We start from the raw sequence: 57,671 nt of genomic DNA on the forward strand, positions 1-57,671 counted from the left end.
CTATTGAACACTCTGATTTTAAAACTGCTAACAACGAGCGATGAATTATAAATCAAATAATTAACTCAGTTTTAGAAGAATTTATTCTAAACGAATAGGTTTTGGGAAAATTGACCATGTGGACGAAATCGCCAAAGATAACTTGGCAAGAATGCTGCCATTGCTCTGGGGGTAATTCCCACACCTTCTAGAGTATATCCATTCTCTATAGCTTCTTTAGAAACAATGTTATCCATTTGCAAAAAACGTATCTGATTGGCTGTTACGAGTGTTGGTACAAAAGGCAATTTACCGACTGTTCCCAAAATTCCTCCAATCAATAGACCAGCAGAAAGGGGCATGGATAGGATTGTTTTTTTACGGTGAATAATTTTGAGTATATTTTCAAGAGTATTTTGGAAGGTGATAATCTGGGGACCACCAAGATCATAATTTTTTCCCCAAGCAACTTGTCCATCTAAAGCGCGCGCGATAAACTCAGCAACATCACCAACATACACGGGTTGCAATTTGCTTTGCCCACCTCCAAAAAGAGGCATAATTGGTAAAAAACGTGACAAATCTGCCAAGGTGTTAAAGAAACAGTCCTCTGGTCCAAAGATAACGGATGGACGGATAATAATTGCTTGAGGATGCTTATTATGAATGATTTGTTCACCCATAAACTTAACACGTGCATAAAGACATGAAGCATTCTCGTTAGCCACAAGTGTTGACATATAGATTAGCGGAATACCAGTTTCTGCTGTTAATTCAGCAACATTGTAAACACCATCAATTTGTGTTTTTTTAAAATTCGATTGATTTGCTTGTTTTAAGCTACCAGGCAAAAACACTGCTGCATCAGCTCCAAGCAATGCGCGTGCAACAGAAGCACGATGCTTGATATCTGTTTTAAGCATTTGGGTTTGTCCTACTTCTCCTATTTGAAGCATGTAATAAGCTTTTTGTGGACAACGAACAGCGATACGAACGCGATACCCCCGCTTAGTCAAAGTTTCAACGACATGTCGTCCTACAAAACCAGATCCGCCAAAAACAGTAATAAGTTTAGGATGTTGATAAAGTGCACAATCAAGTTGCATGATGAAAAAGTCTATCTTTCAAAGTTTTAAAAATGGCTAATTTTTAGCACGGAGGTGTTTTATTGTCACGCAAAATATCGCCCGCAAGATAAAGGGAACCACCAATAAGGACAATTGCCTCTTTATATTCCACCTTAATCTTATGCAAAGCATCTTGTAGATGAGCTTGTGGAGTAGCAAGGATTCCTGCTTTTTGCGCTGATTCAGCTAAGTTTATTGGAGAGATACTTGCATTATTGTTAATCAGCGGTATCGTATATACTTTATCGACAAGGTTTGCTAAGGAACGAAAATAACCGACAGCATCTTTGGTATTGAGCATGCCAGCAATCATAATAATAGGACGATCTGTTTTTTTTCTCCATTGTGCAAGTTCTGCTCCAATAACTTTTCCAGCAGCAGGATTATGACCACCATCTAACCATAAATCGATATTAGGAGACAGTTGATCAACCAAATGTCCCTGGGTAAGATGTTGCATTCGTGCGGGCCAATAAATATTTTTCAAAGCATCATTTATGGCTTGTTCTGAAAGTTGAAAACCTGCTTGAAAGACTGCTTCAAGAGACGCGCCAGCATTAGCAACTTGGTGGTCTCCAATAAGGTTAGGAAGGGGAAGATCCATGAGACCTTGATTGTTTTGAAAAACCATACGTCCATGTTCTTTATAACTTTGATAATCTTGATCAAATAGAGAATAAGATGCTTTATTTTTATTAGCAAGGGGTATTAGAGTAGCAAGAGTTTCTTCATAATTTTGCTTTCCAATGACTACAGGAACGTTTGGTTTGATAATCCCTCCTTTTTGAAAAGCGATTTGAGCAATTGTCTTTCCAAGAAAGATCTCATGATCATAATCAATGGGCATAATAAGTGATACAGCTGGTTTGTTAACGACATTGGTAGCATCAAAATGTCCTCCCAATCCAACTTCTAAAATGACAACATCAGCTGGATGTATACTAAACAGCATAAAGGCAGCGGCTGTAAAAATTTCAAAAATAGTAATCGGCTCTTGACGATTGACTTTTATAATTTCATGGATTGTCTCAGCTAATTGGTTTTCTGTAACAAGTTGACCACCTCCTTTTTGACCTAACCGGCAGCGTTCATTCCAGTTGACGAGATGAGGTGAGCTATAGACATGAACGCGGTAGCCTGCACTTTCCAAAAGAGCACGGCAAATTGCTGAGGCAGATCCTTTGCCATTTGTTCCAGCGATGTGAATAACAGGTGCAAGTTTTAAATGTGGATTACCAAGACGCTCTAAAAGGTGAACAATACGCTCTAAAGAAAGATCAAATTTTTTCGGATAATTTTTTAGTAAATCATCCACCACCCTTTGTATTTGGCTTTGTTGCATAAATTTAAGCTGCTTTTGTTGTAGAAAGCGATGTTTGAGAGTCTGTTGGGGATGGATCGGAAGGGTTAAAAACAGCAGGGCGTTTCATCATCAAGCGTAAAAGACGTGCAATGGTTGTTTTCATGTCTAAACGCGATACAACCATATCAATCATACCATGTTCAAGCAGATACTCACTACTTTGAAAACCTTCTGGTAGGGTTTCGCGTATAGTTTGTTGAATTACACGTGGACCAGCAAAACCAATCATAGCGCCAGGTTCGGCAATGTGAATATCACCAAGCATGGCGTAAGAAGCAGTAACACCACCGGTGGTTGGATTGGTCAGCACAACAATATAGGGAAGTTTTTCTTCTTTCAACATTTCAATCGCTACTGTTGTACGAGGCATTTGCATCAACGAGAGTGTTCCTTCTTGCATGCGTGCACCACCAGAAGCAGCAAAAAGAACCAGCGGGCGCCTTTCAGCAATAGCAGTATCAAAAGCTTTGATAATAGCTTCTCCTGAAGCCATACCGAGTGATCCACCCATAAAGGCAAAATCTTGAACGATTGCAATAATTGGTAAGCCTTCAATCGTACCACGTGCACTTAAAATATTGTCATCAACACCAAGTTTAGAACGATAATCTTTTAACCGGTCAATATAGCGTTTTTCGTCACGAAATTTTAAAGGATCTGTTACAACTTTTGGATTTTCAAGAGTTGTATAAACACCATCATCAAAAAAATGCATGAGACGATTTTTAGCACTGATACGCATATGATGGCCAGAATTGGGAGCTACAAATTGATTAGCTTCCAGATCTTTATGGAAGATCATTTCACCACTGGTAGGATCTTTAATCCATAGATTTTCTGGAATTTCACGGCGCCCCAATATAGAGTTAATTTTAGGACGAACATAATTTGTAATCCAGTTCATCTTTATAACCTTCCTTTAAATATTGTGCATCTTTTGCATGATTTGAAAGAATATAGAACTTAAGCAGTCACATTTGCTTTACCGGTTGAACAAAGGAGTCTATTTAATACTTTTATCAGTGTACGTATAGCTTGTTTTTTAATTTTTAATTTTTCCCATATCATAACAATCATATGCATCATGAAGAGTATTTCCTATAATAAATTTCTCATAAGTTTTAAGAACTTACATTTTTTTATTTTTTACTTTGGTATTAAAATTCACTCCTTGTGTGGTTAACAAACGCCTTATTTTTTAATAAAAATGAATATCCAATTAATCATTCGTATCAACAGTTTTGAAGAAAAGAAACCTTATAGTATAAGGCGCTAACAAGGCTAAAATAATCCATTAAAGATAATGAATACGACAACGCTATATTAGCGAAACGCTAACATCAGAGCAAGGTTTTTTTCAAAAGGTTTCTTTAAAGCGTATGCTTTTTACAATTAAAATTGAATACGCTCAAAATACTCCTATTCCATTGAACTCAATATTGTTTTGAATAAAAACAAGAGGAAAAAGCATGCCGCCAAATAGTAGAAAAGTACAGAGTATTAGGAATTGTGCAAAAAAATTAAGCACGTAGCTAAACGAAGTTAAACAACTCTACTGAATAAATAAAAGTAAACAACTTTCCTCCCAAATAGTTATTATTCCTTAATTTTTTACATATATCATACAAATGCAATAATCTACACTCTGTACAAAAATATTAAAAATTTCTTCTACAACAGCTGCTTTTTAAATTCTTCTTGGTTTTTAAAATTCAAAATTTCTATTCATTAAAACTTTATTTTAAACAAAGAAGCCCTAGCCGTTTTTTATAATGCTCTTGAAAAAAATCTTGTAGTTCAAAGAAAGAAAAAATTATACAGTACATTCTTTAAATATATTTCTTGTTTTTTTTGCGTCTTTCCTTAGTTTATTAATCTATGATTTTTACTGCTGCTTATCGTGCTTTACAACGTCTTTTGACCTCGCAATATCGTATTATGATACTGAAAGCATTGGGGGTTACTTTTTTCACTCTCACCATTTTATGGTTATGTGTGCACCAACTTTTTGTGTCTTACTTTTGGCCCTGGATTGCACAATTTCTTCCTGGACTCCCTAGTTGGGCAGGATGGATTGGTTTTAGCATGCTTATCATTTTTAATCTTGGTTTGGCTCTTTTGTTGGCTTTTTTGATTGCACCAATCGCAGCTATGATTGGTGGTTTTTTCATTGACTCTGCTGCTGAAATTATTGAAAAAGAGGATTACCCAAACGAGCCTATTGGACAAGCTTTGCCGTTTCGGCGTTCTCTTATCATTTCCTTTAAATTTGTTATTTTAAGCCTTCTTGGTAATGGAATTGCTTTTATTTTATTCTTCATACCAGGTATTAATTTAATTGCTTTTTATCTTATTAATGGTTATTTGCTCGGTCATGAATATTTCTTGTTTGCTGCTTATCGTTTTCGAACAGAGCAAGATGCACGTGCTTTTTTACATACTCATTACACAACGGTTTTTGGTGCAGGATTATTGATAGCGCTTTTTGTTTCAATTCCAATTCTTAATTTAGCAACACCGCTTTTTGCAGCCGCCTTTATGACATATTTACACAAAATGCTTTCCCAAAAGACCATGGCACGCATTACACAAAAATAGTGTTCCTTGGCTTTAAGGTTAATAAAAATTGCTAGCCAAAGAAAGCATAATATAAAATTTTATACTTTATCTTTTATTAAAGCAATATATTGATTTATAATGATAATTTATTGTTTCACAACATGAGTGAAAAACCTAAATATCATGAGGATTTCTCATTTTAGTCCTATTCATATTAGATCAATTGAAATCGTTTGTTAATATGTCATAAACGGAGGTGGTGTGCAGATAAGAGTACTTTCAAAAAGGCGTGAAATATCTTTTATGAATCCTCTTAATGCAAACATTATCGTCGCATTGAAAACTGAAAAAGAGTATGATGGTGCCGCTTTGTACCTTCTATTTCAGTAAAAATGGATAGCATAATGTATTTTATACCATTCATGGAGAGTGTATACTCTTCATAAGAGTGTTTTGGCAATTATTGAAAGATATCTGTGTAAAACAAGCACGTAGTTATATAGGAGTAACGTAGTAGCGCCGTAGATATTCTGATTTTGGACAACAGAATGATTAATATGATAAAAGTGGAAAAAATAAGCTTAGGCGATTGACCGTCCGATCCCATGGAAGAGCTCTTTCTTAAGAAGAAGCCAAGAATGAGAGACACCACTGATGATTAAAAATGATGAGATTTTAAAAGCTATAAGTGCAATGAAATAAGAATTCATTGAAGCACTTTTCGTACAAGTGGTGCACTGTATCAAATAATTTTTAGATAATAACACCATTAATTTATGAAGAGAATTGATCATTTTCAACTTGAATAAGAATCCAAAATATAGAAATATTCTTTAATTTCAAAGTCTCTATTCAACATCAAAAAATTATTTACTTGCACATTATAGACGAGACCAATGTATGGATACAAGGCTTTCGATAGAGGAATAAAAATGCTTTTCATGAATCATTACAATGTGAGGATATCATGGATAAAATTCTAATCTTTGTGGTCTTGGTGTGCTGGAGAGAGGACACACACATTTAATCTTAAAGACCGATCACTGAGGAAAATAATAAAGGCGTCAGTTTAGACAGTGGTGCAATGAATTTTGTCTATACTCTTTATAAGCGTTAATGTGAGATATGCTTTAAATTGCATTGAGATATTATAATATATTGATTTATATATTATTTTTCATAGTGAATAAGAGCTCCAAATAAAGTTGTCATATTTTCTCATTAACTGCTCTCATCATGAAACAATCAAAATCATTTATTTGCATATCATAAATATGACCAATATGGGGATAAAAACATTGAAGAAAGAAAATGCTTTTTATAAATTTTATCCAGTGCAAGAGCTTTGTCAAAATTGATGGTAGCCAAAGTAAATGATAGCTTGTTTTTTATAAGCTGGGGAGACAGTGGTGCAAGAGATCCTACTTTTATGAAGGCTAAGGTGATACGGGATTTTAAAAAAAATATTTCCCAACGCTCGTCACACCCATTTCGCGACAGCGCTTGTGAATGGTATAAGGGCAAAGTTCTCGTGAATAATATAAAACTTATAGGGCATCACTATCTTTACGCTTAATAAAAAGAGCACGCTGGCGCCATCATCCTCAGTGTTGCCCGAGACGGCCCATTATAAGCGTTTTTAGTTCTTTCTTAAACGTTTTGTATTCATACAGCTATCCTTGTTTGCAATGTACAAGAAAATGATTTTTATTGCTTTAACATGAGAGAGATTGGAAATGAGAGAATCTTACGATATTTGGGTTCTAATTTAATATGAACAATGCGAGATTATCATTATAAATCAAAAATATTGTATAACAATCGAGATGGATAGACACCTATTGTCAGTTCTATTTTATAGGTTTTTTTAATATCAACGCGTTTGAAGAGTTATTATTTGCAAAGGGGTATATTTTCCTCATGAGGAGTAGGTGTTTTGGGGGCAAAAAATGATACAATCACGTTTGCTAATTTTTGCGCTACGTGTTGTTTACTCATATGGGGCCATTGTTCAACTTTTTTTCTACTTACGAGATAAACTTGATTTGTATCAGCACCCATGACACCTGTACCATCTAGTTGAAGAGAAATATCATTAGCAAGAATGAAATCAGCTCCTTTTTCAACACATTTTTTTTGCGCATTGGCAATGATATCACATGTTTCTGCAGCAAAACCAATGACCAGTGAGGGGCGGTTTGGAGCGTGTCCAATCGTTGCTAAAATGTCAGGATTTTCGACCATATGAAGGGATGGTGGTATTTTATGAGCATTCTTTTTAATTTTGTGTAAAGACTGCGTTTGACTGCGCCAGTCACAAACAGCGGCAACAAAGATGGCGCCATCAGCAGGCAATGCGGTTTGAACGGCTTGTAACATCTGTTGTGCTGTTTCAACATGAATGGTTTTTACTTCTTGTGGGTCTGCAAGATTAACAGGTCCACAAATAAGTGTTACTTTTGCACCCAAATGCGCAAGAGCGGTTGCGATGGCATGACCTTGTTTACCTGAAGACCGATTAGCAAGATAACGTACTGGATCAATTGGTTCATGGGTAGGGCCAGAGGTAACGATGAAATGGCGGTCAGAGAGAGGTTTTTCATGCCCATTCAAAAGAGCCTCTATGGTAGCAACAATAGTTAAAGGTTCGCTCATGCGCCCATATCCTATCTCGTCACGTTCAGCCATATTTCCGATTTCTGGTCCGATGATATGAACGCCATCTGCGCGCAGTTGTGCAACATTGCGAATAGTGGCAGGATGCGCCCACATGGACGGATTCATGGCGGGTGCAATTAAGAGTGGACAGCGTGCCGCTAAAAGAATGCAATCAGTCAGATCATCTCCTATGCCATTGGCTATTTTTGCAATGCGATTGGCTGTAGCAGGGGCTAAAATAATAAGGTCAGCATTACGTGCTAATCGGATATGTCCAATATCATGTTCTTCTTCGCGTGAAAATAAATCAGTATATACAGTACCACCGCTTAAAGCTTCAGCGGCTAAAGGCGTAATAAATTTTTGCGCTGCTTTTGTCATTACAACTTTTAAGTGTGCTCCACGTTCTTGTAAACGGCGAATCAAATCAAGTGCTTTATAGGATGCAATACTTCCACCAATAATAAGAAGAAGAGATTTTGATTTCAATGATTTCACTTCAACAGCACTAGCATGAAGGGGTTGTGTGGTGAGAGGAGTGGGATTGCTTAAAAGGCGTCGGACTTCTTCTTCCATAGAAATACCATTTTGCGCGGCGCGTATGCGCAAAGCTTCTTTGGTTTCAGGAGACAGGTTACGAATGGTAATACTGGCCATAAAATACCTCCAAGAAATAAAATGATTGCAATGATTTCATTGTTGATATTTTTAGCATATTAAGGAGATTAGAAAAGATGAAAAAAGTAAAAAGTAAGAAAAGTGCAACAAAGTGCAATGATGAAAAGGCTATAACGACCATAACGGTTTCGATGACTTTGTTCCACAGCAAGTTGTTTGAGGGTAGTAGGAGAAAGATTAAAACCTGTTTTTCTCATTTGATTAAAATCTTCTTCTATCCGTTGGAAATTTTGAACCAATTGTGGTGTTTTGCGTGCCAGCGAAAGGAGAGCTTGTGCTCCTTCACTAAAGTCTTTTGCAACGCCTACGGGTCCTAAATTTTTACTAATCCATTCTTTGACAACGGGTTCAGAAGCTTTCCACATATTAAAAGTGGGGTCTAATGTGCGGGCAACGCCTTCCACAACAACCATCGTTTTTTGCAACAATAAAAGTTCAGGTCGCGTTTGCATGTCAAATAATTCAGTGACTTCAAACAATAAAGTGAGCAATTTAGCCATGGAAATGCTTTGTGCTGATTGTCCGTGAATTGGTTCGCCAATAGCGCGGTTGGCTTGCGCAAAGCTTTCAATATTATGGTGTGAAGGAACATAACCTGCCTCAAAATGGGCGCGTGCAACCCGATGGTAATCGCGGGTAATAAAGCCATAAAGGATTTCAGCAAGGAAATGCTTTTCTTTTTTACCAAGCCTTCCTGTAATGCCTAGGTCAACAGCAACAATACATCCTTTTTCATCTACAAATAAATTACCAGGATGCATATCGGCGTGAAAAAAACCATCACGCAATGTATGGCGAAGAAAAGATTGAATAAGCGTAATAGCGAGCGCCTTCAAATCAAAACCTGCTTCTTTAAGTTTGGAAGTTTCGGATATTCTTATACCATCAATCCATTCCATTGTAAGGACATTACGTCCTGTCCGTTCCCAGTCAATACGTGGAACCCGAAAGCCTGTATCATGTTGAATATTTTCAGCCATTTCAGATATAGCTGCTGCTTCTAGGCGTAAATCCATTTCAAGCCGTGTTGTTTGTGCTAAAGTATCCACTACACAAACAGGACGAAGCCTTCGAGAGGCAGGGATATAGCGCTCTTGTAAATGAGCAATGAGATAGAATCCTCTAAGATCTTTAGAAAAACGTGCTCTGATATTGGGACGAATAACTTTTACAGCACATTTTGTCGTATGGCCAGTTTCATCACTGTATTCAGCTGGATGAACTTGAGCAATAGAAGCGGCGGCAATGGGGGGATAAAAATTTACGAATAAATCATCAATAGAGCGACCAAGAGAACTTTCAATTTGAGCAATAGCGGCGGTACAAGAAAATGTTTGGACGCGATCTTGTAGTTGTGACAAATCTTTCGCAATATCATGGCCGACAATATCAGGCCTTGTTGCAAGAAATTGACCAAGTTTTATGTAAGAGGGTCCAAGCTTATTAATGGCATACGAAATATTTTCAGATCGCTGTTTCTTTTTTGTTTTGCGTCTTGCTAATGCGCCCGCTATACGATGACATAGCGCTGGAAATCCTTGAAGATCATCATGAGGAAGAGCACTTAAAACACCTTCACGTGTTAAAACCCATCCTGCACGCATCAATTGAAAGTAAGGGGAAATTTGCACCATTTTTAAATTTTCCAACCTGAATGCAGCGCTGCAATCGCACCGGTGAGATTGCGGTACGATACCCGCGAAAACCCCGCATGCTTGATCATATGGGCAAAATCATCTTGCTTAGGAAATTTGCGGATAGATTCAACCAAATAACGATAAGCATCGCCATCATTTGCGATAAATTGACCTAGCGTAGGGATAGCATGGAAAGACCAAAGATCATAAATTTTATCGAGCCAAGGCATCTCGACATTTGAAAATTCTAAACATAAGAAACGTCCACCGGGCTTTAAAACACGAAAAGCTTCTCTAAGAGCTTGATCAATATGAGGAACATTGCGAATTCCAAAAGCAATCGTGTAAGCGTCAAAGCTTTGATCTTCAAAAGGTAGATTTTCTGCATTGGCTTCAACAAAATCAATCAGAGGGGCAAGACCATTTTTTTGTGCGCGTTTTTTGCCAACGCTGAGCATTGAGCCATTAATATCAAGTACTGTAGCATGGGCTTTTTGGCGTGAAGCATTAAGAATACGAAAAGCAATATCACCTGTACCGCCAGCGACATCAAGAACTTTCCAATGAGAAAGTGCTGGTGGGGAAAGCCAAGCAACCATGGAATTTTTCCACACACGGTGTAGCCCTAAGGATAAGATATCATTCATCTTGTCATAATTTTCAGCGACAGAATGAAACACACCATCCACCATGGATTGTTTTTGCGTTTCATCTACTCTTGTAAAACCAAAAGAGTGCTCCATGCCACCCTTGGTTCCTACACGTTCTGTTTCAATTGCCATGTATATGATCTTCCTTATTTTTCTTTTATCGTAAATGAAATAGAGAGGGAATGTTCAACTACGAAAAAACAACGTATAAAACTACGACATTTACACAGCCAAAAACAGAAGAGTACCTTTAGATATCAAGATTGGCAACGTTTAAGGCATTGTCTTGAATAAAAATACGTCTAGGTTCAACTTCATCACCCATGAGACGAGAAAAAAGTGAATCTGCATCGGTTGCATCATTAATTTTTACTTGTAAAAGAGAACGTGCATTGGGATCAAGCGTTGTTTCCCAAAGTTGTTCAGCATTCATTTCCCCAAGACCTTTATAACGTTGAAGAGTAACACCTTTTTTACCGTTTGTAAAAATGCTTTCTAAGAGGCTCATAGGACCAAAAATACGCTCTGTTTTATCTTTGCGACGTAAAAGAACAGGAGGATGATATATGTCGATAAAATTTTGGGAAATGCGATCAATTTGACGTGCATCAGTTGAATTTATAAGTCCCACATCAAGCGTAACAACATCTTTAACACCACGCAAAATACGCTCAAAACATAAACTTCCATCTGCTGTATATTGTCCACTCCAACCTTGTTCCATATCATCAGCAATCAGATTAAGGCGGTGTGCTATAGTATCTGCTATTTTTTGCGCTTTTTCTTGTGATGCAAAGACTTCAAGATTAAAAGCGCCAACAATTGCTGCTTGTTCAACAATATTACGATCATAACGGGTATGAAGACCATTTAAAAGTTGACGTAATATACGAGCATCTTTAGCGAGTTGATACAAATCAGCCCCTGCACGAACTTCTCCCGTTGAAAGCTCAAGCGTTGTTTCTTCTAATCCAGTATCGATCAAGAATTCTTCAAACGCTGCTTCATTTTTAATATATTGGGAAGATTTTCCACGCGATACTTTATAAAGAGGAGGCTGAGCAATATAAAGATGACCACGTTCAATCAATTCAGGCATTTGTCTAAAAAAGAAAGTAAGCAGCAAAGTTCGAATATGGGCTCCATCAACGTCCGCATCCGTCATGATAATAATCTTATGATAACGTAATTTATCCGGTGAAAATTCATCTTTACCGATAGACGTTCCAAGAGCTGTAATAAGTGTTCCAATCATATCAGATGAGAGCATGCGGTCGAAACGTGCTCGTTCAACATTGAGGATTTTACCACGAAGGGGTAAAATTGCTTGATTTTGACGTGAGCGCCCACTTTTTGCTGAACCGCCAGCCGAATCCCCCTCGACAATAAAGATTTCTGATTTTGCAGGATCACGTTCTTGGCAATCGGCAAGCTTTCCTGGCAGAGAAGTGATATCAAGTGCCCCTTTTCGTCTTGTGAGTTCACGTGCTTTGCGCGCTGCTTCACGTGCTGTTGCAGCTTCTACCACTTTACTAATGAGAAGTTTTGCTTCATGAGGATGTTCTTCCAGCCATACTGAAAGACCTTCATTGACCAAATTTTCAACAATAGGGCGCACTTCAGAAGAGACTAACTTATCCTTTGTTTGTGAAGAAAACTTTGGATCAGGAACTTTGACAGAAAGAATAGCTGTTAATCCTTCACGGCAGTCATCACCGGTTAAGTTCACTTTTTCTTTTTTAGCAATACCTGAAGATTCAGCATAGCCATTAATTTGGCGCGTAAGGGCACTTCTAAAACCTATCAAATGAGTTCCACCGTCACGCTGAGGAATATTATTGGTAAAACACAAGACCTTCTCATGATAGGAATCATTCCACCATAGGGCAACATCAACGCTCATACCATCCTTTTCACTTGCAATATAAATAGGATTATCAAGCAGGGCTTTTTTTGATTGGTCAATATATTTGACAAACTCCGTTAATCCACCTTCATAATGCAATTCAACTGATTTAATATCAGCATGACGCTCGTCAACAAGAAGAATATAAACCCCAGAATTTAGAAAGGCTAATTCCCGTAAGCGGCGCTCCAAAGTTTCAAAATCAAACTCAACCATAGTAAAAGTTTCAGAACTTGGTAAAAATCTGATTTCTGTTCCACTTTCTCTATCGCAATCGCCAATAACTTTTAATGGAGCATCAGCTACCCCGTGGGTAAATGATATTTCATGAATTTTACCATTGCGTTTGATTTGCAATTTAAGCCAAACGGATAATGCATTCACAACAGAGACACCAACACCGTGTAATCCGCCTGAAACTTTATAAGAGTTTTGATCAAACTTTCCGCCGGCATGAAGCTGTGTCATAATAACTTCAGCTGCAGAAATACCTTCTGTTGGATGGATATCTGTCGGAATTCCACGTCCATTATCACGAACAGAACAAGAACCATCAGCATGGAGCGTGACGTTTACAAGAGTAGCATGACCGGCTAGAGTTTCATCAATAGCATTGTCTACAACTTCATAGACCATATGGTGTAAACCCGATCCATCATCAGTATCACCGATATACATACCAGGACGTTTGCGTACAGCATCAAGACCTTTGAGAACTTTGATAGAAGCGGCATCATAGTTATTGCTTTGTACTGGTGAGGTTATTTCATCACTCATAAGTTAGTCCATTCCTGTGTTCAATTTACAATATTTTATCCGCTTTTTTCAAAGCTCAATGTTCTGATCAGTTATTTATGGAATAACCACATTAAATATTTACCGTATATCAGATCTAGATTCAATATCTGTCGATATATAATGGAGAGAATGATGAAATGATAGTGTACTGTTATGCTGTAAAACACGAGGGCGGTGATATAAGGCGAATAAACACTTTTGACTTATACAAAAAGTTGTTTCATAAAACGATGCTATTTACTTTGTTTATTTTTGCATATGCGTAATGTTTTAAAATTAGTTATGCATTTTTGTGTTACTCTAACAGAGGTCTTACTTGTTTTATCCATAAATCAATTTTCAATCCTAATTCTACCATATATTTAAAACAAAGGTTACGAGCTCTCTAAGCAGTTCAAACTTTTGTATGTTAGATTGAGGCGAAAATATTGTGTATATTGGTTTGTGTCATCTTTAAAATGTGAAAAAAGCCTCATTTGAGGAAAATATAAACGCGTAAATATAAAAATACGTTTCCACGATCATCTTTTATATTCAACTTTACAATTTTAAAAAACGTCTACGGTGATGTTTTTGAATAATGAGGGTGATGACGCATTATCTTACGCTTTATGTTTTTCTCATTCCTGTAATGGAGGTTACGTCCCTCATTTAAAACAAAGCACCATTGCGCTGATATTCTCGCGCTTTTTTAAGGAACATCTCTCAATGTTTCCAAACTCATTTTACAACGATGTTTGAATAATATAGCGCAAAATACCCTGTGAATACTACAAGATTCATGTCTCCCACCTTTCCCATCTTGACAATAAAGCACAAACCAGAATCATCATTTTATTTTCCAACTCTTAAATGTTGATGCAACCTTAATGTTGAGAAAACCCTCGGCATTTGAGGGGTATTTTTACTCTTTTCTTCAATAGTATCTATATACTTCCCTAGTTGTGATACGCAAGGAAATGGTCTTAATATTTTAAGATACGCGAGATATTTTGATAAAATAAAGTGTGCCACTAAAGTATATACAGCCTATTTCTTATATTTAAAAAATTAAATCGCCTTTCTCTAAAATTACCTTTTATATATTTATTTTGGAAAATTAACATCAGAAATCTAAGCATTTTCAATGGTTTCAAAAAAAATATATGAAAACTGTTAAATTTTTTAACAGTTTTAAAAAATAGCAAGAATTTTATTTATTAAACGCCAGATATTTTGGTGAAGTGCGTTAGATAATAGTTAAGAAGAGTTGCATCTTAGTTTTGAAAAATGGGGGAGAGATTTTGAAAATAAAAAAATCTATATATGTAAAACATCTTCAATTGCGTTTACGGTATCTTTTATTCAATAATCCATACAATATTTTTATTCGTATTTTATTTGTAGCAGGGGGGGTTCTATTTTCCTCTTACGCAGAAGCTGAAAGGCTGCCTTCTTTTTTTGATTCGCATGAACACTTGGTACAACCTGATACAACGGATATCTTTCGTTTGCGTTTTGTAACAACTTTTGATTTTCCTCCTTTTAATTTTATTGATCAAACGGGGCATCTTGCAGGTTATAATATCGATTTATTGCGCGCTATTTGTTCAAAATTAAAATTAGAGAAGCTTTGTGAAGTAGAAGTGATTCCTTGGAAAGAGCTTGTAGAACATGTTGAAAATGGTGATGCGGAAGTCATTATTGCGGGTTTAAAAGAAACAAGTAAAACCCAGCAAGATCTTGTTTTTACAAAGTCATATTTACGTTTTCCAGCGCGATTTGTTGCTTCTCGACGTTTAAATCTCGATGCGCCAATAAGCGATCAATTGATACATTTAACCAGTGGTGTTTTGTCTAAAAGTGTTCACGAAAAACTCTTTCAACATTATTTTCCTAAAGCCAAATGGCAAGGATTTAAAAAGAGAGAAGAGCTCTATAAAGCGTTACAAGAGCGTAAAATTGACCTTATTTTTGATGATGGATTTGCTTTATCATTATGGTTCAAAAAACAAAAATCTGTTGATTGCTGCCATTTTGTTGGGGGGGCATATATGGCGCCACAGTTATTGGGGCAAGGAATGCAGCTTGCTGTTGCAAAAAAGAATGAAAAATTGGTTGATATACTCAATTATGCGCTGAAATCACTAGAAGAAGATGGTAAACTTACAGAACTTTATTTGCGTTATTTTCCAATAAGTTTTTATTGATGAATAGTTTTTTAATTAAGGGCTGTTAATCTTTCTGCGCCTAGTCGATAGGAAATAGCTTCTGCGAGATGATAGCGTGAAAGAGTATCTGATCCGTCAAGATCAGCAATTGTGCGTGCAACTTTGAGAATGCGATGATAAGCGCGTGCAGAGAGGTGCATTTTTTCACTCACATCTCGTAAGAGTATGGTCGCACTTTTATCAGGAATGGCAATCTGTTCTATAATTTTGGCAGGGCAATCGCCATTGGTACGAATATGATCAAACCCCATTGTTGAAAAACGTTTAGCTTGAATGGTACGGCATCGTGCGACGCGTTTGGCAACGTCGCAGCTTTTTTCTGATTGTTCTGGTTGCATAAGGTCCATAGCTGTCAAAGCAGGGACATCAATCCGTAAATCAATTCGGTCAAGCAGAGGACCAGAAATACGGGACTGATAATCGATTTGACAGCGTATTCCTTTAGGGCAAACATGGTCTTTTTCGCCTGCCATACCACATCGGCAAGGATTCATTGCGGCAATGAGTTGGAAGCGAGCAGGATAGCTAATATGGTGATTAGCGCGGGCGATAACTGACTCCCCACTTTCTAAAGGTTGACGAAGAGAATCAAGAACCTGCGGAGAAAATTCAGGCAATTCATCAAGGAATAACACACCATTATGGGCAAGGGAGACCTCTCCCGGTCGTCCTTTAAGCCCCCCACCAATCATTGCGGCCATGGAAGCAGAATGATGTGGGGAACGAAAGGGGCAATGAAGTGAAATGGTATTATGAACCGTTTCTCCTGTAATAGAAGCAATCAGAGAGACATCTAAAAGCTCACGGCTATCAAGAGGTGGCAAAATGGAAGGTAAGCGTTGCGCTAACATAGATTTCCCAGCACCAGGGGGGCCTACAAACAAAAGGTTATGGCGTCCAGCAGCACAAACTTCTAAGGCACGTTTGGCTGTTTTTTGTCCTTTGATTTCGCAAAGATCTGGAAGTTCAGTTTCGATAGTATATTGGCGCGGTTGTGGACGTTTTTGAATTTGGGTTCCTTTGAAATGGTTGACTATAGTGAGCAGAGTCTCTGGAGCAAGAATATTTATTTCTGCATTTGCCCATGCTGCTTCAGGTCCACATTGGAAGGGACAAATCAGCCCTTTATCGAGTGATAAAGCTGTCATGGCGGCTGGTAAAACACCATTAACAGCGGTAAGTGAACCATCCAGTGATAATTCTCCTAAAATGATATAGTCTTGTGCTACTTCAGGAGGGAGGATTCCCATAGCAAGCATTAAGCCTACGGCGATTGGCAAATCATAATGCGATCCCTCTTTAGGCAAATCAGCTGGTGCAAGATTAATCGTAATTCGTTTAGTAGGCATAGAAAGTCCACAAGCGTGGAGGGCTGCTTGTACACGTTCACGGCTTTCTGCAACTGCCTTATCAGCTAATCCAACAATAGCCATTCCTATTTTACCAGACGAAATCATAACCTGTACATCGACAGGGACTGCTTCTAGACCGCGAAAAGCAACAGTTGTAATACGTGCGATCATTTATTTATTTTCCCCCTTTAGACTTGGTAGAGACAATCATATCTATTTATAAAAATCAAGAAGCATCTCTATGGTTTTTTTTATAGAGAGATCTATATACATGGGCAGTTTTTAGCGTTCTCATGGAAAGTCATTTGTACAAATTTAACCATGATAATATGGGACGCAATAAAACATTTATAATAAGCTAAATAAATATGTTAAGAAAAAAAGAATGAGGCTGTTCGTGTTATACAACAGTGCAGAATTTTATGAAAATATAAGGGGAGGGTGACGTTATGTATCGCAGAGTGTTATTTGATGTGATAAAACGCGTAAAATGTGCAAAGTAATTATATTTACCTTTCTTATTTTTATATTATTTAAAGCGTAGTAGAGGCAAAGTGTATTATAAGGTATCTGATTTTATGGTATACCAGACAAGAGTTTTGTTAAAATCAGGGACTGTGCGCTGTGTCTTTATAGGCTTGTGTTTTTCTTTTTCTTTTCCACAGCCTCTTGCTGCATTTGATTTTTTCGGCATTCCTCTTTTTGGTAAAAAGAAAACAAATTCTCCTTCACATTATGCCAAAAGTACAGAGAGATTTTATAAAGTTGATGTTATTGCACCGCCAGGAGCGCCATTAGAAGGTATAAAAATAGTTAAATCTGTTTCTTCTCTTGTTTCTGATAAAGAGAAAGCATCCGCTAGTTCTTCTGGTTTGCTAGCCAAGGCGCGTTCAGATTATCGAGCAATTCTTTCTGCTCTTTATGCTGATGGACGCTATGGTGGTGTTATTAGTATTAAAATTAATGGCTTAGAAGTCGCTGATTTAAGTCCGGTAACTCAACTTCCAACACAATCGAATATCGTTATTACAATTAATGCTGGTCCACAATATGTTTTTAGTATTGCCAATATTGATAAAGTAGCTCCGTTTGAAAAACGTAAAGCGCATAAAATGCCCACAATTGAAGAATTGGGCTATAAAGTTGGGGCTATTGCTAAATCTGAAACCATTTTGAAAGCAGAAAAATGGGCGATAGAAGGATGGCGGCAACAAGGTTATGCTAAAGCTAAAATTATGAAGAGTGAAGTCGTGGCTGATCATGCTACATTGCGTGTTGAAGGACGGATTGTTGTTGGTCCTGGACAAAAGGCTCATTATGGTCCTTTAAGTGTGCGTAATATAAGTAAGAAACCACGTGTAGATTCAGCTTATATCGCGTGGATGACTGGATTGAAACCAGGGCAGATATACGATTCCGATGCGTTAGCTAAGGCAAATGAACGTCTTGCGCGCCTTGGTGTTTTTCGTGCTATCAATATACGTGAGGCTGATACTATTAATCTAGATGGTAGTTTACCGCTTATGCTTGTTGTACAAGAACGTAAACCGCGTCGTTTTGGTGTAGGCGGTAGCTATTCAACATTAGATGGTGCTGGTTTTGAGACTTATTGGATGCATAACAATCTTTTGGGTCATGCAGAGACTCTTAAAATTGAAACAAAAATAAGTGGTGTTGGTAGCAATAAAAAGCAATCATATAATTTTAAAAATTTTGATTATCTTTTCGGTGGCACGTTTATAAAGCCTGGTGTACTCACGCCAGATACAGATCTCAGGTCAGAATTAAAAATACAACAAGATGTTTTAGAAAATTATACGACAAAAGCCATCAAAGGAAAATTAGGTATTACGCATATTTTCAATGGTAATCTATCGGGACAGGCTGCTGTAGAAGTTTCAAATGGTTATTCACGTGATATCTATTTTGGGAGCCGTAATTTTACAACAATCGGTTTCCCTAGCGGCTTGATTTACGATAGTCGTAATAATAAGTTTAATGCAACAAAAGGTTTATATGGTGAAGTTTTCATTGAGCCTTTTTATGAGATGCGTTTTAGCAACTTTGTTGCAAAAGTAACAGCAGAAGGTCGTTCTTATTGGGCGTTGGATGAAGGGGATCGTTTTGTTGTTGCTGCGCGGGCAAAGCTTGGTACAATTCTTGGGAATGATACAGCACAAGTACCCGCAAATACGCTTTTTTTTGCTGGTGGTGGGGGCTCTGTTCGTGGTTATGCTTACCGTAATATTGGTATCAAAATAGAAAATGATGCGGTTGTTGGTGGACGGGCGCTTATTGAGGGATCGGCAGAATTGCGTGTTTCTTTAAATGATAAAATAGGGGTTGTCGGTTTTCTTGATGGAGGTTTAGTAGGGGAAAAGGCGAATTTTGATTTTTCTCAAAAAATTAAATGGGGAGCCGGTATAGGAGGACGTTATATGACGGGTCTTGGTCCTTTACGCGTTGATTTAGCCTTTCCTTTAAAGAGAGAGAAGGGTGACCCTCGCATTGGTTTTTATGTGGGTATAGGGCAAGCATTTTAATGAAAAAAGGTGTACGTTTATCAGCTTTCTTCTTTGTATTTTTGTTTTTTGGGGTGGGTGGTTTTGTTTTTGCGCAAAGAGGAGACATTCTTCCCTCTAGCGAAATGAAAACAGATGATCGCTCATGGTTTGTTTCTTTAATTGAACGAAAGCTTTCAGCGCCTAATCGTCAAGTTCGTTTACACAATATGCAAGGGACACTGTCTTCTCAAACATCAATTGATACTATTACTGTCAGTGATAAAAAAGGGGTTTGGCTTAAAATTACCAATGCTAAAATGGATTGGAATCGTCTAGCATTGCTGAGAGGGCGGATGGATATTAACCAGCTTTCGGCAGAACAGGTTACATTTTTACGCAAACCGCAAGGCAATTCTTCTTTTGTTTCTTCCCTTGAGACGGGTAAGTTTTCTTTACCAAAATTGCCGCTTGCTCTTTCTATCAATACGCTTACTGCTCAACATGTGACATTTGAACAGAATCTTTTTGGTTTTTCTGCTGATATGTCCTTAAAAGGCAATTTCACCTTGGCTAGTGGTAATTTTGATGTCGATATAGCGGCGCATCGTTTAGATGCACCGGGTTCTTTTTCTGTTCTCACCAAGATATCTGATAGTAATCGTACAGCTCAAATTGATATTTCTGCTAACGAACCACAAAATGGTATTTTGGCAAATATTTTTAACATTGAACAATGTCCAGCATTAAATCTCGTCCTGAAAGGTGATGGTACTTTTGATGATTTGGTTATCAAACTTTCTTTAGAGTCTGATCATCATTCTATTGTAGATGGTAATGTTATTCTTGCAAGTGTTCCAGAAGGACAGAGTTTTTCTACGAAACTAGAGGGAACACTGAGCCCTTTAATACCTTCTCAATATCGTAGTCTCTTCGAATCTAATATAACATTAAAAGCAAAGGCAAGAAGAACAAAAGAAGGTGTGACACACCTTGATCAGATGGTTATTCAGAACAAAGCAATGAACGTTATAGCCAATGCTGAAATAACCGCCGATGGATTTTTGCGACGGCTTTTTGTTGATGGAAAAATGGCTCTTGATAACGAAAAGGATTCTGTTCATTTACCTATATCAGACGTGCCAAAATCTGCGAATACTCTTGCTTTGAACATTGACTATGGTCGCGAAGGTCAACAATCTTGGAGTGGGCGGTTGGTTGTAAATCATTTAAGCAATAAAAATATTTATATTCGCGATGCAATTTTTGATATGGGAGGAGTAAGCGAAAATCTTGATAATGCAGCTTCTCGTCATGTTGGTGTTCAGGTTAAAGGGACGCTTCAAGGGGTTAAAAAGATTAAGGGAGCGTTAGTAGAAAATTTAAGCCAAGCGGTTCATGTGCATTTAGATACGGATATTGTTTCGAACAAACCAATTTTGATTCATGATCTGAGTGTTACGGCTCAGGGTTTTTCTTCTTGGTTAAAAGGGACAATGGAGAATTTTATTTTTAAAGGCGATCTCGGTTTAAAAGCTCAAACATTAACTCCTTTGGAAGTGTTCAGTAAACAATCACTTTCTGGTAGTGCAGATATTAAAGCCAAAGGAACGATCAGTTTATTGAGTGGCATTTTTGATCTCCAATTATCAGGAATGGCTGACGATATGAAAATAGGCATGCAGTCTTTTGATCGTTTATTCAAAGGAAACATCACTCTTTCAGGTGGTGTTACTCGAAATACGAGGGGTGTCATTTTTCGTCATTTTAATTTGAAAAATCAATATACAAACATAGAGGCTAATGGTTATTTTTCAGATGAAAGCGCTAAAATGGATCTATCTGCTCAAATATCTGATTTGTCCAAATTAGATCCAAAGATAAGCGGTGCGCTTACAATTCAAAGTACGGCAAGAGGGCGCAATAGCCATATAAAACTAAATACACGTGCCCATATTGCTGAAGCATTAATTGTAGGGAAGAAACTTCAAAACACAACACTTAACATAGATGCATTTGTAGATAATACAGCACCAATTACTTCTTTAACGGGGGTGGTAAAAGGTGAAGGGATTTTTGCTAAGAAACCTTTGCATTTATCGGCATCTTTTGAAGATTCTCATAAAATTCGAAAACTTAAAAATATCGATATTAGAGGGGGAAGTGCAAAAATAACGGGTGATCTTTCTCAACAACTTGGCGGTTTTTTGAAAGGAGCGCTGCATATTGATGCCGATGATATTTCCGTACTTTCAGCGTTATTTTTGCAGGATGGTAGTGGAAAAGTAAAAGGAGATTTTATTTTTGATGAACAAAATGGCAGACAAAAAACCAATGTGAAGGCGCATGTTAACCATTTAAATTTTTCCAAGAATAAAATAAAAAAATTGGCAATAGATGCTGACATATTCGATCCTTTTGGCATGACTCAGTTTGAAGGAGTTATCAATGCAGAACATATTCAAACACCTTTGGTAATGGTCAATCGTTTAAATGCTCACGCTGATAGGAATAATGGACAAACGGTTTTTACTATCCAAGCGATGTTGCATGATACTCTCAATGCACGGCTTTCTGGTCGTTTAATGGTTGAGGAACTTCCAGAAAGTATAAAACGAGAAGTGCAAATTGAAACTGTGGACTTAAAACAACATACTTTTCATGCAACATTGCCGAAGCCATCCATAATTGCTTTTGATAAAGATGGAATGACAATCAATGAATTAGGAATTGCAATAAATGGAGGCAACATCATCTTAGCAGGGAATATTCAAGATACCCTGAATTTGCAACTTACAATGAATGCGCTTCCTGCTGCTTTAGTCAATCTGTGGAAATCCGATCTTGGAGCAGCAGGGAGTGTAACAGGGCAGGTTATGATTCGTGGTCATTTAAAAAAACCTAATATAACTTACGATATAAAAGGTGAGGGACTGACAACCGTTGCTTTTCGAGATAAAAAAATTATGCCTTTTTCTCTTTCTGCTACGGGGAACACTGTAGATCAAAATCTTACTTTGAATGCAAATTTAACAGGAGAAGGAGTACAAGCACAAGCTCAGGGGCATGTATCTCTAGAGAAAAATGCGCTTGATCTTCATATTAATTTGCAAAATTTATCTGCACGTTTGGCGAATGGTTTTATTGCAGGACAAGCGCTTGATGGGACAGTGATAGGTAAAGTTGATATTGGTGGAACAATGAAGGATCCATCTGCTCATTTTGAGCTTTCTAGTCAAAATTTAACCGCTATGACGCATAAAGGACCGATGTCAATCAATATAAATGCTCGTGGTTCTTATAAAAAATCGACATTTCATATTGAAAATATGATAGCTACTGGAGATAAAGGATTAGATCTTTCCATCCATGGGCCTGTGTCTCTTAATGGTTCAGAGGCAAAATTAAACGTTAAAGGGATAATGCCTCTTGATTTTGTTAATCTCTTATTAGCCAAGCGTGGTGCACATATAACGGGTACAGCAAGAATTGATACAGCTCTTAATGGGGCGTTATCAAAGCCACAATTGTTAGGAAATATTTCTATAGGCGACGGTAGCTTTTTTGATTCACAAACAAATGTAGGATTGAATAATATAAAGCTTGAAGGCAAATTGAAAGGTGATCATATCCTTATAGAGAAAGCTTCAGCTTCTTCGTTTGAGGGGGGGGGAATTTCTGCTTCAGGTCGTATCTCTAATAGTCTAGAGACAGATTTGATATTTCATCTTGATAATGCCAATTATAATGATGGTTCTATGATTCTGGCAACATTATCAGGTGAGATGACAATGACAGGTCATTTTTTAAATAATCTTGTTCTTGGTGGTGATATCATCGTTGAAAAAGCTGAAGTTTTTGTTCCTGATCATTTTAAAAGTGCCAAGTTTCTTGATGTTAGAAATAAGAATTTAACTAAATCGATTCAAACAACACTTGAACGTGCTGATGTTAAGAACACGAACAAAAGCAAAAGCCGTATAGTTACACAAGAATCGTCATCTGTCGTGCTATCAAATATGCGTATTACAGCACGCAATCAATTTTTTGTACGCGGAAAAGGCTTAGATGCTGAACTGGGAGGACGCATTAATCTAGCAGGTCCATTGAATGATGTGCATCCAGTTGGTGAATTTAGAATGATTCGTGGACGTTTTGATATCCTGTCGCAACGTCTTAATTTTGATCAAGGACAAGCGAGTTTTAGTGGTAATCTTAATCCTACGGTTTATTTTGTAACCAACAATAACAGTGGTGATATTCGCGTCACTGTAACTGTAAGTGGGACGGTTGATAATCTTGATATTAATTTTTCTTCACAACCAAATTTGCCTCAGGATGAGATTTTGGCTCGTTTGATTTTTAATCGCTCTCTTAATGAATTATCACCATTTCAGATTGCTCAACTTGCAGCAGCAGCGGCTGATCTTGCAGGTGCTTCTAATACATCTTTGTTGAATACTTTACGAACTAAAATTGGACTTGATGATCTTGATGTTATCGTTAATGAGAAGGGTAATACAGGCTTACGTATTGGACGTTACATACACAATAATATTTATTTGGGCTTTGAAGCAGGGTCTGATGGAACGACGAAAGGGACAATTAATTTAGATATTTCGCGTCATCTCAAAGCTAAAGGTGCCATAGGAAATGAACAAAATTCTAGTATAGGTCTCTTTTATGAAAGAGATTATTAAAGATTGAATTTTAAAAAAACAATTTCTTCGTTTTTTGTCTTTCATTTCTAAATCTGAGGAAGGAGGCATAGACTAGAAATCCTATAAAAGAAGAAGCTTTTTGTTGAGGCGTGAAGAGATATATCTGAAATATTCGATTTTTTGTTATGCTATTCTCTAAAGGGACAAAATCTTCACGAAAGATAGTATGTTATTTTGCTGCTATATATTTATTTTAGAGAAATACCTTACCTTGTTTTCAAGCCCATATCGTGCTGTTGCCTAAAGAATGTAGTGTGTGCAATATATTGATTTATAAAGATAATTTATTGTTATTCAACTTGAATTAGAACTTTGAATATCGTACGAATCTCTTTCGTATTGAATCAATCAAAACCATTCGGCTTGTATGCTACAAGCGGGGAATCCTGTGTGGATAAAACTATTAAGAAATGACTAAAAATGCCTCTTATGAATCATCTCGAGAGCTAAGAGCTGTCGCAACATTAGGGACTGGCAGAATAGTGTGAATGGTGCCGGTTTATTACTCCATAAGCGTAAAGATAGAGGGGGTTAATGGATTTATCGTTATACAATTCACGAATGTTATCGCGAAATGGGCTTAGGGAAGACTTTGAGAGAGGTCTCTTTAAAACAAGTACGTGAATTTGCAACACAATGGCATTCTGTTTTTACGTGAAGGACATGATTCCATTAAAGACCGTCAAAAGCATGAGGCAAGTAGAGAATTCATAAGATATCGATTTTATTGTCAAACGCATTTAAAGCAATATTTTTTAATAATAAAAATTACCTATTATTTTAGATTTTTGTTTATTGTGTCTTGAATGAGATCACTTTTCTTATAACGAATAGCTCCCCAAACAGAATACTCCAAAATATAACATTATTGTGTTGCAAGTTTATGTACTTGTTTTAAAGGAACATTTCTCAATGTGCGCTTGAGTCTATTTCATAAGATTGCTTGTGAAATGGTATAAAGTACCTCTTATGAATGGTATAAAATCTACACTACCGTTATTAATAAAGGTATAAGTATTTGCTAAAGCTATAAGCCGGCATTATCATTCTATTTTCCAGCTTTTCATGTTGCTGACAATCTTTTCACTTGAAAGTGTAGAGGTATTTTTATTGCTTATCTTAAGAGTTTTTATGCATATACCAATATCTCTTATGACGTACAACAAGCGCTTTTGATTGATTCATCATAAATATAAAGAAAGTTTGCAATAAGCAAATTACATCTTATCTTTTGCATTCAACAAAACAACGAGTAAAGTTTTCATCTAAATCCAAGAATTTTATTTTCAATAAACCATAAATTCTTTACCAATTCTTGATTGAAGTAATGCTTTTTCTTGATAACAAGTCTTTTTTTATAAATGGAGCATTACCTTCTATCCATTTTTTATTTCAAATCTTATTTAAGGATCTAGAAATTAGGAGGTATGTTTTTTGAACTGGATATTATGAAGTTTTTTATAAAACCCATTTTCTTTTGCTAGCAATTCTTTTTGAGTACCTTGTTCAATTAGTTGTCCATTTTGTATGACCACAATTTTATGAGCACGAGCAATCGTTGAAAGGCGATGAGCAATAATGATCGTTGTGCGTCCTTTAGTAAGGTGGTGAATGGCTTCATTAATTTGTGCTTCGGTGTGTGAATCGAGCGCACTTGTTGCTTCATCAAGAATCAGAATTTCACTATCGTGAATCATTGCTCTAGCGATAGCGAGTCGTTGTTTTTGCCCCCCTGAAAGATTACAGCCATTATCACCTATCTGTGTATCATAACCATTTGGCAAACTCATAATAAAGTCATGAGCATTTGCTGCTTTTGCTGCTTCGATAATTTCGTCATCACTAGCCCCTTCTTTTCCAAGCCCGATATTATATTTAACAGTTCCTTGAAAGAGAAAAGTATCCTGTCCTACATAGGCCATCAGGTTTCTCAGAGAGCGAAATGTTGTGTAGCGAATGTCTTGATCATTAATCAATATGCGTCCTTTTGTGGGGTCATAGAGGCGCATAATAAGGTTGATAAGGGTTGATTTTCCCGAACCGGATGGTCCCACCAATGCTGTCATTTTTCCGGCTTCTATTTCTAGATTGATGTCTTTCAATATCATTTTGTTATTAGTGTATGCAAAAGAAACATGTTCGAAACGAATAGTTCCTTGCGTTTTATTCAGATCTTTAGCTTCTTTATGTTCTACAACTGTAAGGGGACAATCGAGTATTTCAAACATCGTACGGATATTGACCAAGCCAGATTCAATTTTAACACGTACATTTGCTAGTCTTTTTGCGGGTTCATAAGCTAAAAGTAAAGCAACAATAAAGGACATAAATTCACCTTGAACACCTGCGCGTTGGGTTGCAAGATAACCGGAAAAACAAATAATACCTGCAATGGCAACACCCGTGAGTGTTTCCATAATTGGATTGGTAATAGCTTCGAGTGTTGCAATACTGTTTGTTTGTTTTTCAACATCACAAATGGCTTTGTCCATCCGTTTTTTCATGACTTCTTCTAGTGAAAAGGCCTTGATGATTCGAATACCAACAGCCGTTTCCTGTACGATTTTGATAATTTCACCAAGTGAAAGGAGCTCTTTTTCCATCAAGCTGCGAACGCGTTTTAAAGCCATTCGAACGCCTAAAAAAGCTAGTGGTCCTACGATTAAAGTAATGGAGATTAACACAAAGTTTTGAATGAACATGACAAGCAACAGACCACTAACGGAAAGCAAATCACGTACAAAAGTTGTGATAATAGTATCAATTATATTACGTACGGCTGTTGCATTATGAGTTACACGAACAAGAAGATCAGATGAAGTGTTATTATGATAAAAAGAGACTCCTTGTTCCATAAGTCGTGCAAAAATTTTACGCTGTTGTTCAGCAATGATACTGTTGCCTGCTTTGTTTAGAAAGTAAGTTTGGAAAAAAGTTGCAACTCCTTTGAGAATAAAGATAAAAGCAATGAAGCTAGAAATCAAAACAATCATAGGAAAATTTTGTGCATCAATAATCTGATTAACAACATCCCGCATAATCCATGCACTGGTTGCTGTGGTACAAGAAATGATGATCATTGAGAAGATAGCCGCACTGTACCAACGCATATGTTTACGAAAATTTTCTCGTAAAAGGCGGATAATAAGATGTTTGTCGAAAGAGGAAATTTGTTTTTTAGCCATGAAGTGCTTCTATATTCTCTCATTATTTTATGCAAGATTGAAACACTCTTAATTAAAAAGCCCCTTAATCTTTTTTACAAAAATAGTCTTTTCTTTCAAGGCTCATCATATCAATTTCACGACGGCGAGAGTGAAGAATGTAGTGCAAAGTTTCTGTAAAAGGTATAACGAAAATTCGTTGTTCATCATTATTTTTAGTTTTCAATAAAAGATACCGGCGAGTCTCACTATTGTATTTACCAATTTCCATATTGTGATAGCCTTTGGCACTTGAAATGGCTCACAAAAAACATTTCTGCTTTTTTAATAATTTTTTATGTATCATCTCCATTTGTGATGTGTAAGCAAACAATTTCGCCGCATTGCATGATAAGAGTGCTTGAAATAAGAAGGCCTTACGATGTTTGAGCTTTCTCATTTAATATGCAAAATAACGAATTCTTCTTATAAATCGATCAAGCATTATTAAACTCTTAAAAGGCTTTATACACATTTATAAAACCTTAAAAGCACCACAAAAACTCTATGTGGTGCTTCTAAAAATACCATACGCCCATGCTAATGAGTTGCATGCGAATATTATTCCAATGCAAAACTATTTAGGTGCTATCACCATCATCATTTGCCGGCCTTCAAGCTTTGGCTCCAATTCGATTTTGGCAATTTCACTTGTATCTTCTTTCACACGCTGAAGAAGCTTTAATCCAAGATCTTGGTGAGCCATCTCACGACCACGAAAACGCAAAGTAATCTTTACTTTATCACCATGATCAATAAAGCGATGAACAGCCTTGAGCTTGACTCCATAATCATGGACATCAACATTTGGGCGCATCTTAATCTCTTTGATTTCGATGACTTTTTGCTTCTTACGTGTTTCAGCAGCTTTTTTTTGGGTTTGATATTTTAATTTTCCCAAATCGATGATTTTACATACGGGTGGCTCTGCATTTGGTACAATCTCAACCAAATCAAGTCCCGCATCTGCAGCCATAGCAAGAGCTTCTTGTATCGCAACAACTCCCTGATGTTGTCCCTCATCATTGATAAGCTGAACATGAGGTACCCGAATATCCTTATTTGAACGTGGTCCGTCTTTTTGGGTAGGTGTCATTTTAAACGGTTTACGAATGGTTTATGCTCCTTAAATTTTGATTCAACTACAGTTAATTTAATATACAATTATGCACCTAAAAACAACTATAATTCGTGTTATTTTCATTATTTGATTTATTACTTTTTGGAATGATTTAGATTATAAAAGTTTTCTCTTAATTTAAAGAAATTGTTTTATGGAGGATAAAGAATCATGGATCAACATATTCCTTGTCAGTTTTTTTCGTTTGAGAACACCACACTTGCAGTACGCTATCGCAAGGGGCACCAATCTCCAGGTTTGGTTTGGCTTCCTGGCTATCAATCCGATATGTTGGGAAGTAAGGCAACGTTAGTTGATCAATTTGCTCAGAAGAATGATTTGTCTTGTTTACGTTTTGATTATTCTGGACATGGAGAATCTGAAGGTGATTTTTTTCAAGGAACAATTTCGCGTTGGGTTAAGGAAAGTTTAGCGACTTTTGAAACCTATTGTGAGGGTCCACAAATTTTGATTGGTTCCTCTATGGGTGGGTGGATTGCACTAAGGCTTGCTATGATGCTAGCACAGAAAAATAAGAAGCTTGCTGGCATGATATTGATTGCTCCAGCGCCTGATTTTACACAAACATTGGTGGAACCAAAATTAGGCCCAGAAGAATGGAAGATTTTGGAAGAAAAAGGCTATATTGAACGACCTGCTGTTGATGATACAGAGCCAATGCCCTTTACAAAAAAATTAATTGAAGATGGGCGCGAAAATTGTGTTATGAAAGGATGCATTGATGTTGGGTGTCCAGTCCATATTCTACAAGGGATGGAAGATGAAGATATTCCCTATCAGCATACATTGACTTTACTTGATCATTTACCTCTCCATGATGTAACGTTGACACTTGTTCGTGATGCAGATCATCGCTTTTCTCGTCCACAAGATTTAGATTGCCTTGAAACAGTATTGAGATCTTTTATTAATCAGATTAATGCAAAATAAGGGGTACATTTATTGATGAAGATAAAAATATATGAGCATTTCTAAGCAGCATTTTATTTTTTCTGATCGCTCTGTACCTGTACGGGTGCGGGAAAATAAGTATGCACGCCGTCTTACCTTACGTATTGATGCCAGCAGTCAAGAGATTTGTGTAACAACACCACCAGCGATAAGTCTCTGTACGATTCAAAGTTTTATTGAAAAGCATCGATCTTGGATTGAGGCACGTCTTGCTCGTTTACAAATCTCTCATGAAAATGCTTATCTCAAAGAGGGGGCAATGATTCCTTTATTAGGTGTTTCCCATACCATAAAGCATAGAGAAGGGCGTGGGGTAACAGAAATCCTTACAGCAGATGCGGAGCAAGGACCTAAAATTATTGTTTATGGTCAATTAGAATACCTCCCAAGACGCATTGCTGACGTTTTGAAAAAACAAGCAGCACTTATTATAACACCTTTGGTGGCACATTATGCCCATAAAGTAGAGCGTAAAGTCAAATCAATTTGTTATAAAGATACGAGAAGTCGTTGGGGATCTTGTTCAATAGATAAGCGTCTTTCTTTTTCTTGGCGCCTTGTTATGGCACCAAAAGAAGTTGTGGAATATGTTGTTGCTCATGAGGTTGCTCATCTTGTTGAAATGAATCACGGACCAAGATTTTGGGCTCTTTGTGAAGAGCTATGTCCTGATAGTAAAACGTACCGTGCTTGGTTGAAGGAAAATGCCCATAGATTGCAAGCAATTAATTTTGATTCATATAATTTAGAGGCGTAAAAAACTTTCAAATGAAGGCAACATTTAACGGAACTTTTTGTTGAGTGTTTTGTTGTGTGTGTGCTTGCTCATTTATAATGAGGAAGCCATTGAAGCTCTCAGCACGATTGTTCTCCCCTGCTTGGTTTGCTGAGTGTCTTCAATGTTTTTTCTTTATCTTTTTTGTAATTCAGCGTAATAACCTTAAGTTCCGATGACTTATAAAAAATGGGAAGGGACCTTATGCCTGTTCTTACAGATCCACTTCAGCTACTAAAGAGACTTATCCGTTGTCCTTCTGTTACACCTCATGAAGCGGGGGCTTTATCAACTTTGGAACAATTTTTGAAAAAAATGGGATTTCACGTCGAGCGCCCTATTTTTACGGATAAAAATACAGATAATGTTGAAAATCTTTATGCAAAAATGGGAAATGAAGGACCCCATCTTATGTTTGCGGGTCATACAGATGTCGTACCACCAGGTGCATTGGAAGATTGGACTTATTCACCTTTTGAAGCTGTCATAGATCAGGGGAAATTATATGGGCGGGGTGCTGTTGATATGAAGGGCGGAATCGCTTGTTTTATTGCGGCGCTAGCGCGAGTTCTTGAGAAACGATCCATTAAAGGAATGGTAAGTTTTTTGATTACCGGTGATGAAGAGGGACCTGCTGTTAATGGTACCGTCAAACTTCTCAAATGGGCAGAAAAAAAAGGCGAAAAATGGACCGCGGCTCTTGTGGGGGAACCAACAAGTGTAAAGACTGTTGGGGATGTCATCAAAATCGGTCGCCGCGGATCGATTTCTGGTATCATTACCGTGAAAGGTCGCCAAGGTCATGTTGCTTTTCCAGAGCGGGCTGCTAATCCCTTGCCTTTGGTAAGTAAGCTTATTCAAGCATTGACACAAACTGCTTTAGATAAAGGGACAGAGAATTTTCAACCCAGTAATCTAGAGCTAACAAGCATTGATACTGGTAATTTAGCGGTCAATGTTATCCCAGCGCAGACAACAGTTCATTTTAATATACGCTACAATGATCTTTGGACAAAAGAAACACTGATGAAGGAAATTGAAAAGCGTCTTGCTTTGGTGCAATCAAAAAACAATGGTGACCAATATCCCTCTTATCAGCTTGAATGGATTCCAAGTTTAGGAGATGTTTTTTTGACCAAAAATGATAAACTCATTCAAACTTTATCCAATGCTATTAAAAGTGTAACAGGGAATATACCAGAATGTTCCACTTCTGGTGGTACTTCAGATGCGCGATTTATTAAGGATTATTGCCCAGTGGTTGAATTTGGCTTACCAGGGCAAACGATGCATATGGTAGATGAGTGTGTGGCCCTTGATGCAGTGGAAACTCTTACTGCTATTTATGAGCGTTTTATTATTGAATTTTTTGCATAAAGAAAAGATTTTTGGTTCAAAAATACCTTTATCTTGTTGAGCTATAAGATATTGACATTTAAGGTGTGGTGATATGAGTCTCGTAAGACTTAATATATTAAGTGGTTTTAGAGTAAGTGATGAATATTCTTAAGTTGGGATTCTTGCCTGTAGAGTTTTTAGTTAAGTGAATTACATAATTGGAAAGCCAAGAGAGACCTGCTTGAAGAAGTAGAACTGTTTAGACCATATTGGATTGAAAATATTCGTTCTTTAAAGTGTAGAAAGGAAGTCACACGCAATCATATATGGAAAACAATGAATATTATATCATCATTGTGTGATGACAGGTTGAAGCCATAAAGACACACAAAAACATGCTGCTATTGTAAAAAGTTTGTACAACATAAATGCGCTCATTCACAGCTCATGTTTTGATATGTTTTCTGCACTCTCATAAAAGGTACTTCTTGTTCCAATTAGACTCTCTTAGAATAAAGCCTATAGGAAAAGCGCTTTAAGTTTGTTTTATTTCATATATTTTGCCATGCTTTTTTTGTCCCCAAGAACTTCCGTTGCAAAATCATTACGAGATAGAAGGTGAGCTTATTTAATCAGCTTGAATCTTGGTTATGATAAAGATACACAGAATTTTTTGTAGCAGCACGTTGACTTCTTGAGCCAAGGATTGTCCTAGTATTATTCTCAATTTTTTAATAAAATAACCTTAAAGGACGCGTACAGATACTCATAAGTATTATGCATACAAGTAAGATCATATGGGATTAACATCGTTTCGCTCGCTAACAAAGCAATCTCGATTCATATCGGGTATATTTGCCATTTGAGTGCATTATTTGTTTAATAAAGCTCGTGATTTTGCTGTGACCTATAAATCAATACCAATCATACAGCCGCGTATCTCAAATAAATATTGGTTCAGTACTTTTTGCGATAACCGCTTTTACATGCCAGAATAGGATAAAAGTATTGCGTATATCTATTTTTTATAATCTCTGAAACAGACATACAATTTCATTGAGGAAAAATATAAAGGTATAAAGGTGAAAATCAGCGTGCTTTTTTACTTTCTTTTTTATTCGGCTTTACGGTTTTCAAAAGTAAATAGAGTAAGATCTTTTTAAATAATCAGAAATTGATGCATGGCTTCATGCTTATTTCTATGGTTCTTTTAATGGTGCCACGATTTCATAAAGAAAAAATACATTATCGTGTTATGCATTCACGTATTTGTTTTAGAGAAATTTTCTCAATGTTTGTCACATTTGTGCTACTACGGTGCTTATGAATGTTGTAATATAAAATCTATAATGCCTCCCCATCTTTATGTTTATGAAAAATAAAGTTAGAGCACCATACACTTTCTAGCTCAAAATATTGCAATAGCTTTTAGCACTTAAGAGTGTTCATAAGAGGCCTTTTTACTCCTTTTTTATAGTTTTTATCCACATGCTTCTCTATTTTTAAGGTGTAAGCAAATGGCGATAACTAACTTGCTATAAATAGTTTTGAAATGAGAGAAGCTCACAATATTCTAATCTCACCTTGCTATGAAAAATGATAATTATGATTAAAATAAGTATGTTGTTATAAAAACTTTAATTTGCAAGTTGGCTGATGATGTGATCAAGAACAATACGTCCTTTGGTTGTTGCTTTTAAGCGTTGGTTATCCACCATTTCTATCAATTCTTGGTGTTGTAAATCGATCAGTTTTTCCATTGGGATACGTTTAGGGCTTAAGGTTTCATAGCGTATAAGTTCTAAGCCTTCGCAAAGGCGTAATCCCATAAGGAGCATTTCATTTGCCTGTTGTTCAGTGGTTAAATGTTCCGTTTCAATACAGCCATGTCCTGTTGTTTCTACCAAATTAAGCCACTGTTCGGGATGCTTTTCATTTATTGTGACATAACGTTCGCGGTTTTCAAGGTGTGATGACAATGTTTTTGAACAGAAAGAGGAATGATTCGATGCGTGCTCAATGAAACGTCCATGTGCTCCTGGACCAAAGCCTGCATATTGGTGATAACGCCAATAAAGAAGATTGTGTGCTGATTCGGCACCGGGCATTGCATGGTTTGAGATTTCATAGGCAGGAAGTCCATGTAGTGCCGTTATTTCTTGAGTAAGATGATACAGATCTGCTGCTAGCTCTGATGGGGGAAGGATAAGTCTTCCTGCATCATGAAGCCGTTTAAAGGCGGTTCCTTCTTCGATCGTCAATTGATAAAGAGAAAGATGGTCCGCTGCTAAATCAATTGCTTGTACAAGTTCAGATTTCCATTGTTCAAGGGTTTGTTCGGGGCGGGCATAAATGAGATCAAAGGATAAACGTGGAAAAATTTGCCGTGCTAAAGCAATGGCACAAAGAGCTTGTTCCACATTATGGAGTCGGCCAAGTTTGCGCAATGCTTTATCATTGAGCGCTTGTATCCCTAGAGATAAGCGATTAACACCTGCCGCACGGTATCCACGAAAGCGCTCTGCTTCCACACTGGATGGATTAGCTTCTAATGTAATTTCAACTTTATCATCGACTACCCATTTTTTTGCAAGTGCTTGCAATAGGGCATCGACAGTTTGCGGCTCCATAAGGGAAGGGGTTCCTCCACCAATAAAAATACTTGTAATATGGCGTGGGCCTATTTTGTGGTATTGCGTTTCTATTTCGCGCTTAAAGGCGGTGACAAAACGTGGTTGATCAACACCATGGATGCGAACATGCGAATTAAAGTCACAATAAGGACATTTAGCTGCACAAAAGGGCCAATGAATGTAAATGCCAAAAGGTTCATTCATGAGAATGCTAAAAGGTTTTCTGCCAAAAGTTTGAAAGCACGTGCGCGATGTGAAAGAGGGGGAATATCATTACGTTTCCAGTTGTGTTTTTGCTCTGTTGACATTTCTCCAAAGGTATTTTCACATCCATCGGGTAAAAAAATAGGATCAAAACCAAAGCCTTTATCTCCCCGTGGAGGCCAAATGAACGTTCCTTCAACGCATCCACGGAAGTAATCTGCATGAGCATCAGGCCATGCAATGCAAATGACGGATATAAAACGGCATTTCCGTTGACTTTTTTCTCGTGCTCCGACTTTTTGGAGTTCATTTTCTATTTTTTTCATAGCTTTTGGAAAATTACGTGTACCATCGGCTTGAATTGCCCAATCAGCGGTATAAACGCCTGGCGCACCCTCCAATGCATCTACCTCTAAGCCTGAATCATCAGATAGGGCAGGAAGTCCTGTTTTTTTTGCTGCTGAAAAAGCTTTAATATAAGCATTTTCTTCAAATGTTTTTCCCGTTTCTTTTGGTTCTGGCAAGCCCAGTTCTTTTGCCGATTGTATTATTAAACCGAAAGGCGTAATTAAAGTAGTGATTTCATGCAATTTTCCGGTGTTATGTGTAGCAATGACAAGTTTTTTATCTGCTATGCTTCTCATATAGATTTCTCCAAAAATGAAAGGGGAATTATTTTTGTGCTAAAAACCGACTTTAATGCTCATACACACACATTTTACATGATATGATTATTTTACACGTTTAATGATATTTTATTCCAATAAAATTTTTTATCTTGTATGAAGATAACCTTGCAAAGATATGAAAGACATCTCTTTATTTATGATAGCATTTTTATGGTAAATTTCCAATTTCCTGCTTGCTCTAAAGGGTGAAATTTTCTATCTACAGCGGTTTTTAATCAATCTAGATTCTCTTGATAAGTCCCTACAGCAGACCACTTTACAGATCAACTCTTATCTTAAATATTTCTCACACACTCTAACAAAAAATATTTCCTGCGTAATTTATCAAGCATCACTCTGAAAGGTAGCATTTTACAGCTCAATAGGATAATATATTTTTATACTACTTTAGACTATTTGACCAAACCTTGGCAAAACTTATATAAGAGATGAGGATTTTAAAAGTAGTGAAACAATTGTGATGAAGCACAAAACTATTGATAATGAACTAAAATATCTTGATGAACGTTCGCGTGATATTTTTCGCCATATTGTTGAAGCTTATCTTAATGATGGTGAACCTGTAGGGTCACGTAATCTTTCGCGGCTTTTACAACAGACATTATCGCCTGCGACGATTCGCAATGTGATGAGTGATCTTGAACATCTCGGTTTGATTTATGCACCACATGTTTCTGCGGGTCGAATGCCGACACAATCAGGTTTACGCTTTTTTGTTGATGCATTTATGGAAGCGGGTGATTTGCCAAACGAAGAGCGAGAAAATATTGAAATGCAAGTCAAAGAGGCTGGTCATGCACAATCGGTTGAACATTTTCTTGTTCAAGCAAGCCGAGTTCTTTCAGATCTTTCACGTGGGGCAGGGCTTGTTTTAGCAACAAAACAAGAAGGAACATTGAAACATATTGAATTTGTGCGCCTTGATAGGGAGCACGCTCTTGCCGTTTTGGTGACTCAACAAGGTGAAGTTGAAAATCGTATTGTTCATTTACCAGAAGGGGTTACCCATGCACAATTGACGGAAGCAACGAATTTTCTCAATGCCCATATTCAAGGGCGTACATTGAGTGAAGCTAAAGGGGAAATTGCCCGCTTATGCGCAGAAACAAGGGCCGCACTTGATGATTTATCACATCATCTTGTTGAAACGGGATTAGCTCTTTGGGGAGGAGAAGATGCTGATCATAAAATACACCTCATTGTTCGCGGGCGTAGCAATTTACTTGAAGATGTGAAAGCAGAAGAAGATTTAGAACGGTTACGCCATTTGTTTGATGATCTTGAAACGCGCGAGAGTATGGCACAGCTTCTCGATTTAACGGATGAAGGTTCTGGGGTTAGAATTTTTATTGGTTCAGAAAATAAGTTATTTTCTCTTTCTGGTTCTTCTTTAGTTGTAGCACCTTATCGAGATTCACAACAAAGAGTCATTGGTGCTTTAGGTGTTATTGGTCCTACACGGCTTAATTATGCAAGGATTGTGCCCATGGTTGATTATACAGCTCAACTTGTGTCACAGTTATTGCGTTAAAACGATGCAAGTAAGTATTTGTACTATAAAAGCTCATTGTATTATATACATCGCTACCCCTTGATTTTTGTCTGTAGAATTTCGATATCGAGAATAACGAATCTTATGAAGGAATAAAATTTTTATGTCTGATGAAAAAAACAAATTTACTGACGCTTCATTTGAAAATTGTGATTTAAAAAATCCAGCTGATCGTAATACACTTAAACAGGCAGCCGATGAATTTTTAAAAACACATAAAACAGAGGAACACGAAGTCATTGAAACAGAAAGCAATGAGGTTAGTGATCTTTTAGCGTCTTTGCAGGATGAAAATAAAGAACTGAAAGATCAGCTTTTACGTCTTGTTGCAGATATGGAAAATCTTCGACGCCGTACTATGCGAGATGTGGCGGATGCAAAGGCTTATTCCATTGCTAATTTTGCACGGGATATGTTATCGGTTTCTGACAATCTCAATCGTGCTTTGGAAGCTATTCCAGAAGGTGCACGGGAGAGTGATGCTGGTTTGAAATCATTGGCAGAAGGCGTTGAAATGACTGAACGTGCCATGATGGCAGCATTAGAACGTCATGGGGTGCAAAAAATTCATCCAGAGGGGCAAAAATTTGATCCTCACTTTCATCAAGCGATGTTTGAAATTCCCAATGCTGATGTTCCAGATAATACTGTTCAACAAGTGGTTCAGGCAGGTTATATTATCGGGGAAAGGGTGTTACGTCCAGCTATAGTGGGTGTAGCTAAAGGAGGAGCAAAAGAAGCTTCTGTTGAAGCTGATTCGGCTTAAAATACATCAATAACAAACCTCTATCGTAAAATGCAGTATTCCCTGCAGTTTCATATATATAGGGTCTTTTCTCAAAGAGTTTTTAAAGGGTGTGACAAACACCCTTTTATTTTTGAAGTGGCCAATTTCCTTTTACAATATAGGGAGCCTTATTTAAGGGAGAGGCCGATAACAATAAAACAAAATGATCAACTTCAAAAGGAGGGACAAAAAAATCATTTTGAAAAGATAGATAAGAAGAAAGATCTTTAAGATTAATATCAAATATTCGTGCAAGAGTGATATGCGGAATAAACAGTCTTTCATCAGGCTTTAACTCTAATTTATTCCGAATATATTGCATCTTTTCATGTAAAAGAGTAAGCTTTTCACAAGGTTCAATGCGAACCACAAGAGAATGGGGAGCATTTTCTGAACCAAAAACTTCAAAACCCTTTATCTGTAGCGTAAAAGAAGGAAGTTCTATAGTGTTAAAGGTATGCATAATTTCATCTGCTGTAGAACTTTCAACTTCGCCAAAAAAAGATAAGGTGACATGAAAATTTTGCGGGTTGATCCATTGCGCTTTTGGTAAGCCATTTTGCAATGATACGAGGGCTTTTGTTGTTTGTTGAGGAATCTGGAGAGCACTAAATAGACGACCCATGATATTATCTCCTTATAATGAAAGATGCTATCCCAAGCGCAATATAGATAATAAGGGCGGGGCACGTACCACATAAAACAAGGCAATAGTATAGAAAAAGAATGTCTAAAAAATGCTTACTATAATTATGAGCGTACAAAGCTTATTCGTTTTAAGAAAATGGTTATGACATTGATAAGAATTGCGTTTTCATGATCTGTATCACAATGATGTGCAATGGAAGATTACTTGTGTATTATAAAGGCTACAAAGTTAGCAGAAAATAAGAAAAGTTGATAGATTGTTGATGTGCGAAATTATTTTGACATTTATCTTTAGCCTAAAATAAAGCATATTATAATACAAGGTGAAGAGTTCTCTTTTCTGTAAAGATTTAATTATATGATTAAGTCGGGGAATAGCCATAATACGCAAAACTATTCAAATTGGTCAAATAATATTAGGAAAGGAAGAAAAAAACCAGCATAACAAAATTACTATAAGCTTTTACATTTATGATAATTATACCAATCCATAATGGATATGAATATTGGTATAAAAGCGGGAAGAGAAATTAAAATTCAAAATAATGATGGAAAGTTCCTATTTTCTAAGAATTATCATCCTTGTTTATGATGAAAAAGCACTAGTTTTCCTCTCCAAAGTTGTTATTGATGAGCTTTTCAAGAGCATTAAGAGCATCTGTTGCTTCTGGTCCTGAAACACGAATGGTGAGGTTGCAACCGGATGAAGCCGCTAGCATCATAAGTCCCATAATTGATGATCCGCCAACAATTTTTCCATCTTTTTCAACTTCAACAGTAACATTAAAATTGTCAACAGTTTGTACAAATTTTGCAGAAGCACGTGCATGTAACCCACGTTTATTACAGATATTGAAATGACGACTTATACACGGGAGGGTATCTTTGGAAAACATTGGTATTTTATTATCCGCTAATCATACTTGGTACATTAATATATTTACGCCCTGCTTCTTGTGCTATTCTTAACGCGTCTGATAATGAAATATCCGGACATTTGCGAATAGAAATCAGTTTAATAAGCATGGGCAAATTAACACCCGCAATCATTTCAACGCGTCCTTTTTCAATAGCAGGAATAGCTATATTTGATGGTGTTCCACCGAACACATCTGTTAATATGATGACGCCATGATCCGTATCTGTATCGGTTACTGCGGCTATAATATCACCTCGGCGCTGATCTATATCGTCATCGGGATAAACGCATATTGTTGCGAACTTTTCTTGTACTCCAACAACATGTTCCACGGCATGTAAAAATTCGACAGCCAGCTCACCGTGCGTTACAAGCACGAGTCCAATCATTTACGCAAACTCCTGTTAACTAATAAGACCCAACCATATTGGTGGGAAAGACATTGTACAAGGCTTTATCTTGCTGCCAAGAAAAATTTGCAAAAAAAAGGCAAAAATTGTGATTTTTTTATCTTTAGAAAAAAATTAGACAGATTTTTGCCATATTTTTTTAAACAAAAATGCTTCAATAGCTTGACAAATGGCGGTACAATCGGCTTCACGAAGAGAGGGAAGTTTTAAAAGAGGAATGTGCAAATTTTCAAATTGAAAAGTTTTATTTGTGGAAAAACGTTCATATTCCGGACCGAGAAAAATAACACAATCGATAGTTGTGTGCTTTTCAAATTCTATCATATAAAGACCAACGCCACGAATCTCGATGCCGCCCTCTAAATTATCGGGAGTGTATCCGTGAAGCTTTCCATTTTCCGCACGCAACATTGTATAATCATCACTGATAAGCTTCGCTTCACGTTTTGACCACTCAGCGCGGTCAAGCAAAGAAAGGGTGAGGGTTGATTTTCCTGATCCCGATGGACCTATAATTAACAGCCCCTTGCCGCCTAGTTGAAGGCAATTTGCGTGGAGTATTTCACATTTTGTTTTCATGTCTTTTACTTTGGATAAAAGATTTATTTAGCAAGCGGAAGCATAATAGTAAAACGTGCACCAGTTTTACACTTCCCAAGTGTAGGATCAATAATATTTTCGGCTGTAATTGTCCCATTATGAGCTTCGATGATTTGCCGACTAATAGAAAGGCCAAGTCCAGAGTTTTGCCCAAAAGCATCTTCATTTGGTCGATCTGTATAAAAACGTTCAAAAATGCGTTCAATATTTTCTGAACGAATACCTGGGCCATTATCTTCAATGGTTAAAATAAGGGTTGAAGCATGACTTTTCATAGTAATGCAAATTTTGCCACGATTCCGAGGAATAAAAGAACGCGCATTTTCAAGAAGATTTGAAATCACTTGTCCTAAACGGAGTTCGTGTCCCAATACAAGATAGGCTTTTCCATGAGGACGTGGGACAATATTAAGGCTTATATCAATGGTTTGCGTATTACGATACACTTCCTGAACAGCATGAACAAGACTTTCCAAAAGCGGTGTCATATCAACAATCTCTGCGGTTTCTCGTGCAAGCTCTGCATCGAGCCGTGATGCATCAGAAATATCTGTAATCAACCGATCAAGGCGGCGCACATCATGTTGAATAATTTCAAGCAATTTCTCTTGTGCTTCTTCATTTTTAGCCAGAGGGAGCGTTTCAACAGCACTGCGTAGAGAGGTGAGAGGATTTTTTAATTCGTGGCTTACATCAGCAGCAAAGCGTTCAATGGCTTCAATACGCATATAAAGGGCATTGGTCATATCACGAATAGAAGTTGAAAGGTGACCAATTTCATCTTCACGCATTGAAAAATCAGGAATTTCTACACGCTGATTATTGCCATTACGCACTCGATTAGCCGAGGCAGATAATTTACTTAATGGATGGGCAATCGTATGGGCCAAAAAGAGAGAAAGAACCAAAAGTACGCTACCTACAACGGCAAAAACTTTAAAGATAACCAGTCTTTCGCCTTTTACAATGTTATCAATATCGGAACCAGTGGTTGAAAGAAGAAGAGCTCCAACCACTGCGCGATAGCGTTGAACAGGAACGGCAACAGAAACAATTAATTGCCCTTGTCTGTTGCGTCTTTTTGCCGTAGCAAGAGATCCGTTTAATGCGCGGTACACTTCTGGATAAGCAATACCACTGGTTTTTGTTTGTTCTCTGTCAAGAGCAATACCTTTACCATAAAATGCGCTTGAATACCATGAAGTAAGGCGATCCCACATGTTTTGTTCTGTTTTAAGTGGGGGTAAATCATAACTAAAAACTTCTCCACTAGAATAAAGAACGCGCGAATCAAGAAGGAGAGTAGCATCACGATCATAGATACGTGCTCTTGTCGTTTTAGGTGTGATGAGACGCCGTAAAAGAGGGGCAACTTGCTCAGGGTTAATAGGAAAATCCCAAGAATCGGTTGATTGAGGGGCTGGTGTAACGCTTTCACCAGTCTGTAACTCTAAGAGTTTTTGGGGATCAATGAGGATAGAATTTGTATCTACTGTTGCAGAAGCAGCAATAGCCCCAGCAATAATTTTTCCTTGGGTACATAAACTTTTAATTTTTGCTTCAATTAAACCATCGCGAAATTGGTTAAGGTATAAAATGCCTGTAACTAAAACGGCAAGGGCAGCAATGTTTAATATAACAATGCGACGTGTAAGGCTGGAAAAAAGCAATTGTCTAAAGAGACGTTGTATTCGAAGATGCAAACGAGAAAACATAAGAAATGGCGTTGAGGATGTACCATTAACGGTTGTTTTTTGTAAAGTTTCCAGTTGAGAATTGTCTGTCATCGATTTGATTGCCGTTCAAATTTTTGCGACAAAGTAGTTTTATACCTCGTGGAAACGATAACCTACACCATAAAGTGTTTCAATCATTGCAAAATCATCATCCACTTGTTTAAACTTTTTACGCAGACGTTTAATGTGACTATCAATGGTGCGATCATCTACGTAGACTTGATCACTATAGGCAGCATCCATTAAAGCATCACGACTTTTTACAACTCCTGGTCTTTGTGCTAAGGTTTGCAGAATCAAAAATTCCGTAACGGTTAAAATAACAGGTTTATCTTTCCATGTACAGGTATGGCGTTCTTGATCCATCACAAGATCTCCACGTTTGAGAGAAGAGGTGGAAGAAGTTCCTGTAGAAAGCGGTTGGTTACGTGCATTAGAACGGCGCAAAATAGCTTTCACGCGTTCAATAAGAAGACGTTGGGAGAAAGGTTTAGTAATAAAATCATCAGCTCCCATTTTGAGACCAAATAATTCATCAATTTCATCATCTTTAGAGGTGAGAAAAATAACTGGAAGATCAGATTTTTGACGCAAACGACGCAAAAGTTCCATCCCATCCATTCGGGGCATTTTAATATCAAAAATAGCTAAGTGTGGAGGGTGAAGTGTGAGACCCTTGAGTGCAGATGCTCCATCTGTATAGCTTTCAACCCGATATCCTTCTGTCTCAAGCGCAAAAGATAAAGATGTCAAAATATTGCGATCATCATCAACAAGTACAATCGTTTGTGTGATTGTTGGTGTATCTTTCATGGTTTCTTAGACCTTTCTATTGCTGTGGTAGCAAATTACCCACACTTATTTATATGGGAGTTCATATTTTTTTTGCAAAACAAATATGATACAAATTGTAGCAAAGTAAAAAACCTTTTGTCATTACTGTAAAATCTTGTTTTGCTTTCATAATTTATAATGTTTCTATGTCTATTAAGATCCCTTCATTTGAGAGAAAATTTTCATAAAGGCTTTTTTTATCAAGGTTTATTACAAAGTTTATTATTGTATTTGTCTCATAATTGAACAGATGTAGTTTTGATTGTTGAAGTTTAGAAAATCTGCCTATGTGTTTTAAGAGCAAAGAAAAGAATGTGGCAATATATGCACAAAAATTTGTTTCTGCTACACGAAAGGAGGTCGTAATGGGATTTTTTAATTTTATTAAAACTGTAGGGGAAAAGTTAGGTATTGGGGACCATGAACCAAAAGAAAAAGATTTTAAAAGAGCATTTGATGATTTTCAACTCGGTACAGAAAAAGTCAATATTCAAGTTGAAGACGGTAAAGCTATTTTAAGCGGTGAAGTTCCAGATAGGGAAACACTTGAAAAAGCACTGCTGGTTGTTGGCAATGCACAAGGTATCTCTTCTGTAGATGTTGATCAATTAAAGGTTATAGATACAACGCCTAGAAAAACTTCTCGCTTTTATGAGGTTAAATCTGGTGATAATCTTTGGAAAATTGCTGAAGAGGTTTATGGAAAAGGGCAAGGTAATAAAAACACATTTATTTTTGAAGCCAATAAGCCAATGCTAAAATCTCCCGATAAAATTTATCCTGGACAAGTTTTACGTATTCCTGAAATTGACCATAGTTAATTCATCAAAGAGGATAATTTTTTACTGATGGCATTAAACAAAAAATAAAGGAGCGTAAAAAAAATTCACGCTCCTTCATTTTATAAAGTGTGTATTTATTGTGTATTTATATAAAAGGAGCTTAGTGAACAAGAGAGGATTTAGAAGGTGATGGTACTTTCATAGCGTTTACAGAGAAATCAACATCAATGGTTCCTGCTTTCTCAAATGTCAATTTTGCGCTAATTTTATCACCTAACTTGAATGGTTTTGAAAGCCCCATAAACATAATATGATCACCGCCAGGCTTAAGCGTGATTTCTCCATTTCCCGGAATTTCAATGCCATTGTGCATTTTTTCCATTTTCATAATATCATTAACGACAGCCATAGAGTGTATCTCTGTTGTTTTTACTCCGTTTGTGGAAATAGAAACCAAACGGTCTGGGGTATTACTGTGATTAATAATATAGAGATAACCGCTACCAACTCTTATACCTTTAGGTGTTTCTCGTGTCCAAGGATTGAGAATTTCTATGTCGCCAAGTTTATATTGCTGAGCACCTGCTGGCAGGGTTATACCAGCAAAGAGAAGAGCACACACGATATTTATGATAACCTTTTTGTATGGATATTGTGTATGGATTATATTCTTAAAGATGAGATTTGTTATTTTCTTAATAATAGATGTCATCATTGATTTACCCTCCTTCATAAGATTCACACTTTGAATATTTTTTTATTTTAGCAGAGCTTTTATTTAAAATAAAAGAAAGAAATACTAAAATGAAATTGATTTGAATATGAGAATAAAAATCATAGAATTATTTGATTTTAAAGGAAGGCAGTAAGGTTTACAACGACAACACACCTCTCAACGCTTCCGTGTTCATCTCATAAATAATATTTGTAAATGGTATAAAATCTATGATGCACTGCTATTTTGCTTAATAAATATAATATAGAACAATCATCAACCACTTTACCAATTTTAATATTATGACAGCTCTTGGCATTTTAAAGCGTTTATACAGAGGCATTTTTATATATTTTCAAAGTTCAAAATTATATAGTATAAGAAAAAACGCTTTAGGTGAGTTTAAAGCATAGATTTCAAATAACCGCAAACAATGAGACCGTTAGAAGGAGAATTTTTGAAAGGAGATCGATGGATAATACCTTTACAGATGTGAGCATTAGATATGATGATTATTTTAGTCCAAGAAAAATTTATAATATTCGTGATATAAATTATTCGCCTTTTAAAAAGCTTTTACGGGAGTATCATTTTATCAATGATGAGAAGATCAAGAGCGAGAGTGCAATCGCTCTTTTATTTTTTTAATTTTTATAGAAAGATATATTTGTTGAGAATTGCAAGAAAAATATATTATAATCTCAAGTCTCTCATAAATATGGTATTTATGGGTCATTAGAGCGCCTATTTTAAAATAAATTTTTTATTTTGGAGATGTTTCTCTCATTATTCTCTTGTAGCAATAAAAGCCTGTTCTTATATACGAGGCAGCAAGGCTTGTTGCGACTTGCAGTTTATTATTATTTATGTTGCTTGAAGCAATATACGGGCTTTAGGTGTTATGAGGAGCTATCTTAAAAAGATGCTTTATGAAGGTTGAGGTAGCTTGCTGAATGGAGATTATAATATGGCAAAAGTAATTGGTATTGATTTGGGGACAACGAACTCTTGTGTGGCTGTTATGGATGGCAAAAACGCAAAAGTTATTGAAAACTCAGAAGGAGCGCGAACAACACCTTCCGTTGTTGCCTTTACTGATGGGGGGGAGCGGCTTGTTGGGCAGCCTGCTAAACGGCAAGCGGTGACAAATCCTGAAGGGACAGTTTTTGCAGTTAAACGTTTGATAGGGCGCCGTTTTGATGACCCTATGGTTGAAAAAGATAAAGCACTTGTGCCTTATAAAATTGTTAAAGGTGACAATGGTGATGCATGGGTTGAAGAAGCGGGAAAGAAATATTCTCCGTCGCAAATTTCAGCTATGATTTTGCAAAAGATGAAGGAAACAGCAGAATCTTATCTTGGTGAAAAAGTTGAACAAGCTGTTATTACGGTTCCTGCTTATTTTAATGATGCGCAACGTCAAGCTACGAAAGACGCGGGTAAAATTGCTGGACTTGAAGTTTTACGGATTATTAATGAGCCAACTGCTGCTGCTTTAGCTTATGGTTTGGACAAAAAAGACGGAAAAACAATAGCAGTTTACGATCTTGGTGGTGGTACATTTGATATTTCAGTTCTTGAAATTGGAGATGGCGTTTTTGAAGTTAAATCAACCAATGGAGATACGTTTTTAGGTGGTGAAGACTTTGATATGCGCCTAGTTGGTTATTTTGCAGATGAATTCAAAAAAGAGCAAGGAATTGATCTGAAAAATGATAAATTAGCTTTACAGCGCTTAAAAGAAGCGGCAGAAAAAGCAAAGATTGAGCTTTCTTCGTCACAGCAAACAGAAATCAATTTACCATTTATCACGGCAGATCAATCAGGTCCCAAGCACTTAACAATGAAATTGACTCGGGCAAAATTTGAATCTCTCGTTGACGATTTAGTGCAGCGTACCATCGAGCCTTGTAAAGCTGCGTTGAAAGATGCTGGATTAAAGGCTGGTGAAATTGACGAAGTTGTTTTAGTAGGTGGTATGACACGTATGCCCAAGATTCAGCAAGTCGTGCAGAGCTTCTTTGGTAAGGATCCACACAAAGGTGTTAATCCTGATGAAGTGGTCGCAATGGGTGCTGCCATCCAAGGAGGTGTATTGCAAGGCGATGTCAAAGACGTGTTGTTGCTAGATGTAACGCCTTTATCTTTGGGTATTGAAACCTTGGGTGGGGTTTTCACACGCCTTATTGAGCGCAATACCACTATCCCAACAAAAAAATCGCAAGTTTTTTCGACAGCTGATGATAATCAGAGTGCTGTGACGATTCGTGTTTTCCAAGGTGAACGGGAAATGGCAAGTGATAATAAGTTATTGGCTCAATTTGATCTTGTTGGTATTCCTCCAGCACCACGTGGTATACCTCAAATTGAAGTTACTTTTGATATCGATGCGAATGGTATTGTTAATGTTTCGGCCAAAGATAAGGGAACAGGTAAAGAGCATCAAATTCGTATTCAGGCATCAGGTGGTTTAAGTGATGCTGATATTGAAAAAATGGTAAAGGATGCAGAAGAGCACGCGGCTGAGGATAAAAAACGCCGTGAAGGTGTTGAAGCTAGAAATCAAGCGGAGGCTCTTATTCATTCAACTGAAAAGTCGCTCAATGAATATGGCGATAAAGTATCAGCTGAAGAAAAGGGACAGATTGAAACAGCAATATCTGATTTGAAATCTGCGCTTGAAGGCAGTGATACGGAAGAAGTAACAACAAAGATGCAAAAATTAGCAGAAGTCAGTATGAAGCTTGGACAGGCTATGTACGAAGCCTCACAAGCAGCGAGCGCTGACACTGAAACAGAGGCAAAGAATGATGATGTTGTTGATGCTGATTTTGAAGAAGTTAATGATAAGAAGAAATAGTGTCAGCATATGTGTTGATTAATTGATAAACCCGGCCTTTGAAATATAAGGCTGGGCTTTATTATTTGAGATAAGTTGCAACTTTGTTGCTAAAAATATAAATTAAAAGCAATATTATCCATAAAGATGGATGACAGAAAAATTATCAGGAATACATGATGAAGGTTGACTATTATGAAATTCTTGGCGTGACTCGCGAATGTGATGATAAAAAGTTGAAATCTGCTTTTCGTAAGTTGGCAATGCAATATCATCCTGATCGCAACGCGGGGGATAAAGAGGCAGAGCGAAAATTCAAAGAAATTGGCGAAGCCTATGAAGTTCTTAAAGATCCTCAGAAGCGTGCTGCTTATGATCGATTTGGCCATGCGGCCTTTGAAAATAGCGGTGGTCAAGGGGGAGCAAATCCCTTTGGCGGTTTTGCTGCTGGTGGTGGATTTGCGGATATTTTCGAAGACTTTTTTGGTGAGATTATGGGAGGGACACACCGTAAGCGTGGTGACAGTCGCGAACGTGGTGCAGATTTGAGTTATAATATGGAAGTGACTTTAGAAGAGGCATTTTCAGGAAAAACTGCAGAAATTAATATTCCCAGTTCCGTCACGTGTGATGTTTGTGAGGGATCAGGAGCGAGAAAGGGCTCTAAGCCGCAAGTTTGTGGAATATGTCATGGATCTGGTCGTGTGCGTGCAGCACAAGGTTTCTTTTCTATTGAGCGAACATGTCCTTCATGTCATGGACGTGGTGAAACTATTACGGATCCATGCCCCAAATGTCAGGGGACACGACGCATAGAGAAAAAACGTTCATTGAGCGTAAATGTTCCAGCTGGTATTGAAGATGGAACGCGTATTCGCCTTTCTGGTGAGGGTGATGCTGGTATTCGTGGTGGCCCCAATGGTGATCTTTATATTTTCCTTTCCATTAAACCGCATGAGTTTTTTCAGCGAGAAGGAGCAGATCTTCACTGTCGCGTTCCTATTTCAATGGTAACAGCTGCTTTAGGAGGAGAGTTTGAAGTTTCCGACCTTGATGGTGTTAAAGCACGCGTTAAGATTCCAGAAGGGACACAAAATGGACGTCAATTCCGCCTTAGAGGCAAAGGTATGCCCATGTTGCGCCGTCAGCAAGCAAGGGGTGATCTTTACATCCATATCACGATTGAGACACCGCAGAAATTAACGCAAGAACAACGTGAATTGTTGCAAAAATTTGAAAAGCTCTCAAATCATGAAAATTCACCGCAATCACATGGTTTTTTTTCACGTATGAAAGAATTTTTTGAAAATATTTCTGGTTAAAATATGTGAATGTTCTCAGAATAATTAGAGAGAGCTGTAGGAAAGTTATTTTCATTAAGTTTTCTATTATCTCATTGTCTTTGAAAAGCATTTTTTCTTGAAAAGAAAAGAGAGAGACAGCTAATTTAGGATAAACTCCTGCTGCTGATAGTTTTTATATTTCATGAGTTTTATGGATAAGTCTTATTTTTGAGTGTCTATGACATTTTAAAAAGGGCTTATCCATATAAGAACGCAATTGAGTGATTGATAATAAATATTGCCAGTGTCATGATAACTGCCTTTATGCATTCAGTATTTTTTGTATTTCTTTTTAAAGGCTCTATAATAAAACTGTAAAATAGGTAGCAGCTTGCCAAGAAACGCTAAATAAGCTGTTAGGCAATCCATCTTATTTCAAATAAAGTATCAACTTCTTATAACCGATTTTATTTTTGGCATTTTTCATAGTTTTAATCACTGCTTCCTTTAAAATAAGGGTTATTTTATTTGGAATAGCTTTTACATGCCTCATCTTAGCTTTTAGCCGTAATCATGTCTTTTTAGATGCGGATTTAGTTTTGTATTTCTGATGTCATAAATACTTCTTCCAGATAATAAAAAACGCTATAATCAAGTTTATTTTGTTCCAAAGAAATTGTGGAATGAGATAATGTGTGTTTAATGCTAAAGAAGACATAACAAAACACGTTTTGAGGTATTCTATGTATCTCTCTTGTAGGGAAACAGATTCGATGGAATTCACTTAATTGAATTTATTGGCATAATAAAAAGTTGGTGGGAAGATAGAGGAAGTTACCTTTAAAAAGAAAAAATAAATACAATAAAAAAATAGCACAATATGCTTAGAAAACAGCACGATATATTATTGAAATTGTTAGTGATATGGAAAGAGAAATTTACGAAATGAATCTTTTTTCATAAAATAACATAATTAAAATAATACATTAAAAGAATTAACAATTCTAAAAAACATTGAATAATTCAAGCATGTATCGCTATGCAGAAAGAAAAACTTAATGACCGATCATGAAAAATGAGAAGTTTTATAAAACCTTACGAAGAGAGTAATCTAAACAATTAAATGCTTTTACGAAGATGCTTTTGAGGAGCTATCATAATATATGGATAATGTTGCAAAGCCTTTTTTCGATTTTACGATATAAAAAGATAAATTATTATTATAAATCAACTTATTATGATTCTCCATGAGGAGCGTTCAATCGACATTTCCTCATGTTTAATGATTGAGAAAAAGTCAAATTTTTAAAACCAAAGTTATAGTTTATTGGGATAAGCTATAAAGCAGTTGAGTGATTTCTTATCTTAGGAATATGTTAATTTTATTATTATAAGAAACTTTATTTTTATCTTACAAAATCAATGGTTGTATATATTCCTATTCATTGTTAAGTATCCATAGGGATAAAATAATGAGTTGAATGTGCAGCGTAGCTTCAAAATTTTGCTTTTCAATTTTATATATAAGATCATAAAATAATGACGTTTTTTTACGCCTATTTTGTTTAATTTTTCGCTGTCAATTTTTAAAGGAAGCTTTTGTATTTCATTTCGCTATTCCTTTTTCGTAATTTAGAGGAAAATTGACGATTTTCAGGGGGGTGGGTAGAGTAAAGTTTGGTTTTATTGTTTTCACTTTTCCTAAATTTCATTAAGAGATGGTAAAAAGTGATGAGGAGGCTCTATTGATGGATGATGCTAAAAACGGTGATGTAGATGTTTTGGAAAAACAAGCAGCATTTTTATCGTCTGCTTTACCCTATATGCAAAAATATGAAAATGAAACGGTCGTGGTAAAATATGGCGGCCATGCTATGGGTGATCCTGCTTTGGGGCGAGCATTTGCGCGTGATATTGCTCTATTAAAGCAATCGGGGATTAATCCTGTTGTTGTTCATGGTGGTGGGCCTCAAATTGCTGAAATTTTAATGAAAATGGGGATTGAATCGCGATTTGAAAACGGATTACGGGTAACCGATGAGCGGATCGTTGAAGTGGTTGAAATGGTTTTAGCGGGTTCCATAAATAAAGAAATTGTTGCTCTCATCAATGCTGAGGGAGAATGGGCAATAGGATTATGCGGCAAGGATGGCAATATGGTTTTTGCCGAAAAGGCTTATAAAACTGTCATTGATCCTGATTCGCATATTGAACGTGTTTTAGATTTGGGGTTTGTTGGTGAGCCTGTTGAAGTTGACCGCACATTGCTAGATCTTTTAGCATGTTCTGAAATGATACCGGTTCTTGCTCCTGTGGCTCCAGGACGCGATGGTAAAACTTATAATATTAATGCTGATATTTTTGCTGGAGCTATTGCTGGTGCATTAGAGGCTAAACGCCTTTTATTTCTCACTGATGTTCCTGGTGTTTTGGATAACCAGGGTAAACTTTTAAAAGAATTGACAGTTTCTGAAGCTGAGAAATTTATTAAAAATGGGACAATTTCAGGAGGCATGATTCCAAAAGTAGAGACTTGTATAAAAGCCCTTCAAAATGGCGTGGAAGGTGTTGTCATTTTAAATGGTAAAACTCCTCATTCTGTTTTACTAGAGCTGTTTACCGAACAGGGAGTTGGAACGCTTATTGTTTCATAAATTGTGGGGAAAATTGGAAGAGAAAGTTTTTCATGGTGAATCTAAAACAGTTTAAATATCCTTTATTAAGTAAGCCAGAATTGGCAATATTTACTGCGACAATATTGTGGGGCGTTACATTTTTAGTCATTCACATTGCGGTACGCTATAGTGGTCCTCTGTTTTTTGTTGGATTTCGTTTTATTGTTGCATCTCTTATATGTGGGGTAATTTTTTGGCGCTCTATAAAAGGTATAACTGTTTATGAAGTTTTCGCTGGGATGGCGATAGGTTTAGCCATGTTTTTTGGTTATGCTTTTCAAGCAGCTGGACTTCAAACAATTATTAGTAGTCAGTCAGCTTTTATCACAGCGCTTTATGTACCGATGGTTCCAATTTTGCAATGGATTGTTTTTAAAAAACCTCCCCGTTTAGCTTGTTGGATTGGTATTATTTTCGCTTTTATTGGGCTTGTATTTATTTCAGGACAAAAGCCGGGAAATTTTGATTTTTCAAAAGGCGAAATTTTAACTTTGTTAGGCGCTTTAGCGATTGCTGGAGAAGTCATACTCATCGGAATTTTTGCGAACAAGGTTGATAGTCGGCGTGTAACCATTATTCAGTTATTTTTTAGTGGTTTGTTTTCATTTGCTTGTATGCCTTTGATGGGTGAAAGCATCCCTGAATTTTCGTGGGTGTGGTTTAATATTGGTATAGGATTGGCATTAATGAGTGCCATCATTCAATTAGCTATGAATTGGGCACAAAAGTCTATTTCCCCTACGCGTGCGACACTCATTTACGCAGGTGAACCGGTATGGGCTGGTATTGTTGGGCGTTTGGCTGGCGAACATTTATCTCCCTTAGCTTTATTGGGCGGTTTGCTTATTCTGATTGGGATAATTGTGGCTGAATTACAACCTTCACAATGGCGTAAAAAAAATAAAGCAATTAAAAAAATTGATTAGCTATACATTTTTTTATTATGATTTTATTGCATGAGATTTTTGCTTGTAGAGTTTTCATTTTTGAAGCTTTTTTAATATTAAGATGATTAAGAAGTTCTATAAGTTATTCCAGCTTTTGCATGTATCTGTTTGCCTAACTTCTGAAACGGGAAGACAACCTTTATTGAGCCAAAGCATGAGGTGATATAAAGGTAAAAATTAACGCTCATCTTTACGATCATGTTTAAATTTGGCTTTAACAACTTTCAAAAACATCTACGGTAATGTTTTTGAATAATGAGAATTACGCACTGTCGCACGTTATTTCTTTTGTCCTTTAATAGAGTTACGCTTCTCATGCAAAATAGAACGCCCAAAGTATCCCCATAACAAAGCGTTTTTTAAAAGATAATTTTCTCAATATACATCATATTCATTGACAGTCCGCATGAAGTATAGAAAAACCACAGAGCATTATCATTTTACTTAAAATAAAGGGCACTAGCATTTTCTTTATCAGTTCTCAATATTATGATAGCCTTTGGCATTTGAAAGAGAGAGGCATTTTTACTCATTTCTTAAACGTTTTTATCCATACACTAGCTCTGTTTTATAATGGGGAAGCAAAAAATTTATTGATTCATTATGAGAAGATTTAAAATGAGAGAGGCTCGCGATATTCAGAGTTTTAATTTAAATCGCAAAACAATAAACGATCATTATAAATCAATGTGTTATCCAATGAATCGAAGAGGATTGGTGTGCTTTATGTTTAATGGAGGAAGGAAGGAGTTATATAAAAACATGACTCAATAGAGCATATTTCTAAAGTTTTAAAAATTGAGAAGAAACTCCCGCGATATTCATATTATTTTATATAAGATTACTAAAAAAGAAGATTATTGCGTACAAATAAAAAAGCATTTCTTGCGAATTTATTGCAAGCCTAAGTGATATACACGCCCATCATATAAATATGATAATACATTGATTTATAATTATAATATAGCACTATTCACATTGAATTAGAACCCTGAATACCGTAAAATTTTCTCACGTCAAATCATTTTCATGTTAAATCAATCCAAATCACTTGCTTACACATCACAAGTGGGTGGGGGGCATGTGGGTAAAGACTGTACAAGAAAGGCATATCTCTTATAAACTTTTTCAAGTGTAAAGGATCGTCGTAATATTGGAGGCTGGCAAAGTGTGTGATGGTGCCGGCTTACTACAGCATATGAGTTATCAAATAAGATGTGAAAGGATCATTTTAGCACCCTTGGATTTAATTTAGCAAACAAAAGCCTCATTTTTTAGGCTATAAAAAGTTGTGTTTTGAGAAGCTTTTTAGGTTTATATTATTTTGATAGAAGCCGGAACATAATTGGTCTTTGCGTTTTGTATTATTCTTTGCTAAATCGCCTTATATGACAATAGATCGTAATTATATTCGTAATTTTTCCATCGTGGCGCATATTGATCACGGCAAATCAACTTTAGCTGATCGTTTGATTCAAATAACAGGTGGGCTTGATACACGTGAGATGAAAGAACAAGTACTCGATTCCATGGATATTGAGCGTGAACGTGGAATTACTATTAAAGCACAAACGGTACGTTTACACTATAAGGCAAAGAATGGTGAAACCTATATTTTAAATCTTATGGATACACCTGGTCATGTGGATTTTGCTTATGAGGTTTCGCGTTCATTGGCAGCTTGTGAAGGTTCTCTGTTGGTGGTGGATGCGAGCCAAGGCGTAGAGGCGCAGACGTTAGCAAATGTTTATCAAGCCATTGATAATTCCCATGAGTTGGTTGTTGTTCTCAATAAAGTTGATCTTCCAGCAGCAGAACCTGAGCGTGTTAAAGAACAAATTGAAGATGTAATAGGCATTGATACATCTCAAGCAGTAGAAATATCAGCAAAAACAGGTTTGGGTGTTCCTGATGTTTTGGAGGCAATTGTTGCACAATTACCACCTCCACATATAGGCGATGTTGCAAATCCCTTGAAAGCAATGTTGGTTGATAGCTGGTATGATGCATATCTTGGTGTTATTGTTTTGGTACGGGTGATAGATGGTATTTTAAAAAAAGGCCAAACCATTCGTATGATGGGTACAGGAGCAAAATATCCAGTTGAGCGCGTTGGGGTTTTTACACCTAAAATGGTACAGGTTGATGAATTAGGACCGGGCGAGATTGGTTTTATCACTGCTTCTATCAAAGAGGTAGCAGATACACGGGTTGGGGATACGATTACTGAAGAGCGCCGTCCTTGTGAAAATGCTTTACCTGGTTTTAAGCCTGCGCAACCGGTTGTCTTTTGTGGACTTTTTCCAATTGATGCTGCCGATTTTGATGATTTGCGTGCAGCCATGGGCAAATTACGCTTAAATGATGCGAGTTTTTCTTTTGAAATGGAAACATCTGCGGCTTTGGGGTTTGGTTTTCGCTGTGGATTTTTGGGACTTCTGCATCTTGAAATTATTCAAGAGCGATTAGAGCGTGAGTTTAATTTGGATTTAATCGCGACAGCACCTTCGGTTGTTTATCGCATGAATATGAATGATGGTTCTGTTAAAGAGTTGCACAATCCAGCGGATATGCCTGATGTGGTTAAAATTTCTTCCATAGAAGAACCGTGGATTCGGGCGACAATCATGACTCCTGATAATTATCTTGGGTCAATTTTAGAACTATGCCAAGAGCGGCGCGGGGTACAGGTTGGTTTGTCCTATGTTGGAACCCGTGCTATGGTAACGTATGATTTACCACTGAATGAAGTTGTTTTTGATTTTTATGACCGGCTAAAATCAATCTCAAAGGGTTATGCTTCTTTTGATTATCAAATGACAGATTATGCAGAAGGTGATTTAGTTAAAATGTCTATTTTGGTGAATGGAGAGCCTATTGATGCATTATCGATGCTTGTTCACCGCACGATTGCAGAAAAGCGCGGGCGTTCCATGTGTGAAAAACTGAAAGATCTTATTCCCCAGCATATGTTTCAGATTCCAGTTCAAGCGGCTATTGGTGGTAAAGTTATAGCGCGCGAAACGATTCGTGCTTTGCGTAAAGATGTAACAGCGAAATGTTACGGGGGTGATGTTACGCGTAAGCGCAAACTTTTGGAAAAGCAAAAAGAAGGCAAAAAGCGGATGCGCCAATTTGGAAAAGTAGAAATTCCACAATCAGCATTTATTCAAGCGCTCAAAATGAACAAATAATGAAAAAAGGAGTATTTTCTCTCATTGATTGCGCTTTTGCTTTTGTCGATTGGTTCAGGTGTTTAAAGGACACTTTAAATAGAATTGCGCCGTGCTTTATGTTTTTGTGTATTGCGTAATGGTGTCACTTTCTCATGTAAAACAGAATGCTTTAAACAAAATGCGTTTGTGTTGCATATTTGTGCACGTATTTTAATAAATATCTCTCAATACACTCGACCTCATTTCACGATAGCGTGCGTAGAAAGTATAACGGTAAAGCTTCCGTGAATGACATAAAACTCATAACCATATTTATTGTCATAAAGACACATGGTGCTTGAGAAAACTCATTAAAGACATTTTTATTCTTTTCTTAAAGTGCTTCTTACCCATACACCAACAGTGTTTATGAGACGAGCAGGAAATGATAGTGATTGATTCACTATGAAAGGATTTGAAATGAGAGAATCCTTGTATTCGAGGTTATTATTCAAGTTAAAAAACGATGAAATATTATTATGCATTAATCTTGTGTCTAAGAACGTAAAAGATCATTAATGGATGTTTTTTCTCGTGTTTTTTGATCAACACGTTTTACAATAACAGCACAATAAAGGCTAGGTCCTGCTTCACCATTTGGTAAAGGTTTTCCAGGGAGAGAACCTGGTACAACCACTGAATAGGCTGGTACTTCACCAATAAAAATTTCACCTGTTGTACGATCAATAATCTTTGTTGATTTTCCAATAAAGACTCCCATTCCCAAAACAGCACCTTCACGGATAATACAGCCTTCAACAATTTCAGAGCGAGCACCGATAAAGCAATGATCTTCAATGATTGTTGGATTTGCTTGCAGTGGTTCCAAAACACCTCCAATACCAACACCGCCAGAAAGATGGACATGTTTACCAATTTGTGCACAAGAACCAACGGTGGTCCATGTATCAACCATTGTGCCCTCATCGATAAAAGCACCAAGATTGACAAAGGATGGCATCAATATAACATTGGGTGCAATGTAAGCAGAATGACGTACAATGGCTCCAGGAACGGAACGGAAATCAGCACTTTTAAAATCTGCCTCTTGCCAACCAGAGAATTTTGAAGGAACTTTATCCCACCAATGTGTCCCATTGATTCCACCAGTAATAATTTGCATAGGATTGAGCCGAAAAGAGAGTAAAACCGCTTTTTTCAACCATTGATGAACATGCCATTGTCCATTTTTGTGTCGTTCTGCAACACGAATTTCACCTTTATCAAGAAGGTTCAATGCATGTTCAACACTCTCACGTATTTCGCCTTTTGTGGTAGTATCGATAGAATCGCGATCATCAAAAGCTTGTTCGATAATAATTTCAAGTTGTGTGATATGGGTCATGACGAGAGTTCCGTTAAACAAGTTGAAAGCTTCAAGATTTATTCTCTATGAACTACGCGAAGAAATGTGTTCAGTCAATAAAACGATGAGGAAGTAGGACAGGTGTATGAAAAAAAGCTGTAAAGAAAAAAGAAAAGCAGAGCAAGAAAACTGGGCACCACTTCTCCATGCGAAGGATGCTCTACAACAAATACATAAAGTTTCTAATTCAGCACAAATGCGTTCGTCTACTTATCGTTTAGCCTATATCGATCAAGATTTTATGATGCGTCCAGAGCTGCGCTCACAACGTATTAGTCTTGAATTTTTAAAGCCGGAAATAACCCTTAAAGAATATGATATTCAATCAACAGTTGTTTTGTTTGGTGGTGCGCGTATTCCTGAACCTGGGCAAGCAGCGTGGGCTGCAAAAAATGAAATACAAAAGAAAAATTTGCATGCTATGTCACATTATTACGATGAAGCAAGAGAGTTTGCGCGTTTGTGCTCACTTTATTCTGCTACGACAGAATATCGTGAATTTGTGGTTGTTACGGGGGGCGGACCAGGAATCATGGAGGCGGGAAATCGTGGTGCTTGTGATGTTGGTGCCCCAACGATTGGCTTGAATATTATTTTACCACATGAGCAAGAGCCTAATTCGTATGTGTCGCCGCATTTGTGTTTCAATTTTCATTATTTGGGGATGCGCAAAATGCATTTTTTAGTACGAGCGAAAGCCCTAGCCATTTTCCCTGGCGGATTTGGGACTCTGGATGAACTGTTTGAGACGTTAACTTTAGTACAGACAGGGCGTATGAAACAGGTACCAATTTTATTGTTTGGCAAAGAATTTTGGAGCAATACTATCAATTTTGAGTATCTGTCTGCACAAGGTACAATCTCTCCTACTGATGTTAATTTTGTGAAATTTGTTAATACAGCAGCAGAAGCTTTTGAAGAAATTCGTTCTTTTTATAAACTGCCTTAACGACTTTTGAGACGCTCACTCTTGAAGGATCATTAATACTCTACTTTGGTTAAATAAAGTCCTGAGGGGGGGGCAACAACACCACAACGTTTACGATCTTTAGCATGAAGAGCTGCTTCGAGATCTTGAGCTGACCAACGTCCAATACCCACTTCCATGAGGCTTCCTGCGAATGAACGGATTTGATGATGAAGAAAAGAACGAGCTTGTGCATAAAGAAAAATTTCTTCACCTTCTCTTTGAATATCGAGGCGTTCAAGGGTGCGAATAGGGCTTTTGGCTTGGCAATGTGCTGAACGGAAAGTTGTAAAATCATGTTGTCCTACAAGCTTTTGCGCAGC

General features: G+C 37.0%; 39 protein-coding genes (1 of these 39 only partly in view). 17 read left to right on the plus strand and 22 right to left on the minus strand.

The genetic code is table 11. The annotated features are described in order from the left end of the window. Positions 1-86 precede the first annotated feature (86 nt). From ACFILH_RS06400 to accD, 3 genes are read right to left on the minus strand one after another with little or no spacing between them, the layout of a single operon-like run. Positions 87-1,085 carry a complex I NDUFA9 subunit family protein gene (locus ACFILH_RS06400; RefSeq protein WP_273790204.1) on the minus strand — a complete coding sequence of 333 codons (999 nt, stop codon included), beginning with the start codon at positions 1,083-1,085 and terminating at the stop codon, positions 87-89. Between the two features lie 43 nt (positions 1,086-1,128). Next, entirely contained in the window at positions 1,129-2,448 is a 1,320-nt protein-coding gene (locus ACFILH_RS06405) for a folylpolyglutamate synthase/dihydrofolate synthase family protein (RefSeq protein WP_273790205.1), read from the minus strand. A gap of 4 nt (positions 2,449-2,452) precedes the next feature. Further along, complete coding sequence (accD, locus tag ACFILH_RS06410; protein ID WP_375630594.1) at positions 2,453-3,373, minus strand: acetyl-CoA carboxylase, carboxyltransferase subunit beta; 921 nt, start codon at positions 3,371-3,373, stop codon at positions 2,453-2,455. A gap of 974 nt (positions 3,374-4,347) precedes the next feature. Between accD and ACFILH_RS06415 the strand changes: the two genes are divergently transcribed. Next, positions 4,348-5,067, plus strand: coding sequence for a sulfate transporter family protein (locus tag ACFILH_RS06415; RefSeq protein WP_375630592.1), 720 nt, complete (start codon positions 4,348-4,350; stop codon positions 5,065-5,067). Positions 5,068-6,921: 1,854 nt separating this feature from the next. Here ACFILH_RS06415 and coaBC read toward each other — a convergent pair. The 4 genes from coaBC to gyrB form a co-directional block, all read right to left on the minus strand. After that, positions 6,922-8,343, minus strand: coding sequence for a bifunctional phosphopantothenoylcysteine decarboxylase/phosphopantothenate--cysteine ligase CoaBC (gene coaBC / locus ACFILH_RS06420; protein ID WP_375630590.1), 1,422 nt, complete (start codon positions 8,341-8,343; stop codon positions 6,922-6,924). A gap of 68 nt (positions 8,344-8,411) precedes the next feature. After that, positions 8,412-9,998: a 2-polyprenylphenol 6-hydroxylase gene (ubiB, locus tag ACFILH_RS06425; RefSeq protein WP_273790209.1), complete on the minus strand. Its 1,587-nt coding sequence runs from the start codon at positions 9,996-9,998 to the stop codon at positions 8,412-8,414. A 2-nt stretch (positions 9,999-10,000) separates the two neighbouring features. Then, positions 10,001-10,783 (minus strand): bifunctional demethylmenaquinone methyltransferase/2-methoxy-6-polyprenyl-1,4-benzoquinol methylase UbiE, encoded by a 783-nt coding sequence (ubiE, locus tag ACFILH_RS06430; RefSeq protein WP_273790210.1) that lies wholly within the window; start codon positions 10,781-10,783, stop codon positions 10,001-10,003. Positions 10,784-10,901: 118 nt separating this feature from the next. Next, positions 10,902-13,334 carry a DNA topoisomerase (ATP-hydrolyzing) subunit B gene (gyrB, locus tag ACFILH_RS06435; RefSeq protein ID WP_273790211.1) on the minus strand — a complete coding sequence of 811 codons (2,433 nt, stop codon included), beginning with the start codon at positions 13,332-13,334 and terminating at the stop codon, positions 10,902-10,904. A gap of 1,304 nt (positions 13,335-14,638) precedes the next feature. Here gyrB and ACFILH_RS06440 point away from each other — a divergent pair. Next, the gene (locus tag ACFILH_RS06440; protein WP_375630587.1) at positions 14,639-15,544 is read left to right on the plus strand and encodes a transporter substrate-binding domain-containing protein; all 906 of its coding nucleotides are present in this window, start codon (positions 14,639-14,641) and stop codon (positions 15,542-15,544) included. Positions 15,545-15,555: 11 nt separating this feature from the next. Here ACFILH_RS06440 and ACFILH_RS06445 read toward each other — a convergent pair whose 3' ends face one another. Beyond that, the gene (locus ACFILH_RS06445; RefSeq protein ID WP_375630585.1) at positions 15,556-17,088 is read right to left on the minus strand and encodes a YifB family Mg chelatase-like AAA ATPase; all 1,533 of its coding nucleotides are present in this window, start codon (positions 17,086-17,088) and stop codon (positions 15,556-15,558) included. 407 nt (positions 17,089-17,495) lie between these two features. Between ACFILH_RS06445 and ACFILH_RS06450 the strand changes: the two genes are divergently transcribed. Next, a complete protein-coding gene (locus ACFILH_RS06450) occupies positions 17,496-19,460 on the plus strand; it encodes an autotransporter assembly complex family protein (RefSeq protein WP_375667544.1) in 1,965 nt (654 codons plus the stop codon). Further along, on the plus strand, positions 19,460-24,118 hold the full coding sequence (locus ACFILH_RS06455; RefSeq protein WP_375667545.1) for a translocation/assembly module TamB domain-containing protein: 4,659 nt from the start codon (positions 19,460-19,462) through the stop codon (positions 24,116-24,118). The genes ACFILH_RS06450 and ACFILH_RS06455 overlap by 1 nt, the downstream gene beginning before the upstream one ends. A gap of 1,439 nt (positions 24,119-25,557) precedes the next feature. On the opposite strand, the gene ACFILH_RS06460 is transcribed toward ACFILH_RS06455, so the two are convergent. The 3 genes from ACFILH_RS06460 to infC form a co-directional block, all read right to left on the minus strand. After that, positions 25,558-27,324, minus strand: a complete 1,767-nt coding sequence (locus tag ACFILH_RS06460) for an ABC transporter ATP-binding protein (protein WP_273790216.1) — start codon at positions 27,322-27,324, stop codon at positions 25,558-25,560. 64 nt (positions 27,325-27,388) lie between these two features. Continuing rightward, the gene (locus ACFILH_RS06465; protein ID WP_273790217.1) at positions 27,389-27,574 is read right to left on the minus strand and encodes a hypothetical protein; all 186 of its coding nucleotides are present in this window, start codon (positions 27,572-27,574) and stop codon (positions 27,389-27,391) included. 345 nt (positions 27,575-27,919) lie between these two features. Next, a complete protein-coding gene (infC, locus tag ACFILH_RS06470; protein WP_273790218.1) occupies positions 27,920-28,438 on the minus strand; it encodes a translation initiation factor IF-3 in 519 nt (172 codons plus the stop codon). Positions 28,439-28,633: 195 nt separating this feature from the next. Here infC and ACFILH_RS06475 point away from each other — a divergent pair, with 195 nt between their 5' ends. From ACFILH_RS06475 to dapE, 3 genes are all read left to right on the plus strand, one after another. Further along, complete coding sequence (locus ACFILH_RS06475) at positions 28,634-29,413, plus strand: alpha/beta hydrolase (RefSeq protein WP_375667547.1); 780 nt, start codon at positions 28,634-28,636, stop codon at positions 29,411-29,413. Between the two features lie 31 nt (positions 29,414-29,444). Beyond that, a complete protein-coding gene (locus ACFILH_RS06480) occupies positions 29,445-30,191 on the plus strand; it encodes a M48 family metallopeptidase (RefSeq protein WP_273790220.1) in 747 nt (248 codons plus the stop codon). Between the two features lie 222 nt (positions 30,192-30,413). After that, entirely contained in the window at positions 30,414-31,586 is a 1,173-nt protein-coding gene (gene dapE / locus ACFILH_RS06485) for a succinyl-diaminopimelate desuccinylase (protein ID WP_375654278.1), read from the plus strand. A gap of 1,598 nt (positions 31,587-33,184) precedes the next feature. Here the strand turns inward: dapE and hemW are convergent. Further along, the gene (hemW, locus tag ACFILH_RS06490) at positions 33,185-34,384 is read right to left on the minus strand and encodes a radical SAM family heme chaperone HemW (RefSeq protein WP_375643001.1); all 1,200 of its coding nucleotides are present in this window, start codon (positions 34,382-34,384) and stop codon (positions 33,185-33,187) included. Beyond that, positions 34,381-35,028: an RdgB/HAM1 family non-canonical purine NTP pyrophosphatase gene (rdgB, locus tag ACFILH_RS06495; protein WP_273790223.1), complete on the minus strand. Its 648-nt coding sequence runs from the start codon at positions 35,026-35,028 to the stop codon at positions 34,381-34,383. The genes hemW and rdgB overlap by 4 nt, the downstream gene beginning before the upstream one ends. A 505-nt stretch (positions 35,029-35,533) precedes the next feature. On the opposite strand from rdgB, the gene hrcA reads away from it, so the two are divergent. Together hrcA and grpE are read left to right on the plus strand one after the other, a co-directional pair. Continuing rightward, a complete protein-coding gene (gene hrcA / locus ACFILH_RS06500) occupies positions 35,534-36,604 on the plus strand; it encodes a heat-inducible transcriptional repressor HrcA (RefSeq protein WP_273790224.1) in 1,071 nt (356 codons plus the stop codon). Positions 36,605-36,728: 124 nt separating this feature from the next. Then, positions 36,729-37,391 (plus strand): nucleotide exchange factor GrpE, encoded by a 663-nt coding sequence (gene grpE / locus ACFILH_RS06505; protein ID WP_375637230.1) that lies wholly within the window; start codon positions 36,729-36,731, stop codon positions 37,389-37,391. A gap of 106 nt (positions 37,392-37,497) precedes the next feature. On the opposite strand, the gene thpR is transcribed toward grpE, so the two are convergent. The 6 genes from thpR to ACFILH_RS06535 form a co-directional block, all read right to left on the minus strand. Further along, complete coding sequence (gene thpR / locus ACFILH_RS06510) at positions 37,498-38,037, minus strand: RNA 2',3'-cyclic phosphodiesterase (RefSeq protein WP_375630573.1); 540 nt, start codon at positions 38,035-38,037, stop codon at positions 37,498-37,500. 625 nt (positions 38,038-38,662) lie between these two features. Next, positions 38,663-38,956: an HPr family phosphocarrier protein gene (locus ACFILH_RS06515; protein ID WP_012754483.1), complete on the minus strand. Its 294-nt coding sequence runs from the start codon at positions 38,954-38,956 to the stop codon at positions 38,663-38,665. 10 nt (positions 38,957-38,966) lie between these two features. Further along, the gene (locus ACFILH_RS06520) at positions 38,967-39,368 is read right to left on the minus strand and encodes a PTS sugar transporter subunit IIA (protein ID WP_273790227.1); all 402 of its coding nucleotides are present in this window, start codon (positions 39,366-39,368) and stop codon (positions 38,967-38,969) included. A gap of 135 nt (positions 39,369-39,503) precedes the next feature. After that, positions 39,504-39,968: an HPr kinase/phosphatase C-terminal domain-containing protein gene (locus tag ACFILH_RS06525; RefSeq protein ID WP_375630571.1), complete on the minus strand. Its 465-nt coding sequence runs from the start codon at positions 39,966-39,968 to the stop codon at positions 39,504-39,506. 23 nt (positions 39,969-39,991) lie between these two features. Further along, a complete protein-coding gene (locus tag ACFILH_RS06530; protein ID WP_273790229.1) occupies positions 39,992-41,776 on the minus strand; it encodes a sensor histidine kinase in 1,785 nt (594 codons plus the stop codon). 39 nt (positions 41,777-41,815) lie between these two features. Continuing rightward, the gene (locus tag ACFILH_RS06535; protein ID WP_005774392.1) at positions 41,816-42,538 is read right to left on the minus strand and encodes a response regulator transcription factor; all 723 of its coding nucleotides are present in this window, start codon (positions 42,536-42,538) and stop codon (positions 41,816-41,818) included. Between the two features lie 386 nt (positions 42,539-42,924). On the opposite strand from ACFILH_RS06535, the gene lysM reads away from it, so the two are divergent. Further along, a complete protein-coding gene (gene lysM, locus ACFILH_RS06540; RefSeq protein WP_375667548.1) occupies positions 42,925-43,380 on the plus strand; it encodes a peptidoglycan-binding protein LysM in 456 nt (151 codons plus the stop codon). 121 nt (positions 43,381-43,501) lie between these two features. On the opposite strand, the gene ACFILH_RS06545 is transcribed toward lysM, so the two are convergent. Beyond that, the gene (locus ACFILH_RS06545) at positions 43,502-44,056 is read right to left on the minus strand and encodes a copper chaperone PCu(A)C (RefSeq protein WP_273790231.1); all 555 of its coding nucleotides are present in this window, start codon (positions 44,054-44,056) and stop codon (positions 43,502-43,504) included. 471 nt (positions 44,057-44,527) lie between these two features. Between ACFILH_RS06545 and ACFILH_RS06550 the strand changes: the two genes are divergently transcribed. The 6 genes from ACFILH_RS06550 to lepA all read left to right on the plus strand — a co-directional run bounded on the left by ACFILH_RS06550 (position 44,528) and on the right by lepA (position 54,994). Continuing rightward, positions 44,528-44,704 carry a hypothetical protein gene (locus ACFILH_RS06550; protein WP_375637224.1) on the plus strand — a complete coding sequence of 59 codons (177 nt, stop codon included), beginning with the start codon at positions 44,528-44,530 and terminating at the stop codon, positions 44,702-44,704. A gap of 319 nt (positions 44,705-45,023) precedes the next feature. Further along, the gene (gene dnaK / locus ACFILH_RS06555; protein ID WP_273790233.1) at positions 45,024-46,916 is read left to right on the plus strand and encodes a molecular chaperone DnaK; all 1,893 of its coding nucleotides are present in this window, start codon (positions 45,024-45,026) and stop codon (positions 46,914-46,916) included. Between the two features lie 158 nt (positions 46,917-47,074). Then, positions 47,075-48,217, plus strand: a complete 1,143-nt coding sequence (gene dnaJ / locus ACFILH_RS06560; protein ID WP_273790234.1) for a molecular chaperone DnaJ — start codon at positions 47,075-47,077, stop codon at positions 48,215-48,217. Between the two features lie 1,709 nt (positions 48,218-49,926). Then, positions 49,927-50,832, plus strand: coding sequence for an acetylglutamate kinase (gene argB / locus ACFILH_RS06565; RefSeq protein ID WP_273790235.1), 906 nt, complete (start codon positions 49,927-49,929; stop codon positions 50,830-50,832). Positions 50,833-50,864: 32 nt separating this feature from the next. Beyond that, complete coding sequence (locus ACFILH_RS06570; RefSeq protein ID WP_375666839.1) at positions 50,865-51,779, plus strand: DMT family transporter; 915 nt, start codon at positions 50,865-50,867, stop codon at positions 51,777-51,779. Positions 51,780-53,188: 1,409 nt separating this feature from the next. Continuing rightward, positions 53,189-54,994: a translation elongation factor 4 gene (lepA, locus tag ACFILH_RS06575; protein ID WP_375643000.1), complete on the plus strand. Its 1,806-nt coding sequence runs from the start codon at positions 53,189-53,191 to the stop codon at positions 54,992-54,994. A gap of 517 nt (positions 54,995-55,511) precedes the next feature. Here the strand turns inward: lepA and dapD are convergent. Continuing rightward, positions 55,512-56,360: a 2,3,4,5-tetrahydropyridine-2,6-dicarboxylate N-succinyltransferase gene (dapD, locus tag ACFILH_RS06580; protein WP_375630559.1), complete on the minus strand. Its 849-nt coding sequence runs from the start codon at positions 56,358-56,360 to the stop codon at positions 55,512-55,514. 106 nt (positions 56,361-56,466) lie between these two features. On the opposite strand from dapD, the gene ACFILH_RS06585 reads away from it, so the two are divergent. Next, complete coding sequence (locus ACFILH_RS06585) at positions 56,467-57,330, plus strand: LOG family protein (RefSeq protein ID WP_375637222.1); 864 nt, start codon at positions 56,467-56,469, stop codon at positions 57,328-57,330. 32 nt (positions 57,331-57,362) lie between these two features. On the opposite strand, the gene truA is transcribed toward ACFILH_RS06585, so the two are convergent. After that, positions 57,363-57,671, minus strand: the 3' end of a protein-coding gene (gene truA / locus ACFILH_RS06590; protein ID WP_375637220.1) for a tRNA pseudouridine(38-40) synthase TruA. It continues 435 nt past the right edge of the window; only the last 309 of its 744 coding nucleotides appear in the window; its start codon lies beyond the right edge, outside the window — the gene reads right to left on this strand; the stop codon is at positions 57,363-57,365.

The sequence above is a fragment of the Bartonella sp. CL435QHHD genome (assembly GCF_042195095.1).
In the GTDB taxonomy this organism is placed as follows: Bacteria; Pseudomonadota; Alphaproteobacteria; order Rhizobiales; family Rhizobiaceae; genus Bartonella.

Bases quoted from the DNA above. Each gene is read 5' to 3' on its own strand.
- ACFILH_RS06400 (WP_273790204.1), bottom strand. From the start codon at position 1,085: ATGCAACTTGATTGTGCACTTTATCAACATCCTAAACTTATTACTGTT.
- ACFILH_RS06405 (WP_273790205.1), bottom strand. From the start codon at position 2,448: ATGCAACAAAGCCAAATACAAAGGGTGGTGGATGATTTACTAAAAAAT.
- accD (WP_375630594.1), bottom strand. From the start codon at position 3,373: ATGAACTGGATTACAAATTATGTTCGTCCTAAAATTAACTCTATATTG.
- ACFILH_RS06415 (WP_375630592.1), top strand. From the start codon at position 4,348: ATGATTTTTACTGCTGCTTATCGTGCTTTACAACGTCTTTTGACCTCG.
- coaBC (WP_375630590.1), bottom strand. From the start codon at position 8,343: ATGGCCAGTATTACCATTCGTAACCTGTCTCCTGAAACCAAAGAAGCT.
- ubiB (WP_273790209.1), bottom strand. From the start codon at position 9,998: ATGGTGCAAATTTCCCCTTACTTTCAATTGATGCGTGCAGGATGGGTT.
- ubiE (WP_273790210.1), bottom strand. From the start codon at position 10,783: ATGGCAATTGAAACAGAACGTGTAGGAACCAAGGGTGGCATGGAGCAC.
- gyrB (WP_273790211.1), bottom strand. From the start codon at position 13,334: ATGAGTGATGAAATAACCTCACCAGTACAAAGCAATAACTATGATGCC.
- ACFILH_RS06445 (WP_375630585.1), bottom strand. From the start codon at position 17,088: ATGATCGCACGTATTACAACTGTTGCTTTTCGCGGTCTAGAAGCAGTC.
- ACFILH_RS06450 (WP_375667544.1), top strand. From the start codon at position 17,496: ATGGTATACCAGACAAGAGTTTTGTTAAAATCAGGGACTGTGCGCTGT.
- ACFILH_RS06455 (WP_375667545.1), top strand. From the start codon at position 19,460: ATGAAAAAAGGTGTACGTTTATCAGCTTTCTTCTTTGTATTTTTGTTT.
- ACFILH_RS06460 (WP_273790216.1), bottom strand. From the start codon at position 27,324: ATGGCTAAAAAACAAATTTCCTCTTTCGACAAACATCTTATTATCCGC.
- ACFILH_RS06465 (WP_273790217.1), bottom strand. From the start codon at position 27,574: ATGGAAATTGGTAAATACAATAGTGAGACTCGCCGGTATCTTTTATTG.
- infC (WP_273790218.1), bottom strand. From the start codon at position 28,438: ATGACACCTACCCAAAAAGACGGACCACGTTCAAATAAGGATATTCGG.
- ACFILH_RS06475 (WP_375667547.1), top strand. From the start codon at position 28,634: ATGGATCAACATATTCCTTGTCAGTTTTTTTCGTTTGAGAACACCACA.
- ACFILH_RS06480 (WP_273790220.1), top strand. From the start codon at position 29,445: ATGAGCATTTCTAAGCAGCATTTTATTTTTTCTGATCGCTCTGTACCT.
- dapE (WP_375654278.1), top strand. From the start codon at position 30,414: ATGCCTGTTCTTACAGATCCACTTCAGCTACTAAAGAGACTTATCCGT.
- hemW (WP_375643001.1), bottom strand. From the start codon at position 34,384: ATGAATGAACCTTTTGGCATTTACATTCATTGGCCCTTTTGTGCAGCT.
- rdgB (WP_273790223.1), bottom strand. From the start codon at position 35,028: ATGAGAAGCATAGCAGATAAAAAACTTGTCATTGCTACACATAACACC.
- hrcA (WP_273790224.1), top strand. From the start codon at position 35,534: ATGAAGCACAAAACTATTGATAATGAACTAAAATATCTTGATGAACGT.
- grpE (WP_375637230.1), top strand. From the start codon at position 36,729: ATGTCTGATGAAAAAAACAAATTTACTGACGCTTCATTTGAAAATTGT.
- thpR (WP_375630573.1), bottom strand. From the start codon at position 38,037: ATGGGTCGTCTATTTAGTGCTCTCCAGATTCCTCAACAAACAACAAAA.
- ACFILH_RS06515 (WP_012754483.1), bottom strand. From the start codon at position 38,956: ATGTTTTCCAAAGATACCCTCCCGTGTATAAGTCGTCATTTCAATATC.
- ACFILH_RS06520 (WP_273790227.1), bottom strand. From the start codon at position 39,368: ATGATTGGACTCGTGCTTGTAACGCACGGTGAGCTGGCTGTCGAATTT.
- ACFILH_RS06525 (WP_375630571.1), bottom strand. From the start codon at position 39,968: ATGAAAACAAAATGTGAAATACTCCACGCAAATTGCCTTCAACTAGGC.
- ACFILH_RS06530 (WP_273790229.1), bottom strand. From the start codon at position 41,776: ATGACAGACAATTCTCAACTGGAAACTTTACAAAAAACAACCGTTAAT.
- ACFILH_RS06535 (WP_005774392.1), bottom strand. From the start codon at position 42,538: ATGAAAGATACACCAACAATCACACAAACGATTGTACTTGTTGATGAT.
- lysM (WP_375667548.1), top strand. From the start codon at position 42,925: ATGGGATTTTTTAATTTTATTAAAACTGTAGGGGAAAAGTTAGGTATT.
- ACFILH_RS06545 (WP_273790231.1), bottom strand. From the start codon at position 44,056: ATGATGACATCTATTATTAAGAAAATAACAAATCTCATCTTTAAGAAT.
- ACFILH_RS06550 (WP_375637224.1), top strand. From the start codon at position 44,528: ATGGATAATACCTTTACAGATGTGAGCATTAGATATGATGATTATTTT.
- dnaK (WP_273790233.1), top strand. From the start codon at position 45,024: ATGGCAAAAGTAATTGGTATTGATTTGGGGACAACGAACTCTTGTGTG.
- dnaJ (WP_273790234.1), top strand. From the start codon at position 47,075: ATGAAGGTTGACTATTATGAAATTCTTGGCGTGACTCGCGAATGTGAT.
- argB (WP_273790235.1), top strand. From the start codon at position 49,927: ATGGATGATGCTAAAAACGGTGATGTAGATGTTTTGGAAAAACAAGCA.
- ACFILH_RS06570 (WP_375666839.1), top strand. From the start codon at position 50,865: ATGGTGAATCTAAAACAGTTTAAATATCCTTTATTAAGTAAGCCAGAA.
- lepA (WP_375643000.1), top strand. From the start codon at position 53,189: ATGACAATAGATCGTAATTATATTCGTAATTTTTCCATCGTGGCGCAT.
- dapD (WP_375630559.1), bottom strand. From the start codon at position 56,360: ATGACCCATATCACACAACTTGAAATTATTATCGAACAAGCTTTTGAT.
- ACFILH_RS06585 (WP_375637222.1), top strand. From the start codon at position 56,467: ATGAAAAAAAGCTGTAAAGAAAAAAGAAAAGCAGAGCAAGAAAACTGG.